Annotated in this window: 56 protein-coding genes and 3 pseudogenes (1 of these 59 only partly in view); 23 read left to right on the top strand and 36 right to left on the bottom strand. The window is 64.1% G+C overall.

Going from position 1 to position 56,151, the window contains the following annotated elements; genetic code table 11:
- Positions 1-147: 147 nt before the first annotated feature.
- Entirely contained in the window at positions 148-471 is a 324-nt protein-coding gene (locus tag CSZ94_RS10560) for a hypothetical protein (protein WP_102121461.1), read from the bottom strand.
- A 16-nt stretch (positions 472-487) separates the two neighbouring features.
- Positions 488-664 (bottom strand): hypothetical protein, encoded by a 177-nt coding sequence (locus CSZ94_RS27985; protein WP_180977429.1) that lies wholly within the window; start codon positions 662-664, stop codon positions 488-490.
- Between the two features lie 191 nt (positions 665-855).
- Between CSZ94_RS27985 and CSZ94_RS10565 the strand changes: the two genes are divergently transcribed.
- Both CSZ94_RS10565 and CSZ94_RS10570 read left to right on the top strand, forming a co-directional pair.
- Positions 856-1,734, top strand: a complete 879-nt coding sequence (locus CSZ94_RS10565) for an EamA family transporter (protein WP_180977430.1) — start codon at positions 856-858, stop codon at positions 1,732-1,734.
- A 194-nt stretch (positions 1,735-1,928) separates the two neighbouring features.
- Positions 1,929-2,288 carry a c-type cytochrome gene (locus CSZ94_RS10570; protein ID WP_102121462.1) on the top strand — a complete coding sequence of 120 codons (360 nt, stop codon included), beginning with the start codon at positions 1,929-1,931 and terminating at the stop codon, positions 2,286-2,288.
- Between the two features lie 90 nt (positions 2,289-2,378).
- On the opposite strand, the gene CSZ94_RS10575 is transcribed toward CSZ94_RS10570, so the two are convergent.
- Complete coding sequence (locus CSZ94_RS10575; protein WP_219725992.1) at positions 2,379-2,642, bottom strand: DUF378 domain-containing protein; 264 nt, start codon at positions 2,640-2,642, stop codon at positions 2,379-2,381.
- A gap of 421 nt (positions 2,643-3,063) precedes the next feature.
- On the opposite strand from CSZ94_RS10575, the pseudogene CSZ94_RS10580 reads away from it, so the two are divergent.
- Positions 3,064-3,991 (top strand): annotated as a pseudogene (locus tag CSZ94_RS10580) (methyl-accepting chemotaxis protein); the annotation flags it as partial.
- A 21-nt stretch (positions 3,992-4,012) separates the two neighbouring features.
- Here CSZ94_RS10580 and CSZ94_RS28600 read toward each other — a convergent pair.
- The 4 genes from CSZ94_RS28600 to CSZ94_RS10595 are packed head-to-tail and all read right to left on the bottom strand — an operon-like array spanning position 4,013 to position 5,868.
- Entirely contained in the window at positions 4,013-4,174 is a 162-nt protein-coding gene (locus CSZ94_RS28600) for an acetyltransferase (protein ID WP_258000906.1), read from the bottom strand.
- The gene (locus tag CSZ94_RS28605; protein WP_258000907.1) at positions 4,156-4,356 is read right to left on the bottom strand and encodes a hypothetical protein; all 201 of its coding nucleotides are present in this window, start codon (positions 4,354-4,356) and stop codon (positions 4,156-4,158) included. The genes CSZ94_RS28600 and CSZ94_RS28605 overlap by 19 nt, the downstream gene beginning before the upstream one ends.
- Positions 4,357-4,363: 7 nt before the next feature.
- Positions 4,364-4,936 (bottom strand): helix-turn-helix domain-containing protein, encoded by a 573-nt coding sequence (locus CSZ94_RS10590; protein WP_102121526.1) that lies wholly within the window; start codon positions 4,934-4,936, stop codon positions 4,364-4,366.
- 32 nt (positions 4,937-4,968) lie between these two features.
- Entirely contained in the window at positions 4,969-5,868 is a 900-nt protein-coding gene (locus tag CSZ94_RS10595) for a LysR family transcriptional regulator (RefSeq protein ID WP_102121463.1), read from the bottom strand.
- A 107-nt stretch (positions 5,869-5,975) separates the two neighbouring features.
- Between CSZ94_RS10595 and CSZ94_RS10600 the strand changes: the two genes are divergently transcribed.
- Together CSZ94_RS10600 and CSZ94_RS10605 are read left to right on the top strand one after the other, a co-directional pair.
- The gene (locus tag CSZ94_RS10600) at positions 5,976-7,052 is read left to right on the top strand and encodes a YeiH family protein (RefSeq protein WP_258000908.1); all 1,077 of its coding nucleotides are present in this window, start codon (positions 5,976-5,978) and stop codon (positions 7,050-7,052) included.
- Positions 7,053-7,162: 110 nt separating this feature from the next.
- Entirely contained in the window at positions 7,163-7,804 is a 642-nt protein-coding gene (locus tag CSZ94_RS10605; RefSeq protein ID WP_099763620.1) for a LysE family translocator, read from the top strand.
- Here CSZ94_RS10605 and CSZ94_RS10610 read toward each other — a convergent pair whose 3' ends face one another.
- On the bottom strand, positions 7,805-8,590 hold the full coding sequence (locus CSZ94_RS10610; RefSeq protein WP_102121465.1) for an alpha/beta fold hydrolase: 786 nt from the start codon (positions 8,588-8,590) through the stop codon (positions 7,805-7,807).
- Between the two features lie 85 nt (positions 8,591-8,675).
- Between CSZ94_RS10610 and CSZ94_RS10615 the strand changes: the two genes are divergently transcribed.
- A complete protein-coding gene (locus CSZ94_RS10615) occupies positions 8,676-9,437 on the top strand; it encodes an AraC family transcriptional regulator (RefSeq protein WP_102121466.1) in 762 nt (253 codons plus the stop codon).
- Here the strand turns inward: CSZ94_RS10615 and CSZ94_RS10620 are convergent.
- Both CSZ94_RS10620 and CSZ94_RS10625 read right to left on the bottom strand, forming a co-directional pair.
- Positions 9,434-10,075, bottom strand: coding sequence for a CatA-like O-acetyltransferase (locus CSZ94_RS10620; RefSeq protein WP_102121527.1), 642 nt, complete (start codon positions 10,073-10,075; stop codon positions 9,434-9,436). The genes CSZ94_RS10615 and CSZ94_RS10620 overlap by 4 nt on opposite strands.
- Positions 10,076-10,112: 37 nt before the next feature.
- Positions 10,113-11,336: an MFS transporter gene (locus CSZ94_RS10625; RefSeq protein ID WP_102121467.1), complete on the bottom strand. Its 1,224-nt coding sequence runs from the start codon at positions 11,334-11,336 to the stop codon at positions 10,113-10,115.
- A gap of 201 nt (positions 11,337-11,537) precedes the next feature.
- On the opposite strand from CSZ94_RS10625, the gene CSZ94_RS10630 reads away from it, so the two are divergent.
- Positions 11,538-12,317 (top strand): EAL domain-containing protein, encoded by a 780-nt coding sequence (locus CSZ94_RS10630; protein ID WP_102121468.1) that lies wholly within the window; start codon positions 11,538-11,540, stop codon positions 12,315-12,317.
- Between the two features lie 33 nt (positions 12,318-12,350).
- On the opposite strand, the gene CSZ94_RS10635 is transcribed toward CSZ94_RS10630, so the two are convergent.
- From CSZ94_RS10635 to CSZ94_RS10650, 4 genes and pseudogenes are all read right to left on the bottom strand, one after another.
- Positions 12,351-12,653: a pentapeptide MXKDX repeat protein gene (locus CSZ94_RS10635; RefSeq protein WP_102121469.1), complete on the bottom strand. Its 303-nt coding sequence runs from the start codon at positions 12,651-12,653 to the stop codon at positions 12,351-12,353.
- A gap of 91 nt (positions 12,654-12,744) precedes the next feature.
- Positions 12,745-13,483, bottom strand: a pseudogene (locus CSZ94_RS10640) (molybdopterin-dependent oxidoreductase).
- Between the two features lie 50 nt (positions 13,484-13,533).
- Positions 13,534-14,160 (bottom strand): annotated as a pseudogene (locus CSZ94_RS10645) (cytochrome b/b6 domain-containing protein).
- Positions 14,139-14,945 carry a DUF1223 domain-containing protein gene (locus tag CSZ94_RS10650; protein ID WP_258000909.1) on the bottom strand — a complete coding sequence of 269 codons (807 nt, stop codon included), beginning with the start codon at positions 14,943-14,945 and terminating at the stop codon, positions 14,139-14,141. The pseudogene CSZ94_RS10645 and the gene CSZ94_RS10650 overlap by 22 nt, the downstream one beginning before the upstream one ends.
- Before the next feature lie 130 nt (positions 14,946-15,075).
- Between CSZ94_RS10650 and CSZ94_RS10655 the strand changes: the two genes are divergently transcribed.
- From CSZ94_RS10655 to CSZ94_RS28295, 12 genes are all read left to right on the top strand, one after another.
- On the top strand, positions 15,076-15,666 hold the full coding sequence (locus CSZ94_RS10655; protein ID WP_102121470.1) for a sigma-70 family RNA polymerase sigma factor: 591 nt from the start codon (positions 15,076-15,078) through the stop codon (positions 15,664-15,666).
- Positions 15,663-16,310 (top strand): NrsF family protein, encoded by a 648-nt coding sequence (locus CSZ94_RS10660; protein WP_102121471.1) that lies wholly within the window; start codon positions 15,663-15,665, stop codon positions 16,308-16,310. The genes CSZ94_RS10655 and CSZ94_RS10660 overlap by 4 nt, the downstream gene beginning before the upstream one ends.
- Positions 16,311-16,442: 132 nt before the next feature.
- Positions 16,443-17,942: a DUF4331 domain-containing protein gene (locus CSZ94_RS10665; protein WP_102121472.1), complete on the top strand. Its 1,500-nt coding sequence runs from the start codon at positions 16,443-16,445 to the stop codon at positions 17,940-17,942.
- Positions 17,943-17,955: 13 nt separating this feature from the next.
- Positions 17,956-18,201 carry a hypothetical protein gene (locus CSZ94_RS10670; RefSeq protein WP_102121473.1) on the top strand — a complete coding sequence of 82 codons (246 nt, stop codon included), beginning with the start codon at positions 17,956-17,958 and terminating at the stop codon, positions 18,199-18,201.
- A 77-nt stretch (positions 18,202-18,278) separates the two neighbouring features.
- Entirely contained in the window at positions 18,279-19,490 is a 1,212-nt protein-coding gene (locus CSZ94_RS10675; RefSeq protein WP_102121474.1) for a hypothetical protein, read from the top strand.
- A complete protein-coding gene (locus CSZ94_RS10680) occupies positions 19,490-20,623 on the top strand; it encodes a HupE/UreJ family protein (RefSeq protein ID WP_102121475.1) in 1,134 nt (377 codons plus the stop codon). The genes CSZ94_RS10675 and CSZ94_RS10680 overlap by 1 nt, the downstream gene beginning before the upstream one ends.
- Positions 20,624-20,738: 115 nt before the next feature.
- Positions 20,739-21,248 (top strand): sigma-70 family RNA polymerase sigma factor, encoded by a 510-nt coding sequence (locus CSZ94_RS10685; RefSeq protein ID WP_102121476.1) that lies wholly within the window; start codon positions 20,739-20,741, stop codon positions 21,246-21,248.
- Entirely contained in the window at positions 21,245-22,240 is a 996-nt protein-coding gene (locus CSZ94_RS10690; protein WP_219725993.1) for a FecR domain-containing protein, read from the top strand. Before CSZ94_RS10685 ends, CSZ94_RS10690 begins: the two co-directional genes overlap by 4 nt.
- Before the next feature lie 103 nt (positions 22,241-22,343).
- Positions 22,344-23,507, top strand: a complete 1,164-nt coding sequence (locus CSZ94_RS10695) for a TonB-dependent siderophore receptor (RefSeq protein WP_102121478.1) — start codon at positions 22,344-22,346, stop codon at positions 23,505-23,507.
- A 21-nt stretch (positions 23,508-23,528) separates the two neighbouring features.
- A complete protein-coding gene (locus CSZ94_RS10700; RefSeq protein ID WP_102121479.1) occupies positions 23,529-24,815 on the top strand; it encodes a TonB-dependent siderophore receptor in 1,287 nt (428 codons plus the stop codon).
- Positions 24,815-25,693, top strand: a complete 879-nt coding sequence (locus CSZ94_RS10705; RefSeq protein ID WP_219725994.1) for a PepSY-associated TM helix domain-containing protein — start codon at positions 24,815-24,817, stop codon at positions 25,691-25,693. Before CSZ94_RS10700 ends, CSZ94_RS10705 begins: the two co-directional genes overlap by 1 nt.
- A complete protein-coding gene (locus CSZ94_RS28295; protein ID WP_258000920.1) occupies positions 25,653-26,027 on the top strand; it encodes a PepSY-associated TM helix domain-containing protein in 375 nt (124 codons plus the stop codon). The genes CSZ94_RS10705 and CSZ94_RS28295 overlap by 41 nt, the downstream gene beginning before the upstream one ends.
- Positions 26,028-26,106: 79 nt before the next feature.
- On the opposite strand, the gene CSZ94_RS10710 is transcribed toward CSZ94_RS28295, so the two are convergent.
- The gene (locus tag CSZ94_RS10710; RefSeq protein ID WP_102121480.1) at positions 26,107-28,182 is read right to left on the bottom strand and encodes a TonB-dependent receptor; all 2,076 of its coding nucleotides are present in this window, start codon (positions 28,180-28,182) and stop codon (positions 26,107-26,109) included.
- Between the two features lie 95 nt (positions 28,183-28,277).
- On the opposite strand from CSZ94_RS10710, the gene CSZ94_RS10715 reads away from it, so the two are divergent.
- Positions 28,278-29,501: a response regulator gene (locus CSZ94_RS10715; RefSeq protein WP_102121481.1), complete on the top strand. Its 1,224-nt coding sequence runs from the start codon at positions 28,278-28,280 to the stop codon at positions 29,499-29,501.
- Here CSZ94_RS10715 and CSZ94_RS10720 read toward each other — a convergent pair.
- Together CSZ94_RS10720 and CSZ94_RS10725 are read right to left on the bottom strand one after the other, a co-directional pair.
- The gene (locus CSZ94_RS10720) at positions 29,486-29,860 is read right to left on the bottom strand and encodes an immunity 22 family protein (RefSeq protein WP_102121482.1); all 375 of its coding nucleotides are present in this window, start codon (positions 29,858-29,860) and stop codon (positions 29,486-29,488) included. The two genes, CSZ94_RS10715 and CSZ94_RS10720, sit on opposite strands and share 16 nt — an antisense overlap.
- A gap of 2 nt (positions 29,861-29,862) precedes the next feature.
- On the bottom strand, positions 29,863-32,556 hold the full coding sequence (locus tag CSZ94_RS10725) for a polysaccharide deacetylase family protein (RefSeq protein ID WP_102121483.1): 2,694 nt from the start codon (positions 32,554-32,556) through the stop codon (positions 29,863-29,865).
- A gap of 161 nt (positions 32,557-32,717) precedes the next feature.
- On the opposite strand from CSZ94_RS10725, the gene CSZ94_RS28610 reads away from it, so the two are divergent.
- Positions 32,718-32,840, top strand: a complete 123-nt coding sequence (locus tag CSZ94_RS28610) for a hypothetical protein (protein WP_258000910.1) — start codon at positions 32,718-32,720, stop codon at positions 32,838-32,840.
- Between the two features lie 29 nt (positions 32,841-32,869).
- Here CSZ94_RS28610 and hmgA read toward each other — a convergent pair whose 3' ends face one another.
- The 10 genes from hmgA to CSZ94_RS10770 form a co-directional block, all read right to left on the bottom strand.
- Positions 32,870-34,171 (bottom strand): homogentisate 1,2-dioxygenase, encoded by a 1,302-nt coding sequence (hmgA, locus tag CSZ94_RS10730; RefSeq protein WP_102121484.1) that lies wholly within the window; start codon positions 34,169-34,171, stop codon positions 32,870-32,872.
- Complete coding sequence (locus tag CSZ94_RS10735) at positions 34,168-34,353, bottom strand: hypothetical protein (protein ID WP_102121485.1); 186 nt, start codon at positions 34,351-34,353, stop codon at positions 34,168-34,170. The genes hmgA and CSZ94_RS10735 overlap by 4 nt, the downstream gene beginning before the upstream one ends.
- A 740-nt stretch (positions 34,354-35,093) precedes the next feature.
- Entirely contained in the window at positions 35,094-35,408 is a 315-nt protein-coding gene (locus tag CSZ94_RS10740; RefSeq protein ID WP_258000911.1) for a DUF1842 domain-containing protein, read from the bottom strand.
- A 391-nt stretch (positions 35,409-35,799) separates the two neighbouring features.
- On the bottom strand, positions 35,800-35,928 hold the full coding sequence (locus CSZ94_RS28615; RefSeq protein WP_258000912.1) for a hypothetical protein: 129 nt from the start codon (positions 35,926-35,928) through the stop codon (positions 35,800-35,802).
- Between the two features lie 25 nt (positions 35,929-35,953).
- A complete protein-coding gene (gene msrA, locus CSZ94_RS10745) occupies positions 35,954-36,463 on the bottom strand; it encodes a peptide-methionine (S)-S-oxide reductase MsrA (protein WP_102121486.1) in 510 nt (169 codons plus the stop codon).
- 53 nt (positions 36,464-36,516) lie between these two features.
- Entirely contained in the window at positions 36,517-37,860 is a 1,344-nt protein-coding gene (locus tag CSZ94_RS10750; RefSeq protein ID WP_102121487.1) for an MBL fold metallo-hydrolase, read from the bottom strand.
- Between the two features lie 120 nt (positions 37,861-37,980).
- Positions 37,981-38,955, bottom strand: coding sequence for a porphobilinogen synthase (gene hemB, locus CSZ94_RS10755; RefSeq protein ID WP_102121488.1), 975 nt, complete (start codon positions 38,953-38,955; stop codon positions 37,981-37,983).
- 112 nt (positions 38,956-39,067) lie between these two features.
- Positions 39,068-39,970 (bottom strand): VirK/YbjX family protein, encoded by a 903-nt coding sequence (locus tag CSZ94_RS10760; RefSeq protein ID WP_102121489.1) that lies wholly within the window; start codon positions 39,968-39,970, stop codon positions 39,068-39,070.
- Positions 39,971-40,136: 166 nt separating this feature from the next.
- Positions 40,137-41,492 carry a sensor histidine kinase gene (locus CSZ94_RS10765; RefSeq protein WP_102121490.1) on the bottom strand — a complete coding sequence of 452 codons (1,356 nt, stop codon included), beginning with the start codon at positions 41,490-41,492 and terminating at the stop codon, positions 40,137-40,139.
- Complete coding sequence (locus tag CSZ94_RS10770) at positions 41,482-42,168, bottom strand: winged helix-turn-helix domain-containing protein (RefSeq protein WP_102121491.1); 687 nt, start codon at positions 42,166-42,168, stop codon at positions 41,482-41,484. The genes CSZ94_RS10765 and CSZ94_RS10770 overlap by 11 nt, the downstream gene beginning before the upstream one ends.
- A 256-nt stretch (positions 42,169-42,424) precedes the next feature.
- Here CSZ94_RS10770 and CSZ94_RS10775 point away from each other — a divergent pair, with 256 nt between their 5' ends.
- Both CSZ94_RS10775 and CSZ94_RS10780 read left to right on the top strand, forming a co-directional pair.
- A complete protein-coding gene (locus tag CSZ94_RS10775) occupies positions 42,425-43,201 on the top strand; it encodes a DUF481 domain-containing protein (RefSeq protein WP_102121492.1) in 777 nt (258 codons plus the stop codon).
- A 10-nt stretch (positions 43,202-43,211) separates the two neighbouring features.
- On the top strand, positions 43,212-45,077 hold the full coding sequence (locus CSZ94_RS10780; protein WP_102121493.1) for an esterase/lipase family protein: 1,866 nt from the start codon (positions 43,212-43,214) through the stop codon (positions 45,075-45,077).
- Positions 45,078-45,092: 15 nt separating this feature from the next.
- Here the strand turns inward: CSZ94_RS10780 and CSZ94_RS10785 are convergent, their stop codons facing one another.
- The 9 genes from CSZ94_RS10785 to pyk form a co-directional block, all read right to left on the bottom strand.
- On the bottom strand, positions 45,093-46,088 hold the full coding sequence (locus tag CSZ94_RS10785) for a response regulator (protein WP_102121494.1): 996 nt from the start codon (positions 46,086-46,088) through the stop codon (positions 45,093-45,095).
- A gap of 13 nt (positions 46,089-46,101) precedes the next feature.
- Positions 46,102-49,803 (bottom strand): PAS domain S-box protein, encoded by a 3,702-nt coding sequence (locus tag CSZ94_RS10790; RefSeq protein ID WP_258000913.1) that lies wholly within the window; start codon positions 49,801-49,803, stop codon positions 46,102-46,104.
- 368 nt (positions 49,804-50,171) lie between these two features.
- On the bottom strand, positions 50,172-50,819 hold the full coding sequence (locus CSZ94_RS10795) for a hypothetical protein (protein ID WP_102121496.1): 648 nt from the start codon (positions 50,817-50,819) through the stop codon (positions 50,172-50,174).
- Positions 50,820-50,824: 5 nt separating this feature from the next.
- Positions 50,825-51,193 (bottom strand): hypothetical protein, encoded by a 369-nt coding sequence (locus CSZ94_RS10800; RefSeq protein ID WP_102121497.1) that lies wholly within the window; start codon positions 51,191-51,193, stop codon positions 50,825-50,827.
- Positions 51,194-51,267: 74 nt separating this feature from the next.
- Positions 51,268-53,742, bottom strand: coding sequence for a TonB-dependent siderophore receptor (locus CSZ94_RS10805; RefSeq protein WP_258000914.1), 2,475 nt, complete (start codon positions 53,740-53,742; stop codon positions 51,268-51,270).
- 119 nt (positions 53,743-53,861) lie between these two features.
- Positions 53,862-54,839 carry a FecR domain-containing protein gene (locus CSZ94_RS10810; RefSeq protein WP_102121499.1) on the bottom strand — a complete coding sequence of 326 codons (978 nt, stop codon included), beginning with the start codon at positions 54,837-54,839 and terminating at the stop codon, positions 53,862-53,864.
- Complete coding sequence (locus CSZ94_RS10815; RefSeq protein ID WP_102121500.1) at positions 54,836-55,342, bottom strand: sigma-70 family RNA polymerase sigma factor; 507 nt, start codon at positions 55,340-55,342, stop codon at positions 54,836-54,838. The genes CSZ94_RS10810 and CSZ94_RS10815 overlap by 4 nt, the downstream gene beginning before the upstream one ends.
- Positions 55,343-55,516: 174 nt before the next feature.
- A complete protein-coding gene (locus CSZ94_RS27585) occupies positions 55,517-55,696 on the bottom strand; it encodes a hypothetical protein (RefSeq protein ID WP_146009783.1) in 180 nt (59 codons plus the stop codon).
- A gap of 169 nt (positions 55,697-55,865) precedes the next feature.
- Positions 55,866-56,151 carry the final stretch of a pyruvate kinase gene (pyk, locus tag CSZ94_RS10825; RefSeq protein ID WP_180977431.1) on the bottom strand. The gene runs 1,175 nt beyond the window's last position, so 286 of the gene's 1,461 nt are visible here — the last part of the coding sequence; the start codon falls outside the window, past its right edge — the gene reads right to left on this strand; its stop codon occupies positions 55,866-55,868.

The following is a 56,151-nucleotide window of genomic DNA, read 5'->3' on the forward strand; positions in this document are numbered from 1 at the left end:
ATCCTCGGGCTTCTGGTAGTTGGCCAGCAAGCTGTCGGCCAGTTTGAGCAGTTCCGGGTCGGGCTTGGCCCGCTTGTTACGCTTTACAACGGTCATTGTTTCTCCTTGGTGGCGGCAGTGTCCTGCCAAATGACCGTTTACACAAAATTATTTACACCCTCCCGATACGTCACCGTACTCCATCATATACATACCCGACTCCTCCGCCTCGGGATGCGTATCGAGCATCCCGATCGCAAACGCGTCTCCCTGCCCTCCCGGTATGCGCAAGCCGTGCAGGAAAAACGCAGGCGGATACAGCGCCCACGACCATTGCGCGTCATCGGGCTCGGTCAAGCGCATAAACACATCGTCGTCCCCATGGATATCGATGTTTAGTTCCACCATGCCAGTGCCGTCTTCTTCCAGGCAAATGCTTGATTGAGCGAAATCCACGTCAAAATTGGTGTTGCCGATACTGAAAACAGTCATTCAATACTACTCCGGGTTACAGGTAAATACGCGGAGCGACAGGCAGCAAGGAGTGCAGGGCAACCTCATCGATCAGCAAACCAGAAGGATAAATCCGGCAATGACGGCGATCGTTCCAATGCTCAATTTTTATCCTTTTGACCATGTCCGTGCCATCATTGTCAACGCGCGCCGAAATGGCGTCAACGTTCATCGCCTTTAATAGTGCCGGTGAACGCAAGAAAAGGCCGCTTACTCCGCAAAACAGGCAAAACCTGTTACGTCCGCTTCCGCCCCAAAGCGGACCGTGCTACGCCAACCGTGTCAGAAATTGTCCAGTTAAATCTCCCCTGTTTACCAATCTGCCAGCGACTGCCAGCCTCATGCATATTAAAATACCGTCCCATGACCTCCCCCGCCTCGACTTTCCCCCTCCCCGACAGCATTTTGCTGCCTTCCCTGGCCGTCCTGGGAGGGCAGATTTCCGTCAATCTGGGGGCGGCGATTGCGAAGAATCTGTTTCCTGTCATCGGCGTCGAGGGGATTACGGCGTACCGAGTGGGGTTTTCGGCATTGATCCTGCTGGCCATCTTCCGCCCGTGGCGTTTCCGCCTGACGCGCAAGGATGTGCTGAACTTGCTGGTCTACGGTTCCGTACTGGGATTGATGAACTTGCTGATTTATCGCGCGTTTGCACTGATACCGATCGGCATTGCCGTCGCCATCGAGGTGACGGGGCCGCTGGCCGTGGCCATGCTGGCATCGCGCCGGCCGCGCGATTTGCTGGCGGTGGCGTGCGCCGTGTTTGGCTTGTATTTGCTGCTGCCCCTGCAAGGCAGCCCGGGCAGCCTGGACCCCGTCGGCGTGGCGTACGCGCTGGGAGCAGCACTGTGCTGGGCGCTGTACATCATCTTCGGCAAGCGCGCTTCGACCTTGCAGGGCGGACAAGCCGTGGCCTGGGGCATGACGGTGGCCGCCATGGTGACGGTGCCCATCGGCATCACGTATTCGGGCACAGCCTTGCTGGCGCCATCGATTGCCTTGATGGGCCTGGCCATCGCCATGCTGTCCAGCGCCCTGCCGTATTCGCTGGAAATCTTCGCCCTGCGCCGCTTGCCACAAGGCGTGTTCGGCATGTTCAGCAGCGCGGCACCGGCCGTCAGCGCGCTGGCCGCCATGGCCGTGCTGGGAGAACTGCTGAGCCTGACCCAGTGGCTGGCCATCGCCTGTATCGTGTTCGCGTCGGCCATGGCGGCACTGGGTGCGCAAAGCGGCAAGCGCTAGCGGTATGCAGTGCATCCTGCACCGCTGCCGCGCCGCTTCCTCGCATCGCGGTCCCGTGCTGGCAGGCAGGTTTTGATGCCTGGCTGTAAAATGCGCCATCGCTTGCCACGTACGGTATGCCCACATGCATGCCTGCCTCACCAATGACAGTCGCAGTCCTTTGCCGCTTGTTCTCTCCTTTCGCCGCTACAGCCATGCTGTTGGCGGCTGGTGTCGCCGCGCACGCAGCCGCCGCGCCCGCCACCCTCACGGGCAATGCCGAAGCGGGCAAGGCGGCGTTTCGCAAGTGCGCCTCTTGCCACCAAGTGGGGCCATCGGCGCGCGGCGGCTTCGGCCCTAAACTGACGGGCGTGATCGGCCGCAAGGCCGGCGCCACCACCGACTACAAGTACTCGGCGGCCATGAAAAACGCGAATATCATCTGGACGGAGAAAAACCTGGCCGGCTTCCTCAACGCCCCCAGCGATTTCATTCCCGGCAATAACATGCGCTTCTGGGGCATCGGCAATGCGCAGCAAGTGGCCGATTTGCTGGCCTACCTGCGCACGCAGTAAGTCAGCAGTAAGTAAGCAGTAATCCTGCTTGAAATCCTGTGGCAGCTGCTTGAATTCGCGTTCGCGCCGGGGATGGGCAGCGACCTTCTCCTAGGACTTGGCCGGCAGCTTGCGCACGCACAGGTAAATCGAATACACCGCCGCCAGCCCCACCAGCACATACACGCTGCGCGACGCCGTCGTCATGGCACCGAGGATGCGGGCCACGATGTCGATGTCGAACAAGCCCACCAGCGCCCAGTTCAAGCCGCCCACGATCAGCAGGATCATGGAGATCCAGTCGACCACGTTCAGGCGCTTTGCCGTCATTTCCTCGTTTGCCGCACCGTCCGATCCTGCCTGGATATTCGCCATCTCAGCCTCCTGTAAGAAGATAGAACCCGCCGCCGGGTCTGTGCAAAGATCAGTGTAGGCGCGGCACCGACATACGCCAGTCAGACGATGCCGGGGTTCGAGGTAGGACGATTCTGTAATACGGCGGGTGATTTTATCTGGCAATACTTTCGACAATAGTTGCCCGTTGTTGCTAAACAAGCAGTGACCAATTCCAATATGGAAATATTTATAGATTACTTAGTATTGCATTGCTACACTCATTTCACCCCGGCAACGTCAGGGGCAACAGCGCCGCGCCGTGCCGCCCGCATGGGGTGCGGCCACCATGGAACAACAGCTGAAGGGACATGAATATTTCAAACATACGCATCGGTGTACGCCTGACGACGGTTTTTTTGCTGGCATCGTTGCTGCTGGCGGTGCTCGTCAGCATCAGCACGTGGCCGGCGGCGACCTGAGCGGCAATATCCGCATCGAATCCGGCGATGAGGTGGGCCAGTTGCTACAGGCGCTGAAAGACATGAATGCCAACTTGATCCATATCGTGGCCGACATGCGCGGCGGCACGCAGGCGCAAGCCAGTTCGCTGGAGCGCACGGCCGCTTCGATGGAAGCGCTGATGGGCACCGTCAAGCAAAATGCCGATAACGCACGACAAGCCAAGCAGCTGGCGCAATCGGCCGCAGCGGTGGCCGGCAAAGGAGGCACGGTGGTGGCGCAAGTGGTCGACACCATGAGCTCGATCAACGCTTCGTCGAAAAAGATCGTTGACATCATCGGCGTCGTCGACGTCATCGCCTTCCAGGCGAATATCCTGGCCCTGAATGCAGCAGTGGAAGCGGCGCGCGCAGGCGAACAGGGACGCGGCTTTGCCGTCGTGGCCGCCGAAGTGCGCACTTTGGCCCAGCGTTCGGCCGGCGCGGCGCGGGAAATCAAGCAGCTGATCGGCGACTCCGTCGAGCGGGTCGACGCACGCGCGCCTGGTCGATACGGCGGGCGCCACCATGCGCGAAATCGTGGCCAGCGTGCACCGCGTGACGGACATCATGGGCGAGATCAGCATGGCCAGCGGCGAACAATTGTCCGGCATCGAGCAAGTCAATGCCGCCATCGTGCAGATGGAGCATGTGACCCAACAAAACGCCGCGCTGGTGGAACAGGCGTCAACGGCGGCGGCCAGCATGCAGCAGCGCGCACAGCAACTCTCGGGCACGGTGGGCATCTTCACCTTGGGCAATGAGGTGGCGCCCCCGCACGCGGCGCCGGCCATCAGCCTTGTCGCGGCGCAATACGCAACGCATGACAAGGCGGCCCCCGCCTTGGCACGCTCACGCGCCCCTGCCGTTAGAGCGCGCCTGAAAGCCTGAGTTCCCCGCCTGAGTTCCCCGCTATAGCTGCTTGTACATGATGGTGGTGGCGTCCAGCCGGTCGCCGGCCGGCGCCAGCGCATAGGCGGGGATGCTGCCCGCCACCACGTAGCCGAGCGACAAATACAGCGCTTGCGCATGGTCGCAGATGCGCGTGTCCAGGGTCAACAGGCTGCGCGGCAAGAGGCGCGCGTGACGGCCGGCAAGACGTTGTCCGTCCAGAACGCCTGGCTGGCCGCCACGTCAAACGGCAAGACAAAGCCGATGCTGGCGCCGTCGTGCACGCACGCTTGCAGCAAGGCGCCCAATTCCGGCAAGCGTTCGAGAATATCGGTGGACGAAAAGTGGCGTAGCGATGCGGACATGCTGACCTCAGACAAGAAAGAGATAATAGCGGGCGCCGCTGTCTGGCGGCGTGATAAACGCGCTGGCGCCCTGCAACTGGTAGCGCAGGCAATCGCCAGGCATTAAATCGTGCGAGCGGCCATCGACGGTCACGTTCAACTGGCCTTGCTGCAGCAACAGATGATGTTCCATGCCGGGCCGGGGCGAGGCCGCATAGGTGATCGTCACCCCCGCGCCCAGCTCGCATTCGAGCGCTTCGCCGGCCAGGGCGCGTGACGGCGGCGAGACGCAGCGGCGCCGAAAACCCGTGTCCTGGTCCGTCCACACGCTTTGCTGTGCCCGCAGCAGCAGGGGCGCGAAGTCGTCTTCCACCATGCGCAGCAGGCGCGACATGGCCAGGCCGTACGCGGCGCACAGCTTGCCCAGCACGACCGTCGTCGGGCTGACCTCGCCATTTTCCAGGCGAGATAATGTCGCGCGGCTGACCTGGCTGGCACTGGCCAGCTGGTCCAGCGACCAGCCCCGCTCCACGCGCAACTGTTTCAGGTGCGCGGCCAGACGCTGTTCCGTATCGTTCTCTGTGCTTAGCAAATTTTCCATATATGGGAAGTTATCCCATATATGGAACATAGTCAAGCCATGCGAGAAGCGTGGCGGCACAGTTCCAGGAAACCGCTCAAACGGGGCGAGAGGATCTTTTTAGACTGGCGTATCAGATAAAAGTTGCGCTCCAGAGGCGGCAGCATGGTGTCCAGTTCCACCAGTTGTCCGCTGGCCAGCAGATCGGCCACTACCACGCGGGACAGGCAGGCGATGCCCAGCCCGGCCGCGGCGCCATATTTGATGGCTTCCGAGTTGCTGAATTCGCCTGCGGCGCGCAGATAGTGCAGATACGGCACCAGCGCCTGCTCCACGGCTTCGCGCGTGCCCGAGCCCGCTTCGCGCAGCAGCCAGCCCGCCTGGTTCAACTCCGCAAAACTGAGTAAATGGCGCAACTGCGCCAGCGGATGCGTGGGCGCGGCCACGATCAGCATCTGGTCCGTCAGCCACGGCTCCACCAGCAAGCCCGCTTCGTGGCACGGCCCTTCGATCAGGCCGATATCGACACGGAACTCCGCCACGGCGGCGGCGATGTCGGCCGTGTTGGCAATCGTCACCTGGGGAATGCTGCGCCCGTACTGCTGCGCCGCCTGGGCCAGGATCTGCGGCAGCAGATAAATGCCGATGGTGGTGCTGGCGCCGATTTGCAGGCTGACGGGCACGGACGGGTCGGCGCCCGCGAACTGGCGCTCGATGCTGGCGGCCCCGTCGCGCATCTGCCGCGCCTGCGGCAACAGCAAACGGCCATTGTCGTTGAGCAGTAATCGCTTGCCCACGCGGTCGAACAGCTGCGCACCGAGCAAGGTTTCCAGCTCGTTCAGTGCCGCGCTGGTGGCCGATTGCGACAGCGCAATGTGCTCGGCCGCCGCACTGGTACTGCCCGTGTCCGCCACGGCGAGAAAAATCTGCAGTTGCCGTAAGGTCAAAGCCATCTAATCTACCCATCTAATAGGTTAAAGATACAAAAACAATCCGTTTTACCATTTAATCGGCGAACTGTACAGTCATGCCATACGAACCAGGAACCATGGAGTACGGCATGTCTTCTCTCTCAACAAGCAACACAACAAGTTTCAGCGACCGCTATGGCCGCCTTCTGCCGGGCCTGCTGCTGAGCGGCGCAATCGCCTGGGGCGCAATTCAACTGGGCAAGCTGGAATGGATGCAAAGCCACGGCATGAGCGCGCTGACGCTGGCCATCATGCTGGGCATTGCGCTGGGCAACAGCGTATATGGCCGCCTGGCGCCCGCCTGCGGCGCGGGCGTAACGTTTTCCAAGCAGACATTACTGCGACTCGGCATCATCCTGTACGGCTTCCGTCTGACTTTCCAGGATATCGGCCAAGTGGGCCTGGCCGGCATCGTCATCGATGCGCTGGTGCTGGCGTCCACGTTTGGCCTCGCCATGTTCCTCGGCACCAAGGTATTCAAGCTTGAACGCAACAGCGCCATCTTGATCGGCGCGGGCAGTTCCATCTGCGGCGCGGCGGCCGTGATGGCGACGGAACCGGTCGTGAAAGGCCGCAGCGAGGATGTCACCGTGGCAGTCTCCACCGTCGTGGTGTTCGGCACCATCGCCATTTTTTTGTACCCAGTGCTGTACCAGCTGAACCTGGGCTGGCAGGTGCTGGGCGCCACGCCCGCGGCCTTCGGCGTGTACATCGGCTCGACCGTGCATGAAGTGGCGCAGGTGGTGGCAGCCGGCAAGTCGATCGGGCAAGAAGCGGCGAATGCGGCCGTGATCGCCAAGATGGTGCGCGTGATGATGCTGGCCCCCTTCCTTGTCATCCTCTCGGCGGTGCTGGCGCGCGGCAAGGCCAAAGTTGGCAGTCACGACAAGGCCACCAAGCTGGCCATTCCCTGGTTCGCCTTCATTTTTATTGCCGTGGTGGCCTTCAATTCGCTGGGCTTGCTGCCAGCGGGCACCGTCGCCACCATTACCGAGCTCGACACGGTCTTGCTGGCCATGGCCATGGCGGCCCTGGGCTTGACGACGCATATGTCGGCCATCCGCCGCGCCGGCATCAAGCCCTTGCTGCTGGCCGGCCTGCTGTTCTGCTGGCTGATCGCCGGTGGCGCCGCCATCAACCACGTGGTCGCCAAGCTGTTTGCCTGAATGACGCTGAACCTGATGCAGGCGGGGGCCGCTGACGCGGGAGCCAAAAACTTCGTACAATAAGCGTGTTTTGACTCTCAATCCGGCTTCGGCCCCATCCAGGAACACCCATGCATCTCTCGAACTGGCTGCTTTTCTGCAGCGTCGCCCTGCTCGTCACGTTTTCTCCCGGCCCGGCCGTCTTGCTGGCCATCTCGAATGCCATCGCCGTCGGCCCGCGCCGCGCGATGATCAGCAGCATGGGCAATGGCTTTGGCTTGTTCATCATTTCCGGCGTGGCCATGGCTGGCATGGGCGTCGTGCTGGCCACCTCGGCCACGGCCTTCATGCTGCTGAAACTGGCTGGCGCCCTGTATCTGGTGTACCTGGGCATCAAGCAATGGCGCAGCAAGACCAGCATCGTGGCCGATGCGCCCGTGGCGCTTGGCGCAGCGAATCCGAATTCGTTCTGGAAACTCTTCCGCCAGGGCTTGACGGTGGCGCTGACCAATCCCAAGGCCATCCTGTTCTTTTCGGCCCTGTTCCCGCAATTCATCACGCCGGGCGAACCTGTCGCCATCCAGTTCACCGTGCTGACGACCTCGTTTGTCGCCTGCGCCATGCTGGCCCACTTGTTCTACGCCAACCTGGCGCGCCTGCTGAAAACCCAGCTGGCCACGCCAGGGCGCGCCAAGCTGTTCAACCGCATTTCGGGCGGCGCCTTCGTGCTGCTGGGCCTGAGCCTGCTGCGCTTGCGCGCCAAGGCGACGTAACTAGTCCTTTTCCGTCAAAAACGCCTCGATGCTGGCCGCCAGGGCCAGCGGCGTTTCATTCATCGGATAATGTCCCGCATTACCCAGCACCTCCAGCCGGGCTTGCGGGTACCACGCCAGATACGTGCGGCGCATCAGGGCCGCATCGAAACGGGGGTCGTGCTCGCCCACCAGCGCCAGCAAGGGCAGTTTCGGCGCCGCCCGCATTACCTCGCCGCTGAAATCCGTGTCGCTCCACGCGAGGAAGTAGCGTGCGAACGCGGCCGGATCCGCACTTTCCCACGAGTATTGCGCCTTCCATTCCAGCCAAGTGGCTGGCAAGCGCCCGCCCGTGCTGCGGGCGATGATGGCGCGCCGCGCTTGCTTGTTGCCGCTGGCGTCGAGAAACAGCGCGCGCGCCGCCGCATCCATGGTCAGGCCGCAGCAGGGCACGGGCGCCACGGCCACCAGTTTGCGCAAGCGCAAGGGGGCCAGCAAGGCCAGCCGTTCCAGCGCCATGGCGCCCATGGAATGGCCCACCACGCTGAAGGTGGCAAAGCCCAGCGCATCGGCCAGCGCCAGCGCGTCGCGGGCCACTTCGTCCATCGAGTAGTCGCCTTGCGCGCCGCGCATGCCGCCATAGCCGCGATAGCCGCGATAGCCGCGATTGTCCATGAAAACATAGCTGAAAGCGGCGCCATCGAGGGCCACTTCCATCGGCCCGAACGCGTGCGCGTCGCCAAACCAGCCGTGCAAGACGATGACGGCGTGGGGGCCATGGCCCACGCGATGATAGCTATTGTGCATACACACTCCTGAAAAAGAGTGCATGGTAGGCGCCCAGCAAGCGGCCCGCCTTCGATAGCAGGTCAAATACTGTAGAGTATGGGCCATGGATGATTTTTATACGGAAGTGCCGCGCCCCTTGATCGCCACGGCGCGCGATTACGCTGCGGGAGAGATGTTTCCCGAGCATCAACATGCGCGCGGGCAATTCGCCTATGCAGCGCGCGGCGTCATCAGCGTGCACACGCCGCGCGGCAACTGGCTGGTGCCGCCGCTACGGGCTTGCTGGGTCCCGGCCCGGCTATCCCACGGCATGCGCATGCATGGCGCCGTGAGCATGCACAACGTGTTTATTGCCCCAGACGCCATCATCAGGATGGGCTTGCCACCCGATTGCCAGGTGCTGGACGCTTCGCCGCTGTTGCGCCAGTTGCTGGCCGAGGCCGTGAGCGTGGAAGCCCTGTATGCGGAAGCGTCGCGCGCCGGGCGATTGATGGCCTTGCTGCTCGATGAAATCGCCGCCATGGCGCCCCTGCCCCTGAGCGCGCCCCTGCCCCAGGACGCCAGGCTGGCGCGCCTGTGCATGGCATTGCTGCAACAGCCGAGCCTGGACAGCAGCCTGGATGCGATGGCGGCGCAGGCGGGCATGAGCCGGCGCACCTTTACGCGCCAGTTCCGCGCCCAAACGGGGCTGGGCTTTGCCCAATGGCGCCAGCAAGCGTGTTTGCTGGCGGCCATCACGCGACTGGCCGAGGGGCAGACCGTCACCCGGATCGCGCTGGACCTCGGTTATGCCAGCCTCAGCGCCTTCACGGCCGCCTTCCGCCGCGTGCTGGGCCAGACGCCCAGCGACTATCTGTCGAACTAGGCAATGAAGGCGGCAATGCGCTGCGACAATGCCTGCGCCAGTTTCTGCACATGGTAGCCATCGACAAAGCCATGGTGGGCCTGCGCGGAAAACGGTATCCGCATGCGGCCATCGTCCTGCGCGGGGCCGAACTTGCCCCAGGTAAAGGTCGGGATGTCGGCGTCGCGGTGGCGGTGGATCGGGTGTTCGATGGCCGCCATGTCCAGCCATGGCAAACAGGTGATGAAGATATTGTTGCGCTGCTCGCGCTCGCTCTCGCCCTCGCCCGAGTTGATCAGCGCGGAACTGGCTTCGGCGAGGCGTTTCGCTTCCAGGCTGCGTTCAATGAAGAGATCAAGCTGGTCCGTCATCGTGAAGCGCGTGTAGTTGAGGTTCTCGTCGCCATTGATGACGGTGTAGGATGCGGGGAAATCGTCAATCCTGATCACCTCTCCCTGGCAAATGCGGTACATGAAATTGTCGATGCCCTTGACCGTATTGAGCAGGCAAAACAGGAAAAAATGGAACACGGGGATGTTCCCTTCCTTGCACCAGGGCCGGAAGTCCGGCACGTCGAGCTGGAAGTTGATGTTGACGAGGGGATTGTCAAATGCGCGGAACAGGTCATAGCGGTCGCGCCGCTTTGCAAAATTTTTCATGCGGCGAGTGTAGACGATGAGGATGCTGGTGGGCAAGTCACGCCGCATCGCCACCGTGCGCCAGGCCCTTCTGCACCTTCCACGCCAACGGCAAGGTCAACAGCAATACGGCCGCCAGCGCCAGCAAGGCTGTGGGCACGCTCGTATGGTCGCCCAGCGCGCCGGACAGCACGGGCGACAGCGCCCCGCCGCCGATGCTGCCCGTGTAGAACAGGGCGAACGCGTGTTCGCGTTTGCCAGGCTCGGCCAGTTCCGGCACCGCACCGTACAGCACGGACGAAGTGCCGTTCAGCGCCAGCCCCAGCAAGGGCAGCATGGCCATGACGCCGGCCAGGGGCAGCCACAGGGCCAGCACGATCAGCAACGAGGTCATCGATTCCGTCAGCCACACGGTTTTCATCATGCCGATGCGCGCGCCCAGATAGCCGCACAGCAGCTTGCCGAAGGCGCCGCCCACGAACAGCAGCGATAGCGCCACGCCGATGCCGGCCGTGCCCGCACCCTTGCTTTTCAGCAAGAATGGCAAGAAGGTCAGAAAACCCATGCGCACGGCGCTGTCCAGCGTACCCGTGGCCAGCAAGGCACGAAAGCTGGCGGCCGAACCGCTGCCCGCGATGGGTTTGAGCGCTGTCTTCTGGCTGGCCCGGATATCGCCGGGCTTGGGCAGCAGCCACCACAGCAAGCCGGCCGCCGCCAGGCCAAGCAGGCCCAGCAACGAGACGCTGGCTTGCCAGCTGCACACCAGCAACAACAAGCCCACCAGAGCCGGAATCAGGGTCTTGCCGATATCGCCGGCAAAGTTGTAGTGCGACAACGCCTCCCTCACGCCGCCGCCCGCCTCGTGCGTGTCGGTGATGATGGACGATGCCAGCGGATGCTGCGTGCTGGCGCCCAGACCGCCCAGCAGCAAGGCGAACAGCAGCACGGCCAGGCCCCCCGCCTGCCCCGCGATCAGGTAAGCGACCCCGGCCAGCGCCGTGCCGCCCACCAGCATGCGTTCGCGTCCCCAGCGCCTGGCCAGGCGGCTGGCCAGCAGCTGAAAACCGGCCATCATGCCCGAGTACGAACCGCGTAACAGGCCCACCATGGCGTAGCTGATGGCAAACTGCGCCTGCCAGATGGGCAGCAGCACATAGATCACGTCCGTCAAGCCGTCATGCACGGCATGCGCGCCGCAGGCGGCGAACAGCGAGCGGCGGCGGATCGATTTGTCGGAGGGAGGAACTTCGGGGGACAGCGCGGCGGCGGACGGTTCGGTCATGACTGTGCATGCAGGAAATCAGGAGGCGACCAGCTTACTACACATTGCATAGGCATCTCGGTCGTCTCGCCTAATCCTTTCTAAGCAGGACATAGCCCTCCGTCTATCTTTTTGCGCCAGAAATAGCGCTCCACCAGCGGCAGGCCGTGGTATAACAGCGATGTACAACTCGTCAATTTCTCTTCAGAGGCCAGCGCGACCATGACGTCATCCAACGATACCTCAGGCCAAGCCGGGAAAAAGGCAGGCTGCAGCAAGTGCCAGCAAGCCGAGCCACTGGGCTTCGACTTCACCTTTGCCTATCAACCGATCGTCGACCTGTCCACGCGCTCGATCTTTGGCCATGAAGCACTGGTGCGCGGCCCCAACGGTGAATCGGCATACTCCATCCTGTCCCAGGTCAATGACGAAAACCGCTATGTCTTCGACCAGGCCTGCCGCGTGCGCGCCATCGAGGGCGCGGCGCGGCTGGGCATCGAGGAATATTTGTCCATCAATTTTCTGCCGAATGCCGTGTACCGCCCCGAAGCATGCATCCAGGCTACCTTAGCTGCGGCGCGCGAATACAATTTCCCCATCCGCCGCATCATCTTCGAGGTGACCGAAGGCGAAGAAGTGCGCGACCGGCCCCACCTCGTCAACATCTTTCATGAGTATCGGCGCTTCGGCTTTCAGACGGCCATCGACGATTTCGGCGCCGGCTACGCGGGACTGAGCCTGCTGGCGGAATATCAGCCGCACATCATCAAGATCGACATGGAACTGGTGCGCGGCATCGAGGCAAGCGCACCCAAGCAGGCGATCGTCAGGGGCATCATCGCCATTTGCAAGGAACTCAACATGACAGTCCTGGCGGAGGGTATCGAAACGGCCGCCGAGCGCGATTGCTTGAAGGCAATGGGCATCAAGCTGATGCAGGGATATCTATTTTGCAAGCCGGCATTGATGGCCATAGGCGTGATCAATCCGGCAGCGTGGTGACCGGCAGTCACCACGCCCCGAGCTAGTCCTGCCTTACTTGCCCATCGCATCTTTCTTCATATCATCTTTTTTCATCTCATCCTTCTTCATGCCGTCTTTCGCCATGGCATCTTTTGCCATGCCATCCTTGGCCATGTGATCCTTGGCCATGTGATCCTTCTTCATGTGTTTCTTGGCCATCGGCTTCTTCATGCCGTCCTTGTCCATCGCATCCTTGTGCATGGCGTCGGCCGAGGCGTCCTCGGCCATCGGGTCTTTCTTCATGGCATCTTGGGCGAACGCGGCGCCCGACATGAGGATGGCGGAAGCGATGATGGCGGTGATGGTGGTTTTCATGATCAATCCTTGTCTCTGGGTTATATGGGCAAGTGCCCGGCACTGCAAAATACTGCTACTTGGGTTTGCTACAGGGTGCTGCTAAAAGTGTTCAAGAGCCGCCAAACCAGTTGTAGCCCTGATTTTCCCAATACCCTCCCGGGTAGGTATTCGTGACAAACATGGCCTGGATGTGCTTCGGGTTCTTGTAGCCCAGCTTGGTCGGCATGCGCAATTTCATCGGGTAGCCGTATTTCGGCGGCAATTCCTGGCCGTCATACGTCAAGGCCAGGATGGTTTGCGGATGCAGGGCCGTGGCCATGTCGATGCTGGTGAAGTAATCGTCGGCGCACTGGAAGCCGATGTACTTGGCCGTCGTGTCGGCGCCGACCCGCTTCAGGAAGTGGGAAAACGGCACGCCGCCCCACCGACCGATGGCGCTCCAGCCTTCCACGCAGATGTGGCGCGTGATTTGGGTTTCCTGTGGCAGGGCGCGCAGCTGCGGCAGGCTCCACGGTTTCTTGTCGGCAATCAGGCCGCTCAGCTCCAGGCTCCAGGCGCCAGGCGTCGCCGTCGACCTCTTCCACCTCGTCTTCGCCGTAATACGCGTTGAAGGGAAACGGCCGGGTAATCATGGAGTCCGGATACGTGGGCGCCAGTTTGCCGGGATCGAACAGCCAGCCCTGCACCGTGTCGTTGAAGCGCGACACCGCCGTCAGCGCCGTCTCGATGCCGGACGGGTCGCTGACGTTGCAGCCCGTCAGCAAGGACAGGCCGCCCAGGGTCAGGCTGCGCTGCAAGAACTGGCGCCGCGATGGCTGTTTGATCTGGCGCAAGGCGTCGACCAGCATGGCCTGGCCCTGCTCTTGCACAATGATGGTTTTTTTCATGATCATGTCCTTTAGCGGCCGCGCAGCATGGCGACCAGGGTGCGCGGCACCAGCGCCACCATCAGCAGGTGTACGCCGACAAAGCCCACCAGCAGCGCCATGGCGATGAAATGCACGCGGCGCGCACTCTCGTAGCCGCCCAGCAACTCGCGCAAGAGGGGGAACTGCACGGATTTTCACAGCACGAGGCCGGACAGCACCAGCACGATGCAAGCTACCATCACGAACAGATAGGCGGCGCGCTGCACCATGTTGTAGCGGCGCGGGTCTGCATGGGCCAGCTTGCCCTTCAGCGCGGCCATGAAATCGGCCAGCAGCAGGCGTGGCGACAGAGGCAAGAACTGGCGCCGCAGCCGTCCCGACATAACGTTAATCGTCAGATACAGCAAGCCATTGACCACCAGCAACCACATGGCGGCGAAATGCCATTGCAGGGCGCCGCCCAACCAGCCGCCCAGGGTCAGGGCGCGCGGCAGTTCGAAGGGGAAGAACGGCGCCGCGTTGTAGATGCGCCAGCCGCTGGTAGCCAGCACCACCACGGCCACGGCATTGAGCCAGTGCGTCAGGCGCAGCCAGGCGGGGTGGATCACGGCGTTGGAATCAATATGTGTCTGCATCACAACACTCCCTTGGCGCATGGCGCCGTGCTGACGGCTTGCAAGATGGCGCTGCTGTCGGCCCGCTGCACGAAAGCCACCACTTGCAGGTACTCGGGGCGCCAGCTGGCGGGCAGATTGACTTCGCGGCGCAGCCGGGCGCGGCCTTGCGCCAGCACAACCGGCCCCAGCCACAGGCGCACGGCCGCATCGTGATGCAGGGTGGCGCCCCGATTTTCGCCCCGCAGCACGGTCGAAACGATGCCGCTTTCGCTGATGGCCACATATAACTGGCCGCCCGTCTGCGCGTCCGGCGCAATGGCATTGGCTTCAATCAATAATTTTCCACCCGGCCCCGGCGTGGCGGACAGGCTGATGTTGACCGGCGCGACGGTCGCGTTGATGCGGCGGATGGCGGCCGGCAGTTGCGTATCCCAGCTGCGCAATTCCGTGCCGCCCACGAAAAATTGGGGCGTGTAAGCCACATGGCGCGGCTGGTGGCGCAGCAGTTCGGCCTGGCGCGCATCGAATTGCACCTGCGCCAGCGGGTCCGTCCAGCCGATCTGGTCCCAGTACATAACGTGCAGGGCCAGCGGCACGACCAGGCTGGCCGCCTCCGCTTCCTTGCGCAAGGCGTTCAGGCGCTGGTCGGCGGGCGGACAGCTGGAGCAGCCTTCGCTGCTGTACAGTTCTACCAGCGCCGCCGTCTGCGGCCCGCTTTGCACGGCGCAGCGCTGGCCCGCCGCCATCTGCGCGTATGCTGGCGCCGTCGCGGCCCACAGACAGAGCGGGACGAGGCTGGCGGCAAGGCGGTGCTTGATATGCATGATGACTACCCGTTATAGTGAATGAAGAAGCGTGCTTGCCTGTCAATTCGCCACACGATGCGGATTGGTTACAGCCGCCAGCAATTATTTTTGTATTTATTTTTTTCAACGCCTGTCACCAAAGGCCTGCATGCAACGAATACCAGTAAGCGAGCAACTGCATGGCACGGAATTGCGGCTGCATGGCTTGCTGCTGCGCGGGCTCGATGGCGATGCACAGGCTTACCGTAGTTTCTTGCAGGCAAGCAGCACCCATTTGCGCGCGTTTTTCCGGCGCCGCCTGCAGCGCTGGCCGGACGAGGTGGAAGACCTGGTGCAGGAATGTCTGCTGGCCATCCACAACCAGCGCTTGACGTATGACACGGGGGTGCCGCTGACGTCGTGGATCCATGCAATCGCGCGCTACAAATTGATCGACTGGCTGCGCCGGCATGGGCGGCGCGAAGCACAGCACTTGCCATATGACGAAGAAGATAGCGCGCAGGAACTGTTTTCCAGCGCCGATACCGAGGCGGCCGAGGCCAGCCGCGATCTGGGCAAGCTGCTGGCCACCTTGCCGGCACAGCAGCGCTGCGCCATCGTGCATACCAAGATCGACGGCTGGTCCGTGCGCGATACGGCAGCCGCCATGGACATTTCGGAAGCCAGCGTCAAGGTAGCCGTGCATCGCGGCTTGAAGGCACTGGCGGCCAATTTAAGGAGTGAAGGAAGCGCACCATGAAAACTGATGACTTGATCGACATGCTGGCCAGCGGCCCCGACGTGGCCGCCGCAGCGCCCCCGGGCGCGCACTGGCGCGCCGCGTCCACTTTGGGCACCGGCCTGCTGGCCAGCGTGGCCTTGATGGCCATGCTGCTGGGCGTACGCCCCAACCTGGAACAGCTGGTCATGCTGCCCGACTTCTGGATCAAGGTGGGCTTTGTCGTGTGCGTCTGCCTGGCGGCCTGGCACGTCAGCCGCCGCCTGTGCCTGCCTGGAGCGCAGACGCGCGCCCTGCCCCTGCTGATCGCCATGCCATTGCTGCTGATGTGGGCGCTGGGCGCCATCATCGTGCAGGAAGCCCCGCCCGAACAACGCGCCGAACTGTTCTGGGGCGCCACCTGGCGCAGCTGCCCCTTGCTGATCGCCATGCTCTCGCTGCCCATCCTGGCCGCCGTGCTGCGGCTGATGCGCCAGTTGGCGCCCACGCGGCTGCGCCTGGCCGGCGCGGCAGCAGGGTTTGCCGCCGGCGCCATGGCCGCGCTCGTGTATTGCCTGCACTGCCCGGAGCTGGCGGCCAGCTTCGTCGGCTTCTGGTACGTGCTGGGCATGCTGGTGCCGACCGCCATCGGCGGGGCCATCGGTCCGAAAGTGCTGGCCTGGTAAGGGGCCGGTAAGCTCGACTTGCACACTTTGACAAAGAGTTGAATCCGTTTTTTGTAGCCGTTCGTATAAGTCAGGCAGCTTGCAGTTTCTTGGACTTGTCTGTCAACGCTAATAAAAATCGGGAGAATCGAAATGTCTTTGTCAATATCGAAAACCGCGCTGGGCGCGGCCATCCTGGGCAACTTTCTGGCGGCGGCCATAGCCCCGCCCGCTTTTGCCTCCAGCCACCGCGAAGCGCCGTTCATCACGCAAAACCCCAAAGTCGACGCCACCGACTTCTATATGTTCCGCAGCTATGAAACGGGCCGCAGCGCCTACACCACCCTGGTGGCCGACTATATTCCCCTGCAAGACGCCTACGGCGGGCCCAACTATTTCGCCATGGATCCAGCCGCCCTGTATGAAATCCATATCGACAACAATGGCGACGGCAAGGAAGACCTGACCTTCCAGTTCCGCTTTAGCAACACCATCAAGGATGGCCAGTTCACCGTGGGCGGCAAGAAAGTCTCGATTCCGCTGGTCATCAACGGCGGCGCCATCGACACCGTCAACCCGGCCGGCCTGAATGTGCGCGAAACCTACAGCGTGACGGTGGTGCGGGGCGACCGCCGCACGGGCACGAGGAGCGCCGTCACCAACGCCACGGGCGGCGGCACGATTTTCGACAAGCCCGTCGACAATATCGGCAACAAGGCCATTCCCAACTACGCCGCGTATGCTGCGCAGCATGTGTACGCTGTCAACATCCCCGGCTGCACCACGCCGGCGCGCCTGTTCGTCGGCCAGCGCAAGGACCCGTTCGTGGTAAATCTGGGCGAAACGTTTGACTTGATCAACATCAAGGCGCCCGCCACGGAGTTTGCTGCAAATGCTGAATCGGCCGCCAAGGATGACCTGGCCCGGAAAAACGTGACAGCCATCGAGATGGAAGTGCCGACCGCCTGTCTGACGGCGGGCAGCGACCCCGTGATCGGCGGCTGGACCACGGCCAGCCTGCGCCAGGGGCGCTTGCTGAACCCGGCACCGGGCACGGCCACCACGGCCTCGAAGGAAGGCGGCGCGTGGGTGCAAGTGTCGCGCCTGGGCATGCCGCTGGTGAATGAACTGGTCATCGGCCTGAAGGACAAGGACCGCTTCAACGCCAGCAAGCCGTCGGGCGACGCGCAATTTGCCGACTACGTCACCAACCCGACGGCGCCGGCCCTGGTGGAAGTACTGTTCGGCTCGGCAGGCGCCAAAGCACCCACGAACTTCCCCCGCAATGACCTGATAGCAACCTTTTTGACGGGCATCAAGGGCGTGAACCAGCCAGCGACGGTCGTTGCCTCTGAAATGCTGCGCCTGAATACCTCGATTGCCCCCACCGCCGTGGGCGCGCAAAAGCGTCTGGGCGTCATCGATGGCGACAGCGCGGGCTTCCCGAACGGCCGCCGCCCCGGCGACGACGTGGTCGACGTGGTGCTGCGCGTGGCCATGGGCAAGCTGTGCACCTTGAACATCGGCTGCGCCCCGGCCGACGCGCCCGCCGGCGCCCTGCATTTCACGGACGGTGCTTTCCTCGACGAAACCTTCTTCACGGCAGGTTTTCCTTACCTGAAAAATCCCGTGGCCGGTTCGCCGCAACTGTAACCAGGAGAACGCGATGAAAAAGCTTTATGCATGCAGCGCCCTGGCGCTCACCGCCCTGCTGGCCGGCTGCGGTGGCGGCAGCAGCCACGGCGGCGATAACGGCAATGGCGGCGTCAACCCGCCCCCCGTGGTCTTGCTCGACGCCTTCTTTGTGGCCGTCAGCAACGTCATTCTGACCACCAGCGATGACAAGGATGGCGTGGCCATCGACGCCATCATGGCGACGTCTCCGGAAAATACGGAGCCGGTGCCGCTGTAACGCGCTGTAACTGAGTGCGGGCGCCTGGGAGTCAGCTCTCCGGCGCCCGTATCAATGACTGTTGATGGGCCTCCACGATGAAAACACCGATTTCCCTGCTGTGCGCCTGCCTGCCCTTGCTGGCATCGGCCGCGCCCTACACGCCGAAAGACGGCAGCACCGTCATCGAACAGCTGCCGCGCCGCGCCGATGCCACGCAGCTGGCCCTGCGTGGCCTGCGCCAGCAACTCAACGCCACGCCGGACGACCTGGCCCTGGCCACCGGCCTGGCGCAGCGCTATATTGCCCTGGCGCGTAGCGAAACGGACCCGCGCTACCTGGGCTATGCACAGGCGGCGCTGGCGCCCTGGTGGCGGCAAGCGGCGCCGCCCGTCCTCGTGCGCCTGCTGCGCGCCACCATTTTGCAAAGCACCCACCATTTCGGCGCCGCCCTGCAAGACCTCGATGCCGTCATCGCGCAACAGCCGCAAAATGGCCAGGCCTGGCTGACGCGCGCCACCGTGCTGACCGTGCAGGGCGACTACACAAAAGCAACGGCCGCCTGCGCCCGCCTGTCGGCCTTGACAACGCAGCTCGTCACCGTCACTTGCCTTGCGAATGTGGCCAGCGTCACGGGCCGCGCCGCCAGCAGCGAGCGTTTGCTGGACCTGACCCTGCAGCGTAGCAGCGGCGCGGCGCCCGAGCTGGAAAGCTGGGCCCTGACCCTGCTGGCGGAAATGGCCACGCGGCGCGGCGAATTGGCGCTGGCCGAGGCGCGCTACAAAACAGCGCTGGCGCAGCAGCCGCGCGACAGCTATCTGCTGGGTGCCTACGGGGATTTCCTGCTCGACCGGCAGCGCCCGCAGGACGTCGTCACATTGCTGAAAGACCAGCAGCGCATCGACGCCCTGCTGCTGCGCCATGCGCTGGCCCTGCAGGCGCTGCCGGGCCAGCAGACGGCATTCCTGGCGGCAAAAGCGGAACTGGCGGCCCGTTTCCACGCCGCCATGCAGCGCGGCGACAGCGTGCACCAGCGCGAGCAAGCGCGTTTCGCCCTGTTCCTGCAGCAAGATATCCCCGCCGCCCTGCAACTGGCGCAGCAGAACTGGGCCATCCAGAAGGAAGTGCCCGACATGCGCATCTTGCTCGAAGCGGCCCTGGCCGCGCGCAACGATGGCGCAGCCCAGCCAGTGCTGGCCTGGATCGCGGCCAACGGCGTGGAAGACGTGGCCCTGCAGCGGCTCGTCAGGCAGCTGGGGCCGCAGGATGGGCAGAAACTGAGTACTGCAAAGAAAGCAGGTGCGCTGTGATGTGTACTGTAAAGCGATGCCTGTTCATCCTGCTGCTGTGCGCGTGGCTGGCCCCCGCGCAGGCGCACAAGCCCAGCGACAGCTATTTAAGCCTGGCTATCCACGGCCAGCAGGTCGAGGGCCAATGGGATATCGCCCTGCGCGACCTCGATTTCGCCATCGGCCTCGACGGCAATGGCGACGGCGAGCTGACCTGGGATGACATCCGCGCGCGCCACGAGGCCATTGCCGCCTACGCGCTGCAGCGCCTGCAGGTGGCCAGCGACCAGGGCGTGTGCCCATTGAAGGCCGTCGAACAGCTGATCGACAGCCACACGGACGGCGCTTACAACGTGCTGCGCTTTCGCGCCGACTGTCCCGGCGGCGCTGCGCCTGCCAGTTTGAGCATCGGCTACACCCTGTTCGCCGACCTCGACCCGCAGCACAAGGGGCTGCTCAAGATCAATCGCGACGGCGTCACGCAAACGGCCATCTTCGACCCGGACAGCCCGCGCCAGACGATTTCACTGGCCGCGCCCGAGCGCCTGGCGCAGTTCGGCGCCTACGTGAAACACGGCATCTGGCATATCTGGATCGGCTACGACCATATTTTATTTCTGCTGTCCCTGCTGCTGCCGGCCGTGCTGCTGCCCGGCTTGCGCGAGCAGCAGCACGGCTTGAAGGCGGCGTTTGTCGACGTGCTGAAAGTCGTCACGGCGTTTACCCTGGCGCATTCCCTCACCCTGAGCCTGGCCAGCCTGTCCGTGGTGTCCCTGCCCTCGCGCTGGGTGGAATCGGCGATCGCCGCATCCGTGATCCTGGTCGCGCTGAACAACCTGCTGCCGCTATTCCGCGGCAAGCGCCCCGTGGCCGCCTTTGCCTTCGGCCTGATCCACGGTTTCGGCTTCGCCAGCGTGCTGCGCGACCTGGGCTTGCCGCAAGCTTCCTTGCTGGCCAGCCTGCTGGGCTTTAACGTCGGTGTGGAAATTGGCCAGCTGGCCATCGTCGCCGCCTTCTTGCCCGTTGCCTGGCTGCTGCGCAAGACCTGGCTGTACCGGCAGGTGCTGACCGTGGGTTCGCTGGCGATTGCCGTGGTGGCGACCGTGTGGCTGGTGGAGAGAGTGGCCGATATCAAGCTGATTTCAGCCGGATAGCGTTGCTGGCCCGCTACTGCCGGGCCACAAGTTCAGGCAATCGGGCTACAATACGAACAATTCTCAATCGCATCAAGGCCACTCTGTCCCGCGGACCATGGCATGGAAAGGTTGCATGCTACGCCCCGAACTGGAACTGCATCGGCAAATCGAAGTGCTCTATAGCGACCACCATGGCTGGCTGCAGGGCTGGCTGCGCCGCAAGCTGGGCAACGCCTTCGACGCGGCCGACCTGGCGCACGACACGTATCTGCGCATCCTCGCGCGGGGCCGCGCGCCCGCTCCCATGGAATCGCGCCAGCACCTGGCACAGATCGCCAATGGCCTGGTGGTGGACCTGTTTCGCCGCAGGCATATCGAGGCGGCCTACGCGGACGCCATCGCCGCGCAGCCGGAAGTGCTGCTCCCAACGCCGGAAATGCGCGCGCTGATCGTCGAGGCGCTGCTGGAAATCGACGCCATCCTGGCCAGCCTGCCCACTAAAGTGCGCGACGCCTTTTTGCTATGCAAACTGGAAGGCATGGGCTACGCCGACATCGCCGCGCGCCTGGGCGTGTCCATCTCGTCGGTGGAAAAATACATCGCCCGCGCGCTGCTGGCCTGCTGCATGGCGCAATGCGCATGAGCCCCCAGTCAGACAGCCAGCCCATCGCCCCCGCCGTGCTGCAGCGCGCCGCCGAGTGGATGGCGCGGCTGTGGGCGGAAGACGCCAGTGCGGCCGATGCCGACGCCTGCGCCGCCTGGCGCGCCGCCCATCCTGAGCATGAACGGGCCTGGGCCCGGCTGCAACGCTTCGCCCGGCAATTTGAAGCCTTACCACGCGAGGTGGCGCGCGGTGCGCTGGCGCCCGCGCCCGCCCTTGCCCGGCATGTCGCCGGCCGCCGGCGCGCCTTGCAGTTGCTGGGCCTGATAGCGGCGGGCGGCGGCACGGCGCTACTGGGACACGAAACAGGTGTGTGGCAGCGCGCCGCCAGCGACTATCGCACGGCCGTGGGCGAGACGCGCACCACGCTGCTGGCCGACGGCACGCAAGTGGTGCTGGACACGGCCAGCGCCATCGACGTGCGTTACAGCGCCGGCGAACGGCGCATCGTGCTGCGCGCGGGTGCCATCCTCGTCAGCAGCGCCCACGAAGCGGCTGCTATCTACCGCCCGCTGCTGGTGGCAACGCCGCAAGGCACGGCAACGGCCCTGGGCACGCGCTTTTCCGTGCGCCTCGACGATGGCGCCAGCACGGTGGCCGTGTTCCAGGGCGCCGTGGCACTGCAGCCGTCGCAAGACAGCGCCGCGCCCGTGCACCTGCAGGCGGGCCAGCGCGCCGGCTACACGCGCCATGCCGTGCAGGACATCGGCAAGGTGGAAGACAGCGCCGCTGCCTGGGCACATGGCAGCCTGGTGGCCGAACGCATGCCCCTGGAAGAACTGCTGGCCGAGTTGGGGCGCTACCGCCATGGCGTGCTGCGCTGCGACGAGTCCATCGCCGGCCTGCGCGTGACGGGCGTATTTTCCCTGCGCGACACGGACCGCTCGCTGGCCAACCTGGCCCTGAGCTTGCCCGTGCAACTAAGCTACCGCACGCGCTACTGGGTCAGCCTGGGGCCGCGCCAGGGCTCCTGAAAAATACATGCAAAATAAGTGAAAAGACGTTGAGGGTTTTGGCTTTTCGTTCGGAATACGGGAAGAACTGATTTTTTCCTGCCACTTTCCAAGGATTTGCACCATGCCCCCTCGCCTGACCACAACCGCGCGCAAGCTGCGTCCCTTTCCCCTCGCCGCCGCCATGCAGGCCCTGTTCCTGACCGGCGCCGCAGTGAGTGCCCTGGCCATCACGGCGCCAGCCGCCCACGCCCAGACGGTCGACACTACGCCAGCCAAGCGCCCCTACGCGATCCCCGCCGGCTCGCTGGAGCGGGCCTTGACCACGTTCGCCAGCGCGGCCGGCGTGGAACTGTCGGCCGACGCAACCCTGTTGCAAGGCAGGCGCAGCGGCGGACTGGCGGGCAGCTACACCGTGCGCCAGGGCTTCGAGGAACTGCTGCGCGGCCACGGCGTGCGCGCGGTGGCGGGCGCCAACGGCGCGTATGCGCTGCGTGCCGAGACGGCACCGGCAGGCGCACAGGCGGCACAGGCGCAGGCCAGCGCCACCCTGCCCGCCATCACCATCAATGCCAGCAGCGAACGCGAAACGGCCACGGGCCCCGTGCGCGGCTATGTGGCGCGGCGCGGCGCCTCGGCCACCAAGACCGACACGGCCCTGAATGAAAACCCGCAATCCGTGTCGGTGGTCACGGCCGATGAAATCAGCGACCGCAATGCCGAATCGCTCGACGAAACCCTGCGCTACACGGCCGGCGTGACGCCGAACCAGCGCCCGCTGGGCAGCGACGATTCCTCGCTGCTGCGCGGCTTCACCATCGAAACGAACGGCATCTTGCAGGATGGCTTGCGCAATTCGGGCCGCACCTTTGGCGCCTCCATCGAGCCATATGGCCTGGAGCGCGTGGAAGTGCTGCGCGGCCCCGCCTCCGTGCTGTACGGGCAGATTCCGCCGGGCGGCATGGTCAACGCGGTCAGCAAGCGCCCCAGCGCGGACGCCGTGCGCGAAGTGGGCGTCGAGTACGGCAGCTACCAGCGCCGGCAGCTGAAAGCCGACGTGGGCGGCACGCTCGACGCACCAGGCGCCTGGACCTGGCGCGTCGTCATGCTGGGCCGCGAGGCACATACGCGGCTGGAGCGCGACCGCGACAACCGCCTGTACTTCGCGCCCTCGCTCACCTGGCAGGCGGGGCCGACCACGCGTCTGACTTTGCTGGCCCGTCACGAGCAGGACAACCAGCAGTACGCGTTCCCCAACCAGCTGCTGCAGCCGGGCCCGCGCGGCTAGGTCGCGCCGAATGTCAACCTGATGGGCGACGACAACCGTTTCAAGCGCCGCAATACCATGCTGGGCTACGAATTCGAGCACCAGTTCAGCGACACCTGGTCGCTGCGCCAGAACCTGCGCTACACACGTTTGAAGAACGACCGCACGGACATGTTCCCCCTGGACCTGAATGACGATGGCACGGTGGAGCGCTACTTCATGCCCGTCGATACGGCATCGAAAAGTCTGTTCGCCGATACGCAGCTGCAGGCGCACTTCGCCACGGGCGGCCTGGCGCACCATGTGCTGCTGGGCGTCGATTACGCGACTATCCGCAACACGGACGAATACCGCCACCAGCGGGGCTTCATCGAGCCACTCGACCTGTACCAGCCCGTGTATGGCAAGCAGCCCCTGATTGCGGCCAAGGCGCCGACGCGCGCCGACGCGCCGTCACGCCAGCTGGGCCTGTATGCGCAGGATCAATTGAAATGGGACCGCTGGGTGGTAACGGCAGGCCTGCGCCGCGACAAGGCCACGCAATCGCGCGACGTCACCGACCTCCATAGCGGCAGCGTGAAGCCCGACTATCACCAATCGCCTTCGGCCACCACCGGCCGCGTGGGCGCCGTCTACCTGTTCGATGGCGGCTGGGCGCCGTATGTCAGCTATGCCACCTCGTTTTCGCCCGAACTGGGCATCACGGCCAACGGCGACGCCTTGAATCCATCGCGCGGCAAGCAGTTCGAAGCGGGCGTGCGCTACGAACCCGTGGGCCAGCGCGCCAGCTACACGGCAGCCGTGTTTGACCTGGTGCGCGACAACGTCACCACCTCCGACATCGGCAACCCAGGCCGCCTGCAGCAAACGGGCCAGGTGGGCTCGCGCGGCGTGGAACTGGAAGCGCGCACGGAGTTCGCCAGCCGCCTGAGCCTGATCGCGCAATATACCTATCTCGATACGGAGGTCAGGAAGAGCAATAACGGCGACCTGGGCCTGCAGCGGTCGGGGGCACCGCGCCACAGCGCCTCGGCCTGGGCCCGTCAATCGTTCAACCTGGACACGGCGCTGCCCGCGTATGCAGCGCTGGGCATGCGCTTCCTGGGCGCCATGCGTTCCAATTCCGACGGCGACAACCTGAATATCCGCAATGGCGGCATCACGCAGTGGGATGCGGCACTGGGCGTGTCGCGCGGACCGTGGCAGTTTGCCCTCAACGTCAACAATGTGCTCAACAAGCAGACCCTGTATGACTGCGGCTACCTGCCAGGCCTGTGCTACCACAACGCCGAACGCACGGCCAACGTCAGCACCATGTATCGTTTCTGATGCCATCGCTGCACATGCGGCCTGCATTGGCGGCGCTGCACCGCTACACCGGCCTGCTGATGGCCGGTTTTCTTATCGTGGCCGGCGTCACCGGCAGCCTGCTCGCGTGGAAGGATGCACTGGAGGCGGCCATGCTGCCCGCCGTCTTCCGCGTGGCGCCACCTGCGCCTGACGCCGTGCCGCTCGACGCCCTGCTGCTGCGCGAAAGGATCGCCGCGCGCTTTCCCCAGGCGCAACTGAGCTACGCGCCGCTGTCGGCGCCGCCAGGCCACAGCATGGTGTTTTACCTGCGCCCGGGCGACGAATCACCGCTGGCCAGCGATGAAGTGTTCGTCGATCCCTACACGGGCGCGATACTGGGCCAGCGTCGTTGGGGTGCCATCAGCCAGGGCGCCATCAACCTGCTGCCCTTCATCGAGCGCCTGCATTACGCGCTGGCGCTGGGCGACACGGGCTTGCTGGTATTCGGCCTGATCGCCATCGTGTGGACGGTCGACTGCTTCATCGGCGCCGCCCTGACCTTCCCCGCGCGCCTGAAAAAACGCGCACCGGGCGCGAAACCGTGGCTGCTGCGCTGGCGCCCGTCCTGGCTGCTGCGCCGCCACAGTGGCAGTTATAAACTGGTGTTCGACCTGCACCGCGCGGGCGGCCTGTGGCTGTGGGCCATGCTGCTGGTGTTTGCCTGGAGCGGCGTCGCCTTCAACCTGTACGGTGCGTATGCGGCCGTCATGCATCCCCTGTTTGCGCACCAGGGGGCCGAAGAAGTGGTGGCGCGGCATGCTCCCACACCCGCGCCGCACCTGGACTGGCCGGCCGCGCGCGCAGGGCCGCCTGTTGATGGCGCAGCTGGCGCGCCAGCACGCGTTTGCCATCCTTGAAGAAAACGCTCTGGCGTATGAACGCGCGCTGGGCGTGTACCGCTACATGGTGCGCAGCAGCCGCGACGTGCGCGCCCACAAAGGCCTTACCACCGTCTTCTTCGACGCAGCCAGTGGCCGGCAGCTGGCCACCTGGCTGCCCATGGGCGCAGCCAGCGGCGACACCATCCGCAGCTGGATCAGCGCCCTGCACATGGCCTCGATGTGGGGCTGGCCTTTTAAACTTTTCATCTGCGCCATGGGCATGCTGGTGGCGGGCCTGAGCGTAACGGGCGTGCTGATCTGGCGACGCAAGCGCCAGGGGAAAGCCAAGGTCAGGGCGCCAAGTCATTAATTAGTCGGGGAAAATCGATAAGCGCCAACGGCAAGGCGTCGGCCAGCCACACGCCATTGTCCGATACATAATACCGTTTTCAGAACGCATACGACAAGCTCAGGCGCGCGGAACGCGGTTCCACCGGATGAAAATGGCGGTCGTTCACCCCGTCCGCCGCCTCGCCGGGCAAACGCGAGGCATAGTAATAATCGATGTCGCTGGCGCGTTTATCGAACAGGTTGAACACGTCGAGCGCGATGCGCGTCTTGCTGTTGAGCTGATACGCGAGGCGCGCATACGCCAGGGTGGTGGAAGCGGAGCGCACGCTATTGTCCTCGATCAAGGGACGGGGACCGAAATAGCGCAGCTGGAAGGCGCCCGACCACGGCCCCTGGTCCGTCACCGTCACGCCGAACGAAGCCACCTTGTCAATGGATCCGGGAATGAAGTTACCGGCCGGATCATGTTCCGCGTAGCGCGAGCGCGAGGCGGCCAGGTCCAGGTCGAACAGCAGCCATGGCGCGGCAATATAGTGATTGTTCCACTCGATGCCGTGGCGGCGGCTGGCGCGGCTAGGCTCAGTTTCGCCTGCGTCGCCGACAAACAGCAGTTCCGAGGCGAGATCGAGGCGCCACAGGGCCAGCGAGCTCTGCAGACCCGGCAGCCATTCCGTGCGCGCGCCCAGTTCCATGCCTTTGGTCGGCACCAGGGGCGTGACGGGCGTCGATGGCGTGCCATCGGGCAAACGCGTCTGCGTCGTGCCCCGCGCATCGTTGCTATGAAAACCTTTTCCATAGTTCACGAAGACTTCCGTCCGGCTCCACGGGCCAAGGATCAAGGACAGCTTGGGCGACACCACATGGTCGCTCGCCGCGCCGCTGTTGCCTTCCACGCTGCTGTCGACCTTGAAACGGTAGGCGTCATAGCGCACGCCCGCCACGGAACGCAGCCAGGGCAGCCATTGCACCGTGTTGTCGCCATACAGGCCGATGCTGGCCTCGCGCACCCGGTCTTCGCGCAGCGTGTCCTGCCGCACCCGCTCCGCCGTGCTGTACAGGCCCACGGGCGACAAACGGTCGACACGTCCCTGCACGCCGAGCTTGTTGCGCAGGGGAAGACCGAACAGCTGCGTGTTCCAGCTTTCGCTGGCGTTCACGCCCGCCACCGTGCGCCGCTCGCTTTGCTGGAACTGGTCGCCGGTGGCCGGCTTGGCGAGGAAGTAGGTGAAATCGCTGTTCAGTTCCAGCTGCGAGCGGATCAGGTAAGCGTCCAGTTCGAACAAGCGGTTCTGCGTGCGCTGGCGCAGGACGTACGACAGGCTGTAGCGCGAGGTGTCGCCGCCGTCGCTGGGCGCCAGCGAGCCGAAACGGCCGATCAGGCCCGATTCCACGGCGCGCAGCGGCACCTGGTCGGTGGCGTTCCAGCTGTTCTTGTAGGCCATGGCCGTCACGCTGTAGCCATTGTCTGCCGTGCCCTGGCTGTAGCGCAGCACGCCGCTGTATTTACGGACGTTTTCCGGCACGTCCCAGGGACCGTTGTTGCGATTCACTTCCAGGCCGTACAGCAAGGTGCCTGGCCCCGCAACGACCGAATCGGCCACGACGCCGCGCAGATAGCCGTGCTGGCCAAGGGACACGCTGGCCTGGCCTTGCGGCAATTTATCGGCCAGGCGGATGCGCGCCGCGCCGGCCGAGGCGAAATCGCCTTCGCTGGCGAAATACGGCCCCTTCTTGTAATCGATGCGCTGCACCAGCTCGGGAATGAGGAAATTGAGGTCGGAATAACCCTGTCCATGCGCGTGCGTGCGCATGTTGACGGGCATGCCGTCGACATACGTGGCGAAATCCGTGCCGTGGTCAAGGTTAAAGCCGCGCAAAAAATACTGGTTGGCCTTGCCGTCGCCGCTGTGCTGGGTGACGATCAGCCCCGGCACGAATTCCAGCAATTCGCCCGTGCGCAGGGCAGGCCGGTTGACGATCAAGTCCGTCGTGATGACGCCCTGGCTGGCCGCGTCCGAGGTGCCGACGGCGTTGTCGTAGTGGCCCGTCACGCGCACGTTACGCGCTGCGTCGGCGACGCTGGCGGCGGCTGGCGCTTGCGCCGCCACCTGGCGCCCCATGCCCAACAATACCAGTGCACAAGCTGCCAGCAGTTTGCGTTTTCTCAATCGCATCGCGTCTCCCCTTTTTATAATGTCAATATAGGCTATTACGGGATATATACGCGGCAGGCCGGCTACCTGGATTCAGCATTTTTCAAGGAGCGACCGTGGACCTGAGCGACAGCGCCGACAAGGCGAGCAAAACCGCCACGCCGGCCGCGCGCAAGCGTGACGTGCTGCCGTATATCCTACTGTACATCTTGCTGGCGGGGCTGTTGGCCGTGTTGGCGGGCGCCCTGCTGCCGCCGTATTACCACGCCGTGCCGGCACTCTTGTGGAGCCTGGGCTTTTGCGTCAGCGGCATGCTGCTGGGCTTTTTGTTCGGCATACCACGCAGCCTGCCTTCGGGCACCGTCAACGCCGCGCCGCCAGACGAGCGGGCCAATGGCAAGGGCCACCCCGCAGACGAACCGCCCGCAGCAAACGCCGAGGCGACGGCCGGCAACGCCAGCAATACCCTGTTTTTGGGCACGCCCACGCCCATGGAAATCAATTCAAATCTGGTGGAAGTGTCGGACTGGCTGACGAAAATCATCGTCGGCGTGGGTTTGATCGAGCTCAAAAGCCTGCCCGGCAGCGCGCGCAGCATGACCGCCTTCATCGCGCCCAGCCTGGCCACGGACACGCCCACGGCCATGGCAGTGGTGGGCGGCATCATGCTGTTCTTTTCCGTGCATGGTTTCCTGATCGGCTATTTGCTCACGCGCATATACCTGTCCATCATGCTCAAGCGCGCCGACAGCCTCGTCAAAAACGAGTCCGTGCGCCTGGAAAGCGGCAAGGAAATCGACGTGACGGAACTGAGCCGTTTGCAGCAAAAGTCGCTCGACGACATGCAGGAAGCCATCACGCAGCTGCTGCTGGCCCACCCGCCCGATGGCGGCGGCGCCGTCACGGCCCTGGCCGGCGTGCCGACGGCGCAAAAGCCATCCAGCCTGGTGCTGTGGCTGGACGACCATCCGCGCAACAATACCTTGCTGGTGGAACAACTGGAACGGGAAAACATCAAGGTCGACCAGGCCGTGTCGACCAGGCAAGCGCTGGCCATGCTGCAACAGAAGCACTATGCGCTGTTGATCACCGACATGGCCAGGGTGGAAAACGGCCGCAGGATCAAGGATGCGGGCGTGCGCACGGTACGCGAGCTAAGGCAAGTGCAGCCGGAGCTGCCCATCGTGGTGTATTGCAACAAGGATACGGTCGCCAGCTACGGCACGCAAGCCCAGGCGGCGGGCGCCCGCTTCATCACCACCTCGGGCACCAGCCTGCTGGCCAGCGTCAACAAGCTATTGCACGAAGAACGCAAAGATGGCGCTCAGCCATCACCGTAAACATAGCTGCCCACGTGGTGCAGCGAACTGCGCTGCGGGTGCGCCAGTCGATTCGGCGCAAACACGCACACGCTCGTGTCAGCCAGCAAGCCCGGCGCGTCCGCGCAAGCCTGCGCCAGCCAGCTGTCGCCATACGAGACGCCATCGAGCAACTGCGCCAGCGGCGCGGGCGATGCCAGCAGCGCGCTTTCCACACACGCTGGCTCGTAGTGCGTGAGACCCGTTTCCAGGAAGAATGGCGACGGCGTCGCATCGCCATCGTCCGTGTAGGTGGGCGCCAGGTGAGCCTGCAGCGCTTCCCAACTGGCGAAGCGCCCGCTGCAGGCAAACACGTGGACGATGGGCAAGATGGGCGCCAAGCTTACAGCTTCTCCATCTTTTGCCGCACGGCCGGCGCCGTCGAAGCCGTCGGCGCCAGTTCCAGATAGGTTTTATATGCGGCCTTGGCCTTGGCGGCATCGCCGGCCTTGGCATACGCATCGCCCAGGTTCAAATAGGCGATGGCGCGCGACGGGTCCATCCTGAGCGTGTTTTCAAACCAGCGCGCCGCTTCGCGGTATTTTTCCTGCTTGTAGAAGACAAAGCCCAGGTTGTTGGCGGCCAGTGCGAAGTCGGGACGCAATTTCAGCGCTTCCGTAAATTGCGCTTCCGCCGCCGCATATTGTTTCTCCTTGTACAGCTGCAAGCCACGATCGTTGGCCCGCTGCGCCAGCTGGCGCGTGGACGTGGGCACGGCGCCCGGCGTGACGATCTTCTGTTCGCCGCCCTGCAAATCCTTCACCGTCACGCTGGCCGCTTGCGGCTTGGCGTCCAGCTTGCTGTTCAGGGCGATCGCTTCCGTCGACAGCTGCGTCGTGTTCGGGCTGAGGAATTCCGTTTCGCCCGGCAATTCAAAGACGAAATCGCCCCCTTCCGATCCCGGCAGGCTGCCAAACGCGGGCGTCTGGTTCGATACGCTGGCGACGGCCGGCGCCACGTAGGCGGCCAGTTCCGTGGCCGTGATCAAGCCATCGCCGTTCAGGTCGCCCTTGCCCGCCAGGCCCTGCAGCAGGGTCCAGGTAAACACGGAGTGGCCGTTTGGCCCGCCATCGGCGACCAGCTGGTCGCCGCCGCCGGCCGTCAGCATTTGCCGGCCGATGCGTTTGGCATTGTCGCGCAAAAAGGAGCTGGAACCGGCACCGCGCGTCAGGCCCAGGCCGCTGTAGCAGGCATCCATCACAAAGAACGCGTGCTTGGCTGTCAGGCTTTCCGCGATATTCTGGATTTCCGTCATCGGGATCGCATCCGTGGCGAACTGCGCCGGGTCGGAGTCGACGGGCACGATGTAGCCCAGGTCGCGCCCCGAACTGAGCTTGCGCGTGGCGCCGTGACCGGCAAAAAAGACGAAGATGCGGTCATTCTTTTGCACGCCGCCATGGGCAAGCTTGTCGTGGAAAGCGGCCAGGATATTGTTGCGCGTGGCTTCGCCATTTTTCAGGGTCACGACGCGCTCGGGCGCAAACGCAAATTTTTCGATCAGGGTTTCGCGGATGCCCTGCGCATCGCGCACTGCATATTGCAATTTAGGCCACTTGGCGTAATCGTCGATGCCGATCACCACAGCCCAGGAATTGGCGTAACCCGTGGTGACAGGCACTTTCTCGGGCGCGGGCGCCGTGCTTTTTGCCACCTGGAAGCTGGTACCATCCCAGCCCGCGAATTGATAGCCTTCCGCGATCAGCTTGTCTAGCACGGCCGGCAAGGCTTTCACCGTGCGTTCGTGGATGTCGTGGAACAAAATGATGCCGCGCCCCGCCTTGTCGACGGAGGCCAGTACGCGATTCGTGATCGAGCTGGGCACGGGGTCGGCCCAGTCCAGCGAATCGATATTCCACATCACGGATTTCAAATGCGCATCGGCCAGCGCGGCCATGCCTTCGCTATTGCGTGCGCCATACGGAAAGCGGAACAGCGCGGCCCGCTCGGGGCTGATGGCTTTCAACAAGGTGTCGGTGCCGAGGATTTCGCCTTTCAGCTTGTCGCCCGTCTGTTTCGACAGCTGGGCGTGGCTGAAACTGTGGTTGCCCACGGCATAACCTTCCTTCATCAGCTTGCGGCTCACTTCCGCGCCCGCATTGAGCTTGGCGTGGCCTTCCGCGTCGAGCGACCCCAGGTTGCGGCCTACGTTGAAGAAAACAGCCGGCACGCCATATTGTTTCAAAATGGCGCTGATTTCTTCCGTGTAGCGGCGGTGCGGGCCGTCGTCGAAGGTCAGCACGATGGTTTTCTTCGGCAAGCCCAGGCCAAAGATTTCCGCCTCATCCTTCTTTGGCGCAGGCTTGGCTTCAGGAACAGAACCGGCCGGCGGCAATGCATACGGCACGACGATGCCGTTTTCCTTGAGGATCTGTTCGCGGCTGTAGCGCTTTTTCAGCTGCGCCACGTAATCGTCCCAGCGCTCGCGCTTGAGTTCGATGGCGCGCTGGCCCAGGTTGCCGAAGATTTGCCGGATCTCCTTCTCGTAATTGCGCTCGATCTCGCCCAGCGCATCGAGGTCTTCCGAAATGCGCTTGTGCAGCTTGATCGCCGGCAAGGAGGAATCCTTGGCCACGTCGGCCAGCATGCTTTGCAGCAATTCGCGGAAAGCCAGGCGGTCCGCGTCATACAGGCCGGGGTCGGATTCGATATACGTCAACAGACTGTCGAGCGCCTCGAAGCGGCCCGGATTGGTGGGCGCCGTCAGCTGGTCCAGCGCCGCATCGAGCTTGGCGATGCGTTCCTGGTTTTCATGGAACAGCGCCTGCCCTACTTTTCTCGCTTCGTCGCGCGCGCCATCGGGCAAGCTTTGCTCGTCGGCCAGCAGCATGATAATCTTGCGGAAATTGCCCAGCAAGTCGCGGAACTGGGCGGCCACGGCGGCCGTATCGACGGTGGATTGGGGCGCGGCGGCCGGGGTGCCCGAAGCCGGGGCGCCGGGCGCGGCAGTAGCGGCCGGACGGGTAAACGTGTAAATGCCGGCCCCAGCGGCGAGTGCCACGACGACGGTGGCGGCGATCTTGATCGGCTTGGAAGTCACAGGCTTGTCATTCCCTTCACATACTATGCATAGAATTCAGATGGCGCGGATGCGCAAGATGCATAATTGTAGAGCACGCTTGCCAGTTACTCCGTCCGCACGCTGAATTTCGGCAATAATATGCCCGCAAACCTCCAACAAACGTCAAAACAGGAAAGACGATGCACAAGAAACTCTGCGCAGCCGCGCTGATGCTGGGCGTGGCCCTGATGCTGCTGCAACTGCGCGCGCATGCGGGCGATGACGTGGTAAAGCTGGTCGGGCGCGTGTGCCTGCCGCACTGACCACCTGAGTAAGCCGAACCGTGTGCCTGTCACTGCTCCGGATCGAAATGCTTGCGCAAGCCTTGCCAGCACTCGAAATAGTCGTTTTGCAGCAGGCCGCCGTCCAGGGCAAACGGCGTGGGCTTGAGGATGGTGCGCGTCTCGAACATGAACGCCATGGTGTCGTCCACCTTCACTGGCGCGGACGTGTCGCTGTGCGACGCTTTCTCGAACGTCTGCGCATCGGGACCGTGGCCGGACATGCAGTTGTGCAGGCTGGCGCCGCCCGGCACGAAACCGGCCGCCTTGGCGTCGTATACGCCGTGGATCAGGCCCATGAATTCGCTGGCCACATTGCGGTGAAACCACGGCGGCCGGAAGGTGTGCTCGGCGGCCAGCCAGCGCGGCGGGAAGATGGCAAAGTCGATGGCGCCAAACAGCGGGTTTTCGCTGGGTGCTTGCAGCACGAGGAAGATCGACGGGTCGGGATGGTCGTAGCTGATCGACCCGATGGTGTTAAAACGGCGCAAATCATATTTGTATGGCGCGTAATTACCATGCCAGGCCACCACGTCCAGCGGCGAATGGTCGAGCGTCGTGCGCCACAAATGACCGCCGAACTTGGCCAGCAGTTCGCACTCGCCATCGATATCTTCATACGCCGCGTGTGGCGTCAAAAAATCGCGGGCATGCGCCAGGCCGTTCGAGCCTATGGGTCCCATGTCCGGCAAACGGAAGGGCGTACCGAAATTTTCGCACACATAGCCGCGCGCCTTGCCGTCCGGCAGGGTCACGCGGAAGCGCACGCCGCGCGGGATGACGCCGATTTCCTGCGGTTCCAGCTCGACCAGGCCCAGTTCCGTGGCAATCGCCAGCCTGCCCTCTTGCGGCACGACCAGCAGCTCGCCATCGGCCGAGTAAAAGAAACGCTGCATGGCACGGTTGGCCACATACACGTGGATGGCGCAGCCGCTCATCGCTTCGGCGCTGCCATTGCCTGCCATCGTCTGCCAGCCGTCGATGAAGTCGACCGGCGTGCCGCTGTCGGGCAGCGGCAGCGGGTCCCAGCGCAGCTGGTTCGGCGGCGTGGGGGGCATGGCGTGAAAATCGCTGACGATGCGGGTATTTGTCAACAAGGTAAACGGCGGATGCTGGCTGGCGGGGCGGATGCGGTACAGCCAGGAACGCCGGTTCTGCGCGCGCGGCGCCGTGAAGGCCGTGCCCGACAATTGCTCCGCATACAGGCCCAGGGGCGCCTGTTGCGGCGAGTTTTGCCCGTGCGGCAAGGCGCCGGGCACGGCTTCCGTGGCAAATTCGTTGCCAAAGCCGCTTTGGTAGCCGGCGCCTATCATGCGCTCACCGCCAGGTCGTCGGCAGCGTCGCGCAGCAAGCCCCGCACCACGCCGGCCTGGCCGATGGCGCCCATGGACAGCAAGGCAAAGCGGGCCAGGAACAGCGGCGCGCGCTGCCCGCCCAGGCTACCCATGGTGTGGCACAGTTCGGTATATAAATTATCGAGTTCGATGTCGGTCATGTTATCTCCTTGCTACTTTGATTGGGCGATGCCGGCCGCCACCAGCGACCCAGCACGAGGTAAAACGTGGCGGGCCGGGCATCAAACAGCGAGCATAGCTGCACCGTGTGGTCCCAGGCGCACCCTTGCGCCCCGCTGCGGGCGATCGCCACGGTACTCAACGGCAAAATGTCGCGTAGCGCCAGATCAGTAATATACCCCGCTTGCTGCGCGCCGTCTTGCCGCAGCAGCGGACATTCCGGCAAGACCGTGCCCGCCGTCGGCGCGCCGCTGCACGCTCGTCACCCGCGTTTGCCAGCGGCCGACAGCAGCCGACAGCAGCATGGGCCAGACGATATGCCAGCGGCGTTCCTGCAAGCGGTCCGAGCTGGGCGATGCCGAATTTCAGCACGGTGGGCGACAGCATTTCCGCCAGCACCTGCTGTTGCAGCTAGACGGTGGCCGCGTCGAGGATGGGCGCAGTAGTGGCGAAAATGGCGGGGGTAGCCGCTTGGGCGATGGTCATGCATGTCACCATAAGGTGTCACTCTCCCCTTGTTGATTTTTTGGGTAAGAGTTGCCGGATGCTCCGGCTTGCAACACAGTATGCAGACGACTACGCCGATGGCTGTTCCCATTTTGGGGACAGCCATCGGCCAAAAGAACCAGGCAGCGGGCCTAGCCGCGTTTCTTGATGGGCACGTTGTCGATCTTCTGGTTGCCATAGCTGAAGGAGCCGTGGCCAGTCCAGTGGTTGTCGGTCACAAAGGTCGCTTCAAACTTGCCAGGTAGCTGCCGAAGGCCGGTGGCGGCACGGACACCACGTATTCGCCACTCAGGCTGAAGACGCGCGTGGCATTGCCCAGGCCCAGGCCGTGCACGGGGCCGCTGACGGGACGGATCACCACGCGGCCATGCGCCGGCGCAATCGACTGCGTGATCAGCGCTTCGCCGCTGACGCTGCCGTCGTCGGGATGGTAAAACAGGGCCAGATTCAGGATGGGCGCGCCGGGCAGGCCGAGATTGCCGGCGATCAGATAGACGTGTTCTACCGCATTCAGTTCAGACGAGGACACAATGGACTCCTTCGGGGAATGATTCCTGAGCCATGAATAGGGAGATCGCGCGCGGCGACAGGCACTGGCTATCAGCCTTGCTGATGGCGGTTCAGCGCATCATCACTCTGCCGCCAGCATAGCCCCTATTTTCAAATCAATATGCTCACATTATTGCCTTGAATTTCAGCATTTTTATGCGCTGCCGGGATGCCGGGCGCGCTAGCATTTATGCAGCATGCGGGCTTAGACATAGCGCAAACAATTGACGCTGGCTGGCAATACCCGGGCGTTTATAGGCGCGCTGTTGCGCTGTTAATGGATTCCATCGCTGGCTTGCTGGTGCAGCACGATGGCGGACGCGATGACGCTCTGCTTGGCGTCGAGCGCATAGCAATGACGCGCGTCGCTGTCAGCGATACAGGATGGCGCCCGCCATAGCGTACACCTCTGCGTGGCCGATGGCGGCCACCAGGTCGAGGGCGCGCCCCAGCTCCAGCTGGCCTTCCGCCTGCCGCCGATCCACCTGCCAATAGCGCATCCCGCCTCCGCTGCCCGCTGCCTGTTTACTGCGTACGTTGCGGCAAGACCCAGTCCGGCCGGATGTAGTGGCAAGTGTAGCCGTGCGGCAAGCGTTGCAGATAATCCTGGTGCTCCGCTTCCGCTTCCCAGAACGGGCCGGCCGGCGCCACTTCCGTCACCACCTTGCCGGGCCACAGGCCGCAGGCATCGACGTCGCGGATGGTGTCTTCGGCCACCCGTTTTTGCTCGTCGCTGGTATAAAAGATGGCCGAGCGGTAGCTCGTGCCGCGGTCGTTGCCCTGGCGGTCTTCCGTGCTGGGGTCGTGGATCTGGAAAAAGAATTCCAGGATCTTGCGGTAGCTGATGGTGGTCGGGTCGAAGATGATCTCGATCGCTTCCGCATGCGTGCCATGGTTGCGATAGGTGGCGTTGGCCACGTCGCCACCGCTGTAACCGACGCGCGTGGCGATCACGCCCGGATAGCGGCGCAGCAAGTCTTGCACGCCCCAAAAGCAGCCGCCGGCCAGGATCGCGATTTCCTTGTTTTGTGTCATGTTGTTCATTCCTTGATCTGAGAACCTTATCTTACCCTGTCGCGGCGTTTTCTTCAGCGGGCCAGCAAGCGTTTCAGCTGCGCCGCCTGGTAGGCGCCGATAGCGTCGTTGAACAGGCAGCGGATCAAGGGGTCGTCGACGATGTCGGCCTCTTCCAGTTCGGTCCGCGTGGCCGCGTCGAAAGGGCCATCATTGATGCGCATGTACATCGACGTCAGCGATTCACCGAGCGCCAGCGCCGCATGGCACTTCACCAGCGGCACTTCCGTCGTCCAGCCCGGCGCCTCGCCAGTGTCAGGCACCAGGTCGATCAAATCGCCATGCATGCGGTAATGCAGGATGGTGGCCGCGCCGTCATGGCCATACAGCGACAATCGCCACAGGCGCGGGGCCTGGAAGTAGCTGTCTTCGGACAGCTCCATGTCGCGGTAGCGCTCGAGCAAGCCATGCTGGCAAAAATCGAACACCAGCGCCGTGTCATCGGCATTCAAGGGCGCGAAACGGCGGGCGATGTCGGCCGTGGCGGGCGGCGGCGCGTCGGGGCGGTAGTCGAAATCGACGTCCTGCGGCCCCACGGGGATGACCCAGGGCAGCGGCGCGGCCGGCGTCAAGCTCTGCGCATCGAGCAGCACGGACGTCGACGGGTCGAGGCGGAAAATGTGCGCATCCGGCAGCGCGGCGCCGATCTCCTGCGCAAACTGGCGGTAGCTAATCGGGAACATCGCATGGTTATACCAGGACCAGTCTTCCTGCACGAACTGGCAAGAGCTGGGCACGATGTAACGGGGCGCCAGCGCGCGCAGCTGCGGCACCCAGTCGTCGGGAAGTTCGACTTGGCCAGGCAGCGCTTGCGACGGCGCGATGACGGCGATCTCGCGCATCGTCTGGAACGGCCACAAGACCATGTCCCAGGGCGCAAACGCAGCCAGCTGCGCCAGGGTCTCGGGGCCGATCCAGGAATCGACCACGTTCAACACGTTCAGGCCGGCGGCGCGCACCTGGAACAGCGAGTCGACATCGTCGTCCAGCGCCCGGCGCGGGATCACCTCGATGGCGCCCACCCGCACGGGCACGTCGACGTGCAGCCGCTCGACGGCGGCAAAACCCAGCGCGCGCAGCATGGCGAACAGTTCGTCGAAGACGCAGTACAGGTAGATGGGCGTGGCGCGGTCGAGCACATCGAGGCTGTCGAGCGAGCAGTGGTCATCGTGGAAGTGCGAGATGAAGACGGCATCCCAGCGCAGCCGGCGCACGGCATCGAGGTCGAAATGCGCGGACGGGAACGCGTGGCAATTGCGGCTGAACGGGTTTTCGACGATGGGGTCGAAGGCGATGGCCGTGCCTTCGCATTCGAAGACATAGCCGGCGTGCAGGATGCGGGAGATTTTCAGGGGCATGGATAAATAAATAAAACCCAACGGCAAATTCCGGGGTCAGACGGGGACGCCGAGTTCCGGCAGGTCTGACCCCGGCTCTTGCTTTCAGGGTGAAAATAAGCACCAACTTGACGGCAATGTTTAATACGGATTATTCAGCACATCCATCGCGAAATACGTAAAGATCATGTCCGCGCCCGCGCGCTTGATGGCGCCCAGGGTTTCCTGCACCACGCGGCGCTCGTCGATGGCGCCCGCCTGCGCGGCGAACTTGATCATCGCGTACTCGCCGCTGACCTGGTAGGCGCCGATCGGCAGACGCGTCACTTCGCGCAGGTCGCGGATGATGTCCAGGTAGGCACCGGCCGGTTTCACCATCAACGCGTCCGCGCCTTCGGCTTCGTCGATCAAGGACTCGCGGATCGCTTCGCGGCGGTTCATCGGGTCCATCTGGTAGGTCTTGCGGTCGCCCTTCAGGGTGCTGCCGGCCGCGTCGCGGAACGGGCCATACAGGCCCGAGGCAAACTTGGTGGAATACGCCATCACGGGCGTGTCATGGAAACCGGCCGCGTCGAGCGCGCTGCGGATCGCCGCCACCTGGCCATCCATGGCGGCCGATGGCGCGATGATGTCGGCGCCCGCCTGGGCGACGATGACGGCCTGCTTGCCTAGGTTCAGCACCGTGCTGTCGTTATCGACAGTGTCGCCATGCAGGATGCCGCAATGGCCGTGGTCCGTGTACTCGCAGAAGCAGGTGTCGGACATGACCACCATTTCCGGCACGGCGTCCTTGATGATGCGCGACATGCGCGCCACCAGGCCGTCCGGGTTCAGGGTGTCCGTGCCGTGGCTGTCTTTGTGGTGCGAAATGCCGAAGGTCATGACGGAGCGCAAACCGGCGCGCGCAAAGCGTTCGACTTCCTGCGCCAGCTTCGCTTCGGGAATGCGGCGCACGCCAGGCATGGACGTGATGTCGATGAAATCGCTGGACCCTTCGTCGACGAAGATCGGCAGGACCAGGTCGCGCGGATTAATCTCGGTCTCGCGAAACAGCTCGCGCAGTTGCGGAGTCGCGCGCAGGCGGCGCATACGCGAAGTGGGGAATTGTGCTGGCATGGGGTGACTGGCTTCGGGTTGAGAACGCCGACAAGTATACGCCGATCACGCCGCTTGCGCCGGGTCGCCCGGCAAAAAAGCCGCGCAGGTCAAAAAATGCCGCCTGCTGTTTTCATTGCGGCTGCAACAGGGAAGCCACTTGCCAGCGCATGTCCGCCGCCAGCTGAACCAGCATGGCGCCGCGGCGGCGAGCGTCGGCGCGTTTTTTCGACGCCACCTGTTCCAGGTCCGGCATCCGGCACGGACCGCATGGCAGGCGGTAATTGCCATCGCTGGTGGGCAGTGCATGCAGTTCCTGCCACGCCTGGTCGTAGTCGCAGGAAATGTGGCGGCGCCGGCGCCAGTTCAGCGCGATGCGGTTGGCGTTGCTGACGAGGTCAAGATGGACGCAGCCGAACAAGTCGCCCAGGTCGCGCAAGGCGGCCACCATCAGGTTTTTTGGCCGGCAGCCGTGCAGCGCCCGCGTCGCCTCTTTCACCGCCTGCGCGCCGGCGGACGAGCGCAAACCCTGCAAGGCGCCCAGCTGGATGGCACTCCCGCCAGGCTGCGGCCGGAACAGGAAACTGGCCAGGTACAGCGAGATGCCGTCGCGCGTCAGGCGCAGGCACAGGTCCCCTTCGCGATGGCTGTCGTGGATGGCGGTCAGCTGCAAGCGGTAAGTGGCGCCATCCTTGCCCTCGATGGTGGCCAGCACCAGCGCGCGCCGGGCAGCGTATTCCACCAGCGGCCGCGCGCCTGCCTGCCACAGGAAGCGGTAATGGCCACGCAGCAGCTCCACGCGCGCCGCGCAGCCGAAACCGCGGCTGGCGTAGGGTCGGTAGATTTTGTACAGCAGGCTGGGATGGGCTTGCGCCAGCGCCGCCAGGCCTGGCGTGCCGGCAATGAAGGCTTGCCAGCGCGCGCGCTGCACGGGAAAGACCAGCGCGCCCAGGGCGGCCTTGAGGAGGTGGCCATGCTGGCGCAGTGGCGCCTGTTGCAGCGCGGCGTTGTCGCCAATGGCGGTAAAAATATGCATGCGAACGGCTCTACGACGGGTCTGGATGAAGGGGACGCGGCGACGGCCGCAAACAGCCCGTCACAGGCGACTGCGCGTGCGCAGCCGCCTGTGACGGGTAGAGCGGATGATAGGGGGAGATGAAAACGAAGGGGGTTACAACTTGGTAATGTGCCGCTCGGCCACACTAGCCCGGCAGCCGCAATCGCAGCCGCAAGCCCGGCGCCGCATCCTCGATCTCCAGGCTACCGCCATGCAGGGCCGCGATGGCCGCCACGATGGACAGACCCAGGCCATTGCCGGGCAGATGGCGGCTCTTGTCGAGCCGGTAAAAACGCTGCGTCAGCTTCGGCAATTCTTCCCTGGGCACGCCGGGGCCGTTGTCGCGCACGGCCAGCCAGCTGCCCAGCGCATCGCTGCCGGCCGACACTTCCACCGTGGCGCCCGGGCCCGCATACTTGATGGCGTTGTCGACCAGGCTGGCCAGCGCGCTGCCCAGCAGGTTGCGGTCGCCGCGCGCCGGCACGCTGTCGCCATACATCTGCACCAGCAGCACGCCCTGCTCGTCGGCCGTCGCTTCATACATTTCCACGATGTCGGCGCCGATCTGCTGCAGGTCGATGTCATCGAAATTCTCGGGACGCATGCCCGATTCGGCCGCCGCGATCTGCAGCAGTTTGTCGAACACGCGCGTCAAGTCGTCGATGTCGTCGATGGCTGCCTGCGCCGCGCTCTCAAAACCCGCCACGCCCTGCTGCTGGCGCAAGGCGCCATCGAGCTTGTTGCGGATGCGCGCCAACGGCGTGCGCAAGTCGTGCGCAATGGCGTTCGACACGTGGCGCACGCCTTCCATCAGGTGTTCGATGCGGTCGAGCATGCGGTTGATGTCGCGGCTCAGCAAGCCGAATTCATCCTCGCTGGCGACAGGGATGCGCCGGCTCAGGTCTCCCGCCTCGATTTCCCCCGCCGTGCGGCGGATTTTCCCGATGCGCGCCTCGAGCTGACGGCGGAACAGCCAGGCACCCGCCACCACCAGCAAGATGGCCACGCCGCCACCATACGCCAGCGAACGCAGCACCAGGCTGCGGATGGACTTGCCCTCTTCCATGTCGCGTCCGACGAACAGGCGCGCACCGCCCGCCAGGTCGCGGATCAGCATGCGCGCGGGCACCCTGCGCCCTTCGCGCGTGACGTCGCGGTGCAGCAACCGGCCCACGGGGCTGCCCGCATCGGGCCAGGACGACAGATTACCGGCCACGCGGCGGCCATCGGCGTCCACCAGCAAAAAAATCTCCGTGTCGCTGTCGGTGCGGTCGGTGAGCAGATGGGCGATTTCCGCCGTCATGCGGCTGCTGCCTCCTTGCTCGTACAGCACGGCAAGGCGCTCCGAGAGCAAAATCAGCTTGCGGTCCACGCTGCGGTCAAGCACGCCGATGGTGCCGAAATAGAATACGGCGCAGACGATGCTGATCGAGACGACCACCAGCACGCCATAGCCGAGCGCCAGGCGGGCCGCAATGGAACGGTGCCAGTTACGCACCATCGAGCACGCCCAGGGTGTAGCCGACGCCGCGCACCGTGTGTATCAGTGGCGGCGAAAATTCCTTGTCCACCTTGGTGCGCAAGCGGCTCACCTGCACGTCGATGACGTTCGTCTGCGGGTCGAAATGGTAGTCCCACACGGCTTCGAGCAGCATGGCGCGCGTGACGGACTGGCCCTGGTGGCGCATCAGGTATTCCAGCAGGCGAAATTCGCGCGGCTGCAGGGCGATTTGCCGATTGGCGCGGGTCACGCGCATGGTGCGCATGTCGAGCACCAGGTCGGCCACCTGCAGCTGCGTCGATTCGGGCACGGGCGCGGCGCGCCGCAGCAGCGCCTCGATGCGCGCCAGCAGTTCGGCGATGGCGAACGGTTTCGACAGGTAATCGTCACCGCCGCTGCGCAGGCCGCGCACGCGCTCGTCGACGCTGGACAGGGCCGACAGCACCAGCACGGGCGTGTTGCGGCCCATGCCGCGCAGGCGTGCGACGATAGCCAGGCCGTCGATCTCGCCGGGCAGCAGGCGGTCGAGCACCAGCGCATCCCAGTCTTCGCCGCAGGCCAGGCGCATGCCGTCGATGCCATTGTCGCAGGCGGTGACGTCGTGGCCCACTTCGCGCAGGCCGGCACAGATATAACGGGAAGTTTCGGCTTCGTCTTCAATGACCAGGCAGCGCACGGGGAATTCCTTGTAAAGATCGGGGCAGCAAACATGCGCAGCATACGCCAGGCGCGCGCCACTTGCCAGCCCCGTCGCGTGCGGCAAACGATGACAGGCTCGGGTACAATACGGCCTCGACAATGTTTAGCCGCGCGTTTAGCCGCGCCTGCGCGCGCATGTTCCGGCGCCGCCCGGATTGCTGCGGCCTGCATAGCCACCACTGCCACTAACGAACAGCAGGCACGCCTGGCGCGCGCCACAGACAAATACAGCCATGAAATCGACCCCTACTCTCGCACTGGCGCTGGCCCTGGCCATCACCGGCGGCGGCGCTGCCGCCAAAGACACCAAGCAAAGCCTGTTATTCGATGAAATCCCCATCGGTAGCTGGAGCACTTCCGCCGAACTGGGCGCCATCACCACCTCGGGCAACACGGTCGGCACCTCGGTGACGGGCAAGATCGACGCGCGCCAGGAACTCGATGACTGGAGCAACCAGTACATCTTCAGTGGTTACTTCAAGGAAGACGAAACGACCAATGACGACGGCAAGAAAGTGCGCGAGCGCTCGGCCGAGCGCTTTTCCGCCTCCGCCAAGGCCGCCTACAAGCTGATGGCGGACAATGAGAAGCTGTTCGTGCTGGCCTCGCACGTCAACGACAAGTTCGGCGCCTATACCAAGTACTCGACCCTGGCCGTCGGTCATGGCACGCGCTGGTACCAGTCCAGCGACAAGAGCGTCGACGTGGAAATCGGTCCTGGCTATTTCAGCGGCACCAACGACACGGGAGAATCGGAACACGGCCTGACGGTGCGCGGCGCGGCCGCCATGAAGTGGAAGATCAGCCAGTCGGCGATGTTTACGCAGACGCTCAGCGTGGAACGTGGCACGTCGAACACCCACTCCATCGCCGAGACATCCCTCAGCACGAAGATCAACGGCACCATGCAGATGAAGGCAGCCTTCAGCGCCCGCAACGACACGCGCGTGCCCGACGACAAGAAGAACACCGATACACAGACCTCGCTGACCCTGGTTTATTCCTTCTAAGGCGCCCACTATGCTGACGCGGCGCCTGCGCGTATGCGCCCTGCTGTGCGCTGCACTGCTGCTGAGCGGCTGCGCCGCCGTCACCGTCAGCGCGATCTCCCCCGCCGACTACCTGCAGCAGCGGCGCGGCGACATCCTCACCACGGGCAAGCTCAGTGCCTCGGCCAACGAAGTGCTGCGCATTATCGGCAGCGACATCGCCGCTTGCGTAGCCAATACGGGCAGCTGCCGCGCCGACCTGGCCCGCTCCGATCTGCTCAGCGACGAGCAGCGCTTGGCCACGCTGTCCGAATTGTGGCTGGAAAGCGCCTTGGCGGAAGAGAAGCAAGGGGGCCATGCCAGCGCCGAATTGCTGGCCGCCTGGCTGGAGTCGGCCCGCTACGCCTATGCCTACCTGTTCTACACGACGCGCACGCCGGGCCAGCGCGCCTTTGAGGAACGCCAGACGCAGATCCGCGACTACTATAACTACGCCGTGCAGAAAGCCGTCGGCAACCTGTTCCGCCACCGCGGCGAGTATCGCCCCGACGGCCATGTGATCCGCGTCGCCGGCTGGCAGATCGACAGCGAATTGTCGGCCCTGCGCCTGCCCGAAGACGGCACCCTGCCAGAAGAACTGCTGCCAGCCACCTCGCTGTCGTTTTCCGGCCTGCGCAATGTGTACCGGCGCGACGGCTTCGGCGCCGACCTGGTCGCCGTCATGCCCAAGCCAGGCGCATCGAAAGGCGAGTATGTGCCCTACCAGGAAACCCGCTTCCCCGTCGTCACGGCGCTGATCCGTTTCGACGGCAACAGCCTGCAGGAGGTATTGGCCACGCAGCAACTGATGGTGATGCTGGTCGACCCGACGCGCAGCGAGTCGACGCGCATGGCGGGCCAGGACCTGCCCGTGGCGGCCAACTTCACGGCCGGCTACGGCCTGTGGCTGGCCCGTTCAGGCTTCGGCGTGCAGGCGCTGCGCACCCTGTTCGGCCGCGCCGACGGCATTTCGCGCCCGCAGGTGCACCTGATGCAGCCCTACGACCCGAACAAGCGCACCATCGTCATGCTGCACGGCCTGGCCAGCAGCCCGGAAGCGTGGATCAATGTGGCAAATGAACTGATGGGCGACGAGCAGCTGCGGCGCCGCTACCAGATCTGGCAGGTGTACTACCCGAGCAATGCGCCGCTGGCGGCAAATAACGCCGCCATCCGCCAGGCGCTGAGCGCGACGCTGGCGCAATTCGACCCTACTGCCAAGGCCGACGCCGCGAATGACATGGTCTTGATCGGCCACAGCATGGGCGGCGTGCTGGCGCGCCTGATGGTCTCGGACGCCAGCAACACCCTGCTCGACGCCATCACGGAAGAATATAATTTGAAGGGCCAGAAGGCGGAAAAAGTACGCGCCGGACTGGCGCCCTACCTCAATTTCACGGCCATGCCGCAGGTGAACCGCGCCATCTTCATCGCCGCGCCGCATCGCGGCACCTCGTTCGCCAACCACAAGGTGGCGCGCTGGATCGCCAACCTGATCACACTACCCATCAACATGCTCGAGCAATTGTCCGACGCGGCCGGCAGCCTGGCGCAGCTCGACACGGGCAGCAGCGAGCCGCTGCGCATCCCCAACAGCATCGATAACCTCAGCGACAAGGACCCGTTCGTGCGCCTGGTGGCCGGCCTGCCCATCAGCCCGAAAGTGCGCTACTACTCCATCATGGGCAACGACACGCCGGACCTGCCGCTGGCGGAATCGAGCGATGGCGTGGTGCCCTACGCCAGCGCCCACCTCGATGGCGCGCTGTCGGAAAAAGTCATCCCGTCCTGGCACAGCGTGCAGGAAAGCCCGCAGGCGATCCTGGAGATTCGGCGGATTTTGCGGCTGCCTGACTAGGCGATTGCCGTTTCCCTACACCGGCTCGCGCCACTGCTCCTTAATTTCCAGCATGGCCGGCAAGTGTTCCACGAACAGCGCCAGCAACTGCGGGTCGAAGTGCGTGCCGCTGTCGCGCTGCATGGTGGCGATGGCCTCTTCGACCGTCCAGGCGCGCTTGTACGGGCGTTCGCTGGTGAGGGCGTCGAAGACGTCGGCGATGGCGACGATGCGGCCTTCGTGGGGGATTTCTTCGCCTTGCAAGCCTTGCGGATAGCCACTGCCATCCCATTTCTCGTGGTGCGTCAGGGCGATGATGCGCGCCATTTTCAACAGGCCGCCCGCGTGCTCGCCGATGATGGCCGCGCCGATTTCCGCATGGCTGCGCATGACCTTCCATTCTTCCGCATCGAGCTTGCCCGGCTTTTGCAGGATGGCGTCGGGGATGCCGATCTTGCCCACGTCGTGCATGGGGGCCGCGTTGAGCAAATCTTCCGCCTGCGCCGCGCTGTAGCCGGCCGCCAGCGCCAGCTGGCGCGCGTAATAGCTCATGCGGATGACGTGCATGCCCGTCTCGTTATCCTTGTATTCGGCCGCCTGGCCCAGGGTCTGGATTACCTGCAGGCGCGAGCGGCGCAATTCCTCGGCGTCCACCAGCGACAAATGCGTGCGCACGCGGGCGCGCACGATGGGCGGGCTGACGGGCTTGGTGATGTAATCGACGGCGCCGGCGTCAAAACCGTCCGCCTCGTCCTTCACGTCGCACAGGGCGGTGACAAAAATGACGGGAATGGATGCAGTGGCCGGCATGGCTTTGAGCTGGCGGCATACCTCGTAGCCCGTCATGGCGGGCATCATGATGTCGAGCAGGATCAGCTCAACGGGGTTGTTCTGCGCAAGTTCCAGCGCCTTCTCGCCATCCTTGGCGTACAGCAGGCGGTAATCGTTCTGCAATATCTGCCGCAGCACCTGCAGATTCGTCGCTTCGTCGTCCACCAGCAGCAGGATCGGTTTGTCTTCGTGTAAGGTCATCGTTGGCCCAATATCAGGAAAGGTCGGCTGGCGCTGGTGCTTCCAGCCACGTCAGCAGCTGGCGCAGCACGCCCGCGGCGCGCGTAAATTCAAAGTCATCGATGGCGCTGGCCAGCGCCTGCAGGCGCTGCTGCTGGCCGTGCGGCGCCAGCATGGCGGTAATCTGCGCCATCAGGGCGTCGTCCAGCTGTCCGCCTTCCAGGCTGGCGATGGCTTGCCGCAGCAAGGCACCAAAGGCGGACGCATCGAGGGGTGTGGCGGCATCAGGCCTTGCGTTGGCCGGCACCAAAGGCGCCATGCTGCCCTCCTCCAGCTCGCCGGCCAGCGCCATGAAGGCGGCGGCCAGCTGCACCAGCAATTCGGTCGCCGGCAGTTGGCGCGCGATGGCTTGCTCGATGCGTCCCAACAGGCTTTCCACCTGCACCAGGCACAGGTTGCCCGCCGCGCCCTTGATACGGTGCAGCAAGTGGCCGGCCACGCTGCTGCCGCCACGTTCCAGCTCCGCGGCCAGCATGGCGGCGCAATCGCCATTGGCCTGCACGAAGCGCGCAATGGCCCGCTGCAAGGCCTCGCGGCCGCCCCACAGGGCGATGCCGCGCTGCCAGTCCACCTGGCCTGCCGCTGCACGCGCCGCCGCGCCGGACGAAGGCGGCGGCATGGCCACGGCGATATCGAGCAGGCGGGCAATTTCTGCCGTCAGCTTGTGCATTTCCAGCGGTTTCGAAGCAAAACCGTTCATGCCCGCCGCCTGCGCGGCGCGCCGGTCCTGTTCCAGCACGCTGGCCGTCAGGGCGATGATGGGCGTCGCCTTCAGGCCCTGTTCGCGCTCGTACACACGGATCAGGCGCGTCGCTTCCAGGCCATCCATGCGCGGCATCTGCACGTCCATCAGGACGACGTCGAAGCTGCCTTTGCTGAACTCGCGCACGGCGCTCTCGCCATCGCTGGCGGCGATCACCTGGTGGCCGGCCGCGCCCAGACTGATCAGGAGCAGCTCCACATTTTGCGGCACGTCGTCTGCCGCCAGGATGCGCAGCGGCGGCAAGGCCGCCACGGGCTGCTCGCTGCGGCGCGCCACGGCCTTGCCCGGTGCCAGCGGCAGCAGCACGTGGAATACGCTGCCCACGCCCAGGGTGCTTTCCACCGTGATGGTGCCCCCCATCAGTTCGACCAACTGCAGCGAAATCGTCGTGTCCAGGCCCGTGCCGCCAAAGCGGCGGCTCATGGAAGAATCGGCTTGCGTAAACGGGGCGAAGATCTTGTCCAGGCGGTCGGCGGGGATGCCGATGCCCGTGTCGTGCACGGCGATATGCACCTGTTCGCCCTGCATGCCGACAGCCACGCGCACATGGCCCACTTCGGTGAACTTGACGGCGTTGCCGATCAGATTCGTCAGCACCTGCTGCACCCGGCGCGCGTCGCCCAGGAAGAATTGGCCCATGCCCGGATCGACATCCACATGCAGCACCAGGTCGCGCGCCTGCGCCGTGATGCGCAGGGATGCGGCCACGTGGTCGACCAGGTCGGGCAGCGAAAAGTCCACCAGTTCCAGCTCGGTGGCGCCTTTTTCCAGCTTGGCCATGTCGAGGATGTCGATGAGCAGTTCGAGCAAGGAACGCGCCGACTGGCGCACCGTGCCCAGATGGCGGCGCTGCAGGCTGTCCAGAGCTGTCCCCAGCAGCACTTCCGTAAAGCCGATGATGGCGTTCATCGGCGTGCGGATTTCATGGCTCATGTTGGCCAGGAAGCTGGTCTTCGATTCGGCGGCCAGCTCGGCGCGGTCTTTCGCCGCACGCAGGTTTTCCTGCATGGCGCGCCGTTCGCTGACGTCGGTGGCCAGCTTGACCACCTTGAACGGCTTGCCGTCGGTGTTGAAGATCGGGTTGTACGAGGCCTGTATCCACACTTCCCGGCCATCCTTGTCGATGCGCTTGTACTCGCCCGTGTTGAACTGGCCATTCGCCAGCTGCTGCCAGAAGGCGATGTAGTCCGGCGAGGTCACGTAGTCCGGTTCACAGAAGATGCTGTGGTGCAGGCCCAGCACGTCATCGAGCTGGTAGCCGACCAGGTCGAGGAAGTTCTGGTTGGCCGCCAGGATGCGCCCTTGCAGATCGAACTCGATGACGGCCGTCGCGCGCGAGATGGCCGTCACCTTGCCTTCGTATTCGGCGTTGCGCAATTCGCTTTCCGTGATGTCGAGGATGACGCCGTCGATCCAGCGCACCACGCCATCATTATCGAGCACGGGGCCGCTGCTTTCGCGCACCCAGCGCTCGCGCCCGTCGCGGTGGATCAGGCGGTAGACGTTCTCGAAATCGCGCCGTTCGCCGGCCGCCTGCACGCAGGTGTCGTTGACGCGCTGGCTGTCATCCGGATGCACGAGGTCGAACAGCCTGACCCGCCCTTCGATGAAGTCCTGCGGCATCCAGCCGGTCAGGTTGAAGACGGCATCGCTGATGAAGATCATCTTCCATTCGGGCGCGAAGCTGCAGTGAAAGGACACGCCGGGAATATTGCGGATCAGGGTGCGGTACTGGCGCTCGCTGTCCTTCAGCGCCTGCTCCATGCTGCGCGAGGAACGCATGTCCGTCACGAAGGCCACGAACAGGGGCTGGCCCGGCGTGTCGATTTTGCCGATCGCCACACGCATGGGCAGTACCGTGCCATCCTTGTGGCGGCCATCGAGTTCGCGTCCGCTGTCAAGGATGCGCGAGGCGCCCGTTTCCAGGTAGTCGCGCAGATAACCCTCGTACTCGGCGGCGTCGGCCGGTTGCAGCAGCACGCTGGCGTCGCGCCCCACGATCTGCGCTTCGCGCCAGCCAAACAGGCTTTCCGCGGCGCGATTGAAGGAGCGCACCTTGCCCTGGCCATCGATGGTGATCAGGCCATCGGCTGCCGTATCGACGATGGCGCGCAGGCGCGATTCGCTGGCGCTGGCGTGGCGCAGCAACTGGCGGTAGCGCAGCAAGCCATTCGCGGCCGCCACGAAGACGGTCAGGGTGACGGTGATCAGTGCCACGGCCAGGGCCACGAACGAGGCTTGCACGGTAATCGTGTTCTTGCCTGCCGTGGGGGTGCCGGAAAAGCGCGCCGCCAGCATGCCCGTGTAATGCATGCCGGAAATGGCCATGCCCATGACGACACTGCTGACCAACAGCGCCGCCAGCGGGCTGAGACGCTGGCGCAAGGCACTCAGGCCAAAGCGTATCCACAACGCCAGCATGGCCATGACGACAGCCACCAGCAGCGACAGCGCGAACAGCCACGGCTCGTAGTGCAGGGTCAGCGAAGTCTGCATGGCGGCCATGCCGCTGTAATGCATGGAACCGATGCCTACGCCGACGAGCACGCCGCCCACCACCAGTTGCCGCCAGTTGATGCTCGGACGCGCCAGCAGGTTCAGCGCCACCCACGAAGCGGCCACGCCTGGCAGCATGGACAGCAAGGTCAGGCTGGGCTCGAAGGACACGCGCGTGCAAATGTCGAAGGCCAGCATGCCGATGAAGTGCATCGACCAGATGCCGCCGCCCAATGCGATGGCGCCCGTGATGATGGCGGTCTGGCGCTGGAAGCCGCGCTCGCTGCTGCGCGCCATGCCGGCGATCTGCAGCGCCATGAACGAGGCAAAGATGGCGATGCCGATGGAAAACAGCACTAGCCAGACATTGTGCGTGCCGTAAATATAGGCAAGCGTGTTGTCCGATACATCAAACATGGAACTAAGCATACTGTCGTGGCATAAGGTAAGTGAAACGTGACGTCGCTAAACATGACTGCGCACCGCACGCCGGTGCCAGGCTTTTTAGTAAAGCGGCAACACAGCAAAAATGACAACGGCAGCAGTCGACCAGGGCAAGACTCGGTCATCACGCCCGCGCCTGCCGCGCGGGGGAAAGGTGCTCGTTCAGAGAGAAGAAGCGGAATACGTGCGAACTCTGACGCGGATAGCTGGCCGCCAGCGTGACGATGATTTTTTAAAGAACCTTGAGTATAGTTGCTTTGAGAAAATATTCATAGGACTTCAGCAATATTATGGCAATAAAGATAATATTCTGCGGCCCAGATGCGACAAGGCCCCGCCGCTCAGGCTGGCGGCCACTGCGCGCGTATCGCAGAAGATGCCTGATAGGACGGACCGGCTCGCACGGCCACAGCAATACCGGCCAGCGTACAACGGCGGCTCAGCTCGTCCTTGATCTGCCGCAACGACCAGCGCTGCGGCACGGGCAAATCCATGCCCACCACGCGGATCAGCGGGCAGTCCTTGAGGGTGGTGTGCAGCAGCAGCTCCAGGCGTGCCATCGATGGCACGCCGCGGTACACATTCACCGCGCCCGCGTAGCTGAGCACCTCCAGTTCGCGTATCTGCTGCAGCGCCAGCTGCAGCTCCTTCTCATGACCGGGCAGGCGCCGCGCCACCCGGCGCAGCAACAGGCCGGCGTCGTTGATCTCGACATGAAAAGACAGATTGCTATCCGGCAGCAGGACCAGGCCGATGATCCAGGCGGCCAGTGCCGGCAGGAGCAGCAGTACTGCATCGCCCGCGTACGACACATCGCGCCAGACGGCTTGCAGGACAAAGGCGAGGATCAGGGCGCAGCCGCCCAGCAGCACGCGGCGCCACAGCACGGGACGCAGATTGGCCATCATCGCCGCATGGGAGCTTGCATCGTCGGCCGGCGAAAAACGGATCCATTCGGCGCGCGCCGGCTTGCAAAGCCTGGCGGGCATGCCGCTCAAGCGTTTGGCGCCAGCATGCCGCGGAACCACGCCAGTTGCTCGCGCGTCAGGTAATTGGCGCCATCGCCATGCAGGAGGACGATTTCGATCTCGGGTGGAATCGACGCGACCAATTGTGCACCCGTCACGGGAATGTTGGGAAACGCAATGCCGGCCAGGAAAACCGGATCTTCCGCCACCGTCACGCATTGGCGCTCGGGATTGGGCGATGGCACGAGGAACAGATCGATCTGCTCACTTTGCCCGCCGATGACGACGTGCAATTGCGCGGGCAGCAGTGCGGGCAGGATCAGCTCGATGTTATTCTCGGCGCGCGATTGCTGAAAAGCGCTTTTCAGGGGCGTGAGGGCAGGTGTGGCGGACATGGGAACAGTAAAAAATGGGAACGGCGGCAGTGTAGCAGAGGCGCCGCGAGGGACGCGCTCTGCAAGCACAGCCGTTACATCTTGTAGTTCAGCGAAACCAGCACGCTGCGCGGCGCACCGTAGCGCTCCAGCCCGCCCGACCAGGAATAGCCCAGGCCCTGGTAATAGCGGCGGTCCAGCACATTGTCGACACTCACGCGCAGCTGCAACTGCTCGCTCAGGCGGTAGCCGGCCGTCAGCCCGACGATGGCGTAGCCGCCCTGCTGCGTCAGAAAAGCCTGGTCGCGGCGGTAAATCTTGTCTTGCGCGTAGACGGACGCACCCAGATTCCACCGCGCCAGGCTGCCGCTCAGCTGCACAGTCGTGTACAGCTTGAACAATTGCTTCGGCTCGTCCGTGGCGATGCGCTGGCCGATGTTGGCGGCCACGCTATCGTTCGTGTACTTGGCCAGCACATAGGTGTAGCCGCCCGCGATCTGCCAGCCCGGCAGAGGCGAGCCCGACAATTGCAGATCGACGCCTTCGCTTTGCACCTGCCCGGCAGCGCGGGCGCAGTAGATGGCGCCGCCTGTCGGGCAATTGACTTCATCGGCCATGGCGCGGTTGTTTTGTTTGATGCGGAACAAGGCGCCGCCGGCATTGAGCCGGCCGCCGAAATACTCGCCCTTCACGCCCACTTCCAGATTGGTGCCGTTCAAAGGCGGCAAGGTATTGCCGCGCACATCGAGCACGCTTTGCGGCTGGAAAATCTGCGTGCCGCTCGCATACAGGGAATGATGTTGATCCACATCATAAACAATGCCAGCATACGGCGTAAACTTGGCGTTTTCCGTCAGGCTGCGGCGCCATGTGGGGCTAGTGGAATACCAGCCCGTGACATCCTGCGCATACCAGCCGAAGCGCCCGCCCAGCACCAGGCGCAGCGGATCGGCCAGGCTGAAGTTGCCGGCCACATACAGGCCCTTCTCGTCCGTCTTGCGGCCCCAGTTGTAGGGCTCGAACGGCGCGCCGCGCATAGGGTAGGCACGGGGATTCCACTGGCGGAGATCGAACACGCGCGTTTTCGCGCCTTCCCAGCTCTGGCCCGCGTCCGAATCGTCATGGCGGTAGCTGGCGCCGACGATGACGTCATGCTGGCGGCCGAACCAGGTGACGGGGCCGCTCAAGCGCCAGTCGGCCACCACTTGTCGCGTGTTGTACTTCCAGCCCGTTTCCGACTGTTCCAGCAAATACATTTCGCCATCGACACGGCTGTTGGTGGTATTGCGCGTCGAGGAAGAGGCATCGATGTGCGTGATGGCGAAGCGGCTGCGCCAGCCCTTGTCGAGGCGCGTTTCCAGGTCGGCGAAGACGACGTTGTTGTCGCGTTTCTGGAACGAATCGGCATTGTTCAGGAAGGTCGAGCGTGGCAAGTCCCTGTGGCGGCCATCGGGCAAGGTCGGCAAGCCGACGAACACGCCGTCGGTGCGGCTGTGCTGGCGCGAAAAGCCGATGCCGGCCGTGGTCGATGGCGTCAGGTCCGCTTCCACGATCGCATATACGGTGCCGTTGGTATTGTTGACCACGTCGACAAAGCTGTCGCTGTCGCGCCAGCTGGCCGCTACCCTGCCGCGCAGGCTGCCCGAGTCATTCAGGGCATTGCTGGCGTCGACCGTCAATTGCCGTTCCTTCCAGCTGCCCAGGTGGGCAGACGCGTTCAGCAAGGGCGTGGCCGTGGGACGCTTGCGTATCATGTTGATGCTGCCCGACGGCGCGCCCGCCCCTTCCATCAAACCCGTGGCGCCACGCACCACTTCCACGCGGTCGTACATCAGCATGTCGGCGGAGACGTTGCGTTCATTAAAACCCGTGACATCGAGCGGCAAGCCATCGACATTCACGTGGCTCAAGGCGAAACCGCGCGCAAAATACGTGGTTTCCTGGTCGGACACGCCTTGCGTCTTGCCATACAGGCCGGGCGTGGCGCGCGCCACGTCCTGCAAGGTGGTCAAATCGAAATCTTCCATTTGCTGGCGCGAAATGACGCTGACCGTTTGCGGCGTGTGGCGCTGCGACAGGTTCAAGCCCGTGGCCGTCGACATATTCCTCGACGTGTATAAACCCGTGCCCTCCGTGGCGCGGTCCGCCTCGGCACTGACAATCACGGCGGGCATGCTGTCCAGGCCACCGTCGGCCGCGCTGACATGGCTTTTACGCAACAGGTAATTGCCATTGCCGTTTTCAAGCACTTCGAGCCCGCTGCCTTGCAGCAGTTTTTGCAGGCCGGCGGAGACGCCATGGCGGCCCTGCAATCCTGGCGTCGCCAGGCCGTCGAGCGCCTCGCCCTGCGTGGACAGGTTGACGCCGGCGGCGATGGCAAACGATGCCAGCGCGCCGCGCAGGCTGCCGGCAGCAATATTGTAGTCGCGCACATTGGCGGCCGGGCTGGACTCGGCGGCCAGCGCCGCCTGCGGCAAACTGGCGCTAGCCGCGCCCACGGCGAGGAGCAGGACCAGCGCGGCGCGCACGGCGCCGGTGGTGGGATGGAGCGTCAGTCGTGCTGTTGTCAAGCTGCGGTACTGCAAAGCCATGTGGACCCTTTCGATGGTTCGGATTGTTCGTTCTCTACCTTGTATGACGAAGCAATCTGAAAAAAGGGACAGGCAAGCTGAAAATTTCGCACATTGCGTCAAGCCGCCTCGACACTGATCCAATAGCGCGTGCGGCGCGCCAGCCGGATCGGCAAGGAGCGCTGCAGCAAGAGCAGTATGTTGTCCGGGTCGTTCAGCTGGAAAATGCCATCCACGGGCATGGCGGCCAGCGCCGGAGCGCAGCGCAGCACGCCGTAGCGATAGCGCGCCACCTGTTCGAGCACCTCGCCCAGCGGCATGCGCTCGGCGATCAGCACGCCCTGCAGCCAGCCGGCAGCGTGCGGCGCCAGCGGCGACAAGGGGGCAACGGCCACGTCATCGAAGCTGCCCTGCTGACCCGCTTCGACCCTGCGCAAGGCATCGGGCGCTTGCGCCGGCAGGATCTCGACGGCGCCCTCGCTGACAGCCACCTGCGTGCGCGGCGCCAGCACGCTGCCGCCCTGGCGCACGCTGAAGTGCGTGCCCAGCGCGCGCACGGCGCCATTGCTGCTGCGCACGATGAACGGTCGCGCCGGGATGGCGGCGTCATGCGCCGTGCCGACATGGATTTCCCCGGCATGCAGCACGATCTGCCGCGCCGCGTCGTCAAAGTGCACATCGATGGCCGTGTCCGTGTTGAGCACCAGTTGCGTGCCATCCGGTAATGTCATGTGGCGGATTTCGCCCCTCGCCGTGCGGATCGCAGCCTGCCACACTTGCCACGGTGCGAACTGGCTGGCCAGCCACAGCGCCGGCCCGGCCGCGATCAGCCCGGCCAGGCCGTAGAGCACGGCACGCCGCTGCGGCGACTGCGGCGCCGCGTCCGCCGTCTGGCGCAGCGCGGGCGGCACGCTGGCCAGGGTGCTGCACACCAGCTCGGCCCGCTTCCACGCCGTTTCGTGCGCGGGATCGCTGGCGCGCCAGGCCTGGAACGCTTGCTGCTCGACGGGATTCAAGGCGCCCCCGTGCAGGCGCACCAGCCATTGCGCTGCCGCCCGCGCGGCGCGCGGATCGATGGCAGTCGTGCTGGCGCTCACAGGATCAGCACGATGCAGCGTTCAAACGCCTGCACCATGTAGCGTTTGATGCTGCGTTCGCTCACCGCCAGGCGCCGGGCGATTTCCCCATAAGCAAGGCCGTCCACATGCGCCAGCAGGAAGGCGCTGCGCACCAGCGGCGGCAAGCCATCGAGCATGGCATCGATGCGCTGCAAGGCTTCGCGCACCAGCAAACGCTCTTCCGGCGACGGCATCAGCAGATTGGGCTGCTGCGCCAGGGTTTCCAGCCAGGCCTGCTCCAGAGAAAGGCGCCGGTAATGGTCGATCAACAAGCGCTGCGCCACCGTCGTCAGATAGGCGCGCGGTTCATGCAGAGGCTGGCGGCCATCCTGGGGCGCCGTCAGCAGGCGCAGGAAAGTGTCGTGCGCCAGGTCGGCCGCATGGTCGGCGCACTGCAGCTTGGCGCGCAGCCAGCGCATCAGCCAGCCATGATGATTGCTGTAAATGACTGCGATGGTTTCGCCGGACTGCGCAATGTTCACTAGGGACTCCGATGCGCTCAAGGCAAGGCGCGGCTAATTGATAATAATTCTCATTATCACAAACCATTGCCTCCGGCGTCAATGCCGGCGCCTGCCCATCCCTGGAAACTGTTGTTTCAGCGTGGCTGCTAGTGCTGTATATACTGTCGTCGTCGATCAGCTGGTCGCGGGCGATTATGCCCGATGGCGTGTCTCTGGCCTTGCGGCCAGCACGAAGGGAATGGCAAACGGCCCCAGAAACACCACCAGGATGGCCCTGACAGCCGTTGTTTTCAAGGAGCGGCGTTTGGCAATGAAGAAGCAAGCGAAGGCCGACAGCGACCAGATCAAGGCAGGCAAGTATGCAGTCATCATGAGCTCCGGATGCGCCTAACAAGACTAGGAAACCATGCTGACACGGAAATGTGGCCACTGCAATGGCAGATTGGGCATCTGCCATTGCAGTGCGTGGCCAAACGTCTGTCTTTCAGCCATTCTTCAGACTGCAGGCGACTGTCGGCCAGTGATGAGGCCAGTAATACGATCAGTGCTGGCCGATCTTCATGATTTTCAGTGCGTTCGTGCCGCCCACCTTGCCCATCGGCTCGCCCCAGGTCAGCACGACGGTGTCGCCCTTGCTCACGACCTTATGTTCCAGCAGCAAATCTTCCGCCTGCTGCAAGACCTGGTCGCGGTCTGTGCCGGACGTCAATTCCAGGGTGCTGACGTTGCGGTACAGGGCCAGCTTGCGGCGCGTGCCCACGCTGGGGGTCAGCGCGACGATGGGGATGTCGATGTTGCAGCGGCTCATCCACAGTGCCGTGGAACCC

Source organism: Janthinobacterium sp. ROICE36, from assembly GCF_002869965.1.
Taxonomy (GTDB): domain Bacteria; phylum Pseudomonadota; class Gammaproteobacteria; order Burkholderiales; family Burkholderiaceae_D; genus Janthinobacterium.

Coding starts and splice junctions, on each gene's coding strand:
- CSZ94_RS10560 (WP_102121461.1), bottom strand. CDS start 471: ATGACTGTTTTCAGTATCGGCAACACCAATTTTGACGTGGATTTCGCT.
- CSZ94_RS27985 (WP_180977429.1), bottom strand. CDS start 664: ATGAACGTTGACGCCATTTCGGCGCGCGTTGACAATGATGGCACGGAC.
- CSZ94_RS10565 (WP_180977430.1), top strand. CDS start 856: ATGACCTCCCCCGCCTCGACTTTCCCCCTCCCCGACAGCATTTTGCTG.
- CSZ94_RS10570 (WP_102121462.1), top strand. CDS start 1,929: ATGCTGTTGGCGGCTGGTGTCGCCGCGCACGCAGCCGCCGCGCCCGCC.
- CSZ94_RS10575 (WP_219725992.1), bottom strand. CDS start 2,642: ATGGCGAATATCCAGGCAGGATCGGACGGTGCGGCAAACGAGGAAATG.
- CSZ94_RS28605 (WP_258000907.1), bottom strand. CDS start 4,356: ATGTCCGCATCGCTACGCCACTTTTCGTCCACCGATATTCTCGAACGC.
- CSZ94_RS10590 (WP_102121526.1), bottom strand. CDS start 4,936: ATGGAAAATTTGCTAAGCACAGAGAACGATACGGAACAGCGTCTGGCC.
- CSZ94_RS10595 (WP_102121463.1), bottom strand. CDS start 5,868: ATGGCTTTGACCTTACGGCAACTGCAGATTTTTCTCGCCGTGGCGGAC.
- CSZ94_RS10600 (WP_258000908.1), top strand. CDS start 5,976: ATGTCTTCTCTCTCAACAAGCAACACAACAAGTTTCAGCGACCGCTAT.
- CSZ94_RS10605 (WP_099763620.1), top strand. CDS start 7,163: ATGCATCTCTCGAACTGGCTGCTTTTCTGCAGCGTCGCCCTGCTCGTC.
- CSZ94_RS10610 (WP_102121465.1), bottom strand. CDS start 8,590: ATGCACAATAGCTATCATCGCGTGGGCCATGGCCCCCACGCCGTCATC.
- CSZ94_RS10615 (WP_102121466.1), top strand. CDS start 8,676: ATGGATGATTTTTATACGGAAGTGCCGCGCCCCTTGATCGCCACGGCG.
- CSZ94_RS10620 (WP_102121527.1), bottom strand. CDS start 10,075: ATGAAAAATTTTGCAAAGCGGCGCGACCGCTATGACCTGTTCCGCGCA.
- CSZ94_RS10625 (WP_102121467.1), bottom strand. CDS start 11,336: ATGACCGAACCGTCCGCCGCCGCGCTGTCCCCCGAAGTTCCTCCCTCC.
- CSZ94_RS10630 (WP_102121468.1), top strand. CDS start 11,538: ATGACGTCATCCAACGATACCTCAGGCCAAGCCGGGAAAAAGGCAGGC.
- CSZ94_RS10635 (WP_102121469.1), bottom strand. CDS start 12,653: ATGAAAACCACCATCACCGCCATCATCGCTTCCGCCATCCTCATGTCG.
- CSZ94_RS10650 (WP_258000909.1), bottom strand. CDS start 14,945: ATGCATATCAAGCACCGCCTTGCCGCCAGCCTCGTCCCGCTCTGTCTG.
- CSZ94_RS10655 (WP_102121470.1), top strand. CDS start 15,076: ATGCAACGAATACCAGTAAGCGAGCAACTGCATGGCACGGAATTGCGG.
- CSZ94_RS10660 (WP_102121471.1), top strand. CDS start 15,663: ATGAAAACTGATGACTTGATCGACATGCTGGCCAGCGGCCCCGACGTG.
- CSZ94_RS10665 (WP_102121472.1), top strand. CDS start 16,443: ATGTCTTTGTCAATATCGAAAACCGCGCTGGGCGCGGCCATCCTGGGC.
- CSZ94_RS10670 (WP_102121473.1), top strand. CDS start 17,956: ATGAAAAAGCTTTATGCATGCAGCGCCCTGGCGCTCACCGCCCTGCTG.
- CSZ94_RS10675 (WP_102121474.1), top strand. CDS start 18,279: ATGAAAACACCGATTTCCCTGCTGTGCGCCTGCCTGCCCTTGCTGGCA.
- CSZ94_RS10680 (WP_102121475.1), top strand. CDS start 19,490: ATGTGTACTGTAAAGCGATGCCTGTTCATCCTGCTGCTGTGCGCGTGG.
- CSZ94_RS10685 (WP_102121476.1), top strand. CDS start 20,739: ATGCTACGCCCCGAACTGGAACTGCATCGGCAAATCGAAGTGCTCTAT.
- CSZ94_RS10690 (WP_219725993.1), top strand. CDS start 21,245: ATGAGCCCCCAGTCAGACAGCCAGCCCATCGCCCCCGCCGTGCTGCAG.
- CSZ94_RS10695 (WP_102121478.1), top strand. CDS start 22,344: ATGCCCCCTCGCCTGACCACAACCGCGCGCAAGCTGCGTCCCTTTCCC.
- CSZ94_RS10700 (WP_102121479.1), top strand. CDS start 23,529: ATGGGCGACGACAACCGTTTCAAGCGCCGCAATACCATGCTGGGCTAC.
- CSZ94_RS10705 (WP_219725994.1), top strand. CDS start 24,815: ATGCCATCGCTGCACATGCGGCCTGCATTGGCGGCGCTGCACCGCTAC.
- CSZ94_RS28295 (WP_258000920.1), top strand. CDS start 25,653: ATGGCGCAGCTGGCGCGCCAGCACGCGTTTGCCATCCTTGAAGAAAAC.
- CSZ94_RS10710 (WP_102121480.1), bottom strand. CDS start 28,182: ATGCGATTGAGAAAACGCAAACTGCTGGCAGCTTGTGCACTGGTATTG.
- CSZ94_RS28610 (WP_258000910.1), top strand. CDS start 32,718: ATGCACAAGAAACTCTGCGCAGCCGCGCTGATGCTGGGCGTGGCCCTG.
- hmgA (WP_102121484.1), bottom strand. CDS start 34,171: ATGATAGGCGCCGGCTACCAAAGCGGCTTTGGCAACGAATTTGCCACG.
- CSZ94_RS10735 (WP_102121485.1), bottom strand. CDS start 34,353: ATGACCGACATCGAACTCGATAATTTATATACCGAACTGTGCCACACC.
- CSZ94_RS28615 (WP_258000912.1), bottom strand. CDS start 35,928: ATGCGCTATTGGCAGGTGGATCGGCGGCAGGCGGAAGGCCAGCTGGAG.
- msrA (WP_102121486.1), bottom strand. CDS start 36,463: ATGACACAAAACAAGGAAATCGCGATCCTGGCCGGCGGCTGCTTTTGG.
- CSZ94_RS10750 (WP_102121487.1), bottom strand. CDS start 37,860: ATGCCCCTGAAAATCTCCCGCATCCTGCACGCCGGCTATGTCTTCGAA.
- hemB (WP_102121488.1), bottom strand. CDS start 38,955: ATGCCAGCACAATTCCCCACTTCGCGTATGCGCCGCCTGCGCGCGACT.
- CSZ94_RS10760 (WP_102121489.1), bottom strand. CDS start 39,970: ATGCATATTTTTACCGCCATTGGCGACAACGCCGCGCTGCAACAGGCG.
- CSZ94_RS10765 (WP_102121490.1), bottom strand. CDS start 41,492: ATGGTGCGTAACTGGCACCGTTCCATTGCGGCCCGCCTGGCGCTCGGC.
- CSZ94_RS10775 (WP_102121492.1), top strand. CDS start 42,425: ATGAAATCGACCCCTACTCTCGCACTGGCGCTGGCCCTGGCCATCACC.
- CSZ94_RS10780 (WP_102121493.1), top strand. CDS start 43,212: ATGCTGACGCGGCGCCTGCGCGTATGCGCCCTGCTGTGCGCTGCACTG.
- CSZ94_RS10785 (WP_102121494.1), bottom strand. CDS start 46,088: ATGACCTTACACGAAGACAAACCGATCCTGCTGCTGGTGGACGACGAA.
- CSZ94_RS10790 (WP_258000913.1), bottom strand. CDS start 49,803: ATGTTTGATGTATCGGACAACACGCTTGCCTATATTTACGGCACGCAC.
- CSZ94_RS10795 (WP_102121496.1), bottom strand. CDS start 50,819: ATGCCCGCCAGGCTTTGCAAGCCGGCGCGCGCCGAATGGATCCGTTTT.
- CSZ94_RS10800 (WP_102121497.1), bottom strand. CDS start 51,193: ATGTCCGCCACACCTGCCCTCACGCCCCTGAAAAGCGCTTTTCAGCAA.
- CSZ94_RS27585 (WP_146009783.1), bottom strand. CDS start 55,696: ATGATGACTGCATACTTGCCTGCCTTGATCTGGTCGCTGTCGGCCTTC.